The following is a 45,232-nucleotide window of genomic DNA, read 5'->3' on the forward strand; positions in this document are numbered from 1 at the left end:
AAGGCACCGCAGCTGCATCTCATTTATGGTTAATTTAATGGCTGGATTAATTGCCTACACTTTTCAGACTAAAAAGCCGAGTATAAAAGTGACTCGACTTTAATTCTTATGCAGATCTGAGGTTAATTAGGGTGTTGTCTGCTGGTATTTTACGTAGGGGAGATTCAAATATTACTGTGGCATTGCCTAGTGAGTCCGTCACTAAATCTTGGGTTAATACTTTTAGCTCGGTGTTTTGGCCTACACCTACTTGCATACGTTCGCCAGCAACTAATAAGGTTTGGTTAGCGGGGAGTCCATCAATAGTTAAAATATTACCGTCTTGGTTTTCACCATGCACATAACCAGTAAAGTCTTTATCAAGCTGCTCACGGCGGTAATCAATTAAGGTAAACGTGCCTACTTGGCCACGTAAGCTGGCAATAAAACCATCAAGCGCTAACGCATCGCGCTCAGGGACATTGGCAAGTTCAATTTCAAACTCCCAATAAGCACCTTCAAGGTCGTAAACCTCAGTGGCATTATTGGCTTTATTTAAGTGTATTTGGCTATTTGGCACTAACGTAAAGTTAGAGAGCTTAGGCCGTTTAGGAAGGGGGAGTGGTTGCATCGTTACCAAGTTTCATAATAAAACATTGGTAACGAGTATAAAATTTAGGGGATGGGCTTTCGGCTGGAAATCACTTTACAGTCAAGCGTTTGTAAAGTGTATTTATCATAGCTAACTGGTTATAAAACACAACTAAAAGTTATTCATACCAATCTTCAGGGCTTCCTGGTAATGCAAATGTCATATCCGTTCCAATTCGTTCTTTGGTCATATAATCAAACGTTTCTCTTTGATTCGCAATTCTTAAATCATTGGCGGCCAAGGCAGGGTTCTTTGATACTTCTTTAATCGCTTTGATGACCGTCTCTTGTGTAGGAAATTCCATTGAGGGTAGTTCACAGGTAACTTCACCAGAATCACCTTTATCGTTAACAACAATAACTTTGATTTCAACTTTTATAGGCGCTTCAATTTTCCAATCTGTCATAGTTTAAACCTTTTTAACTTAAATAATATAAATCGCTGCCTTAAGCAGCACCACGTACTGCTCGAATAATCGAACCATTTTCTTGAATGTTCGCTACTACAACCCCGACCACTTGGCGTGCTATGTCTTGGCCAACCGCTTGCGATGCTTGCTCATTAGCACCACCTTGCACGGTAATTTGGTTAGTTATATGTATATTTACACCAGAGCCGCCACCATCATTAGCTGCGCCGCCAGCATTGTAACGCCGCGCCATTTGGCTAATTTCTGTATTTTGTTTCGGGCTTAATACACGCTCACCACGTTGTAATACATAGGTAGATTCATTCGGCACATAATCTAAACCACCGTGCGCAATACCCGCCGGTTGCTGTGCTTTAATTTGTCTTACCTGCTGTAAACCACTCATTACAGCGGCGGCGGCAGCAACTCCACCCAAAACAGGCCCTACAATAGGAATAGGGGCCAATGAAGTAAAGGCAGCTGTAGCGCCCTGGTAGGTATTAATAACAGCTTGAGCTATTGCAAACGCTTTATAGGCTTTAAACGCGGTCTTACTTTGACCAGCCATGGTTTTAAGGGTAGCTGCGCCAATACCTACAACCGTTTTAGCTTTCTCCGCATTGGTTTGCGCTTCAAAACCGGCTAAAGCAACAAGTTGTGCTTTCATTGCAGGTGCATATTGATCAGCAAACGCCGCTGTTAGTCGTTGCCGATGACCTACATCCTCTTGCTCAAGCACACTGTTATAGCCTTGTACTTTAGCTATCTTTTCATCGTACTTTTCTCTTTCATTATCAAGTTGTATCGCACGTATTCTATCTTGATGAGCTTGTTCATCCGCCTCTTTTTGAGTGTGGAATCCGCGTAACAGTAGCAACTCTTTTTCACGTTCTATCTGCAAAACTTGATTGTCAGTATCGTACTTAAGTTCGCCAACCTCATCATTAGCGGCAACCCCTTTTGTTGCGCGCCTTGCTGCATCAACACGGGCTTTTTCTTTGGCTTGGTGTATTACTAAGTGTTGGTTATAAACCTCCAATGCTTCGCGTCCAGCCAAACCTTTAATTTGCGCTAATCGATCATCAAGCTGATTCTGCAATTGATTTTTGCGGTTTTGATAAGCTTCATTTTCTATACGTGTTTTGTCGGTTTCACGCTTATCAACAATCGCTTTTAGGTCTTCACCGTATTTAACATCAAGCTGTTTTAAAATGGCGTCGTACTTAACTTTATTAGCAGCATCGTTTTCACGGGCAGCAATTACCATTTGCTTACGCTTTTCGTAACTGTCTTTTAAGCGGGCCTCTTCGCCCATTAAGCTTACTTCTAAGCGTTTAATGTTATCGGGCAAAGCACTTGAGCTAACAGGCGCTGGCTTAGGCTTTTCTGTTTCTTTAATGGCAAGCACTTGTTGTAGCGCCACAATTTCGTTTTTTAAATCAGTAACGCGCTGTTGTGCCGCCTCAACATCCGAGAACTTACCCTTTAAGAATGGGTTGTTAAAACGCTCCCTTGCTTCATCGGCCATTTGAATCGCATTTTTAATGCGACCTTGCGCCATTAGTAGTAAACCTTGTGCCTGGCTACTGGTTAAATTGGCATACGGGTTTAGGTCTTTACTGGCTTCTTTTAGTTTATTAACTGAGTCTGTAGCGTCATCGCCCTGGCTTGCAAAGTAAGCAAGGCCAAGCCCAGCGGTAACGAGCAAACCAACGGGGCCACCCAACAAGCCCATTACAGCACTAAGGCCACGCGCTGCTAGCGTTGCACGCCCAGCGGCAGCAGTATAAATATTGGTAGCGGTAGTGGCAGCGGCTTGTGTTGCTGTATAGCGCGTATTAGCAGCAGCCAAGCGGGAAACAGCTGCAGTACGTAAGTTGGTGGTATTAGCCACAGCCAATGTATGCTGTGCATATGCTTTCATTTGTGCGGCGCGTTGTAGCTCTAAAACAGCATTGGCCTGGTTTTGTTTTGCTAGGGCTGCATCAGCAATTAACGCGCGGTTCTTAGCGGCCACATTAGCAACATAGCTTGCAGCACTTGCGCTTAGTCCCGCAACCAAATGACCCGTTAATACAGTAGCTAATGCACCGGTTGCAAATACTAAATTATCAACGGCGTCTTCATTTTGGCGTAAATACGCCATGGTATCGGTGATTGAATCAACAATACTGGTTACAGCGAAGTTTACTGGCTCTTCGTATTTGCGTATTAAGCGCTGGTACTCATTCCCCATTTCCGCAAAGCTGGCGTTTATTTTACCCTCGGTAGCCTCGGCCGCTCCCGCATAATCGTTAAGCGCTTTTATCAGATAGTTTTTAAACATCTGACTGGTTACTTGGCCATCGTTCACCATTTGCCTAAAACCACCGGCAGCTTTACCTGCTGCTTTATCAAGTTTTTGCAAAAGCCCTGGCATAGGCTCTGTTACTTGGTTTAACTCTTCAGCGCGTAAAACGCCGGCAGTCATCCCTTGCGTCATACCAAATAAGCTTTGTGCAAGCTGCACATTGCTCGCACCCGTTTTAGCGGCGGCGTTAGCCATGCCTTCTAGAATTGCTTTACCTTGGGTTTGAGTAACAACACCCACTTCTTGTAGCGTTAAAATTTTACTGTAAGAGTCGGCAAGGGTGGTGTAACCGGTGTTTAAACGATCAGAGGTGGCAAATAAATATTCTTGTACTTTGGCGTAGTTTTCAGCTGAGCCAGTTAGCCCTTTAAGGCGTGTATCTAGCAACTGGGCTGCGCCCGTATCGCGCACAAACATGGTCGCGGTGCCAATACCCACCAAGGTAGTGAGCGTTGCACCAATTTGCCCGTAGGCACTATTCATTAACCCCAATTGGCGGGTCATTGCGCCTTGCTGTTGCATAATACGGGCTTGGCTGGCACCTAATTGCTGATTTGCGGCAACTTGGCGTTGTACCGCTTGGGGAATGCGGTTTAGTTCGTTTACGTTTTGGCGCGCACCGGTGGTAACTGCTTTACCGTCATAACTTAAGCGTAACGCCAAATTCAAGTTGTTGCTCATCGGGTCGCCTTATTAGTCCAATTATGGTGCGCTCTAGGGTTTGCAGTTTTGCAAAATCATCGGGATTAAGGGTTATATTTGCATAGCGCCAGGCTATATCAGCCCTGGCATAATCAAGGGCAATTTCTACCCCTTGGTTATCCCGTTGCCATTGGCTGCTAGCGGTAGTCAGTGCCACTACAGCCGCATGGTTAGGGGGCAATACAAACAATGTCTCGTCTTTGTTTGGCGCTGTTTGTTTAGGTGCACCAAAATGGGCTTCGTCGTCATCAATGGTTTTACTGTCTGCTGCTAGGTCGCCCAAAAACCACCTAGCAACATCGGCTAGTTTTTTTCAGTGATACGGTACTGGGCGTTAATACACTCAACACTTAAACGGGCAGTAATGCCGCTGTATGCCAGCATTTCTTCAAGGGTGCTTTTATCAAAGGGTACGTCTTTACCATCGTCGATAAAGTCATCCCAACCCACTAACAATGAGCGCACAATCTCACCATCATTCGCACCTTGTTTTTCAGTGAGTGTTTTAAGCTCGCTTTCAGATACCAATTTAATTTTTGCGGTAAATTTAAAAATAACCCCACCAAACTCAAAATTAAGTGGGGCGCTGATCAATGCAGTTTTTAACTCGGTTAGTAATTTTAATTTCATTGTTTCTTCCCTTGTAAAAGGTAAATAAAAAAGAGGTAAAAAGGCGCTCCCCCTTATTCAAAAACTATCGTCAGTTCGTCATAACCAGCACCGCTGGGCACTAACTTACCGTCAAACTCATAACCGGTTAATTCTGAGTCCAGGCTTGTGTATTTAGGCCACGGCATTTGATAGCGGCCAATAATGGTGACTTTTTTACCTGCAGCAGTGCCGTGGGTAAATTCAAAGTTTTGCACTTTGCCAACATCGTCAAACGGGTTGAAGGTGGCCAGTTCTTCGGCGGTTAGCGTAAAATTGGCGCTGCTTTCGTGACCGGTTATCATTATTTCTTCATGGTTAATGGCACGGTCAAATACCACGTTATTACCTAAGTCGACTGTGAGTTTGTGCAGGGTGCGTTTAACATCGTTAAGCTTAAAATCACTGCTGTTACTTACGCCGAGCACTTCGGGGCGCACCCAACGGTCCCAATCAACCGCAGGGGCGGCAGTACTTGCAACCGGCGCACTAAATAACCCTTTAAATTGCCAGTTAAGCATGGGTTTGCCTTTTTCAAGCGCAAAACTCACATTGCCTTTCATTTCGCTAATGTTGTGGGTATTTTTACCAAAACGTACTAAGCATGTAACTGCAACAGCTGCCCCTTTTGTAAACGTAACGCTGCTTGCATCAGCCACTTGCACCATGCCACAGGCTAATAACAGCGGAGCAAATGCAGGTTCGTTACCCACAGTGCCACTCATAGCCAATGGCGTTTTAAAATTAAGGCTTATATGCTCACCGTAAAATGTCTCAAGGCTGGCACCGCTATAACTGGTTTCTAGCTCGTCTTTTTCGCTTTCGCTTTCAAGGGTCAATTCAACTTCACTGGCATAAATAGCATGTAGGCCCGTTAAAGTTGTGCCCAAGGCATCCGCTAAAATGAGTTTGTCTTTAAATCGCCAACTCATGATTTAATCTCCACTTTAATCAGCTCACCACTTTTTAAGTTAAAAGCGCCGGCTAGCTCGTCTCTGTTACCTTTAGCACTTGCAAGCGCCTGGTTAACGTTTTCGGCAATCGTCATCGCGCGGGACTTTTTCGGGCCTGTATTTACAACAGCCTTTTGTTCAGCGTGTTTCGTTGATTGCTGTTCGGTTTGTTTGCTCATGGCATCACCTTCACAGTTACGGTATGTAGGCCAGTTACACTAAACTGGCACTGGTAAATTAGGTTATTGGTTTTTTTGTTAAGCTCAATGGTACGACCCTTATCAAGCTTTATTGGGTCCCACCCAGGGTATTGGCATCCAGCAATAGTGGCTTTTACATCACTACGCAATTGCTTAACTTGTGCATCACTATGGGCATTACCTGCAGCGCAGGGGATCACAATCATCACCGCAAACACATCTTTAACCTGATACTCATCCATACCATGTACTTCATTGGTATTGGTGTTGTCATCGGCCAATGGCAATACAAACAACTGTGCACTGTGTACGGCATGCTCGCGAACATGGTTAAAGTCGCTAGCAAACCCAACCGTTGCATTAACGATTGTTTGGCTTAGCAGGGTTTCTATGTTGTTTAAATCAAAGTTAAATGCCATTTAAATGCTCTTTAAATTAACCAATCAGTAATAATGTCGTTAATCTCATTTTCTTGCACAGCCGCAATGCCCAGTATTGGCCGTGCGGGTAACGTCACGCTTTTATTGCGGCCAGTTTCACCACCATAATGGTGTATAGCTGCGTACTTTTCGCCTAAGCCATGCTCAAGCGTATTTCCGTTTACATTGTGCGTAACAGAGCCTGCAAGGTTGCGCTCATCAGTCAGCGTTAAACCGCCACGGTCTTTTGCTGCTTGCGACTGCTCCCATTTACGGCCTTCGGGTGTTACTTCCCGTAAAAATCGGGTGGTGACGTCCATGTCTAAAAATGCACCAATGTCGTCCAATACATCAGCTGGATTACCGCTTACATTTGCAATTTGGGTTAAGCGGGGCAGTGCATTACCCGTTATGTGTATAAATACACCCGCCAATCTAGTAACCTGGCCAATTAAACTGAGAGCCTGCAGATTTGGTTCGCATCCCAGTTCTTACGCCTGCAGGCGCATCTTCCTTAATTTGGATCACACCTTTACTAACCTTATCAAGCATCGCCATCGCGTTACTTTTAAGGGCTTTAAGGTTTTCATCAGCAATGTTAGGGGCTAACTCACAATGCATTAAATCGTTAGCAATGCCGGGTAAAACAGAGTTATTAATATCATCTTGGTTTAACGCAAACCGTGAAACATAGCCCGCTATAACTGCATTTACATTTTTTTGTGCTTGCGCATACCAGGCATTAATTTGCTCTTGCAACTCACTGTACGTCTCACTTAAAAGCGCGGCTTCAACATCATCACGCGTCACGCGACTGCCTGGCTCGTTAAATTTGTTCGACGCAAATTGCAACAGCGTATTAATGCCAACTTTGTCTATAACTGCTTGTTCTGTAGTAAACATGCACACCTCAGTTAGTAAAAAAAAGGCCCGAGCAAGTCGGTACTGGGGCCTTTACACAGGGAACAACAATGATTAATTACGCTGGCGTAAGCACGTTGGTTAGCAAAATACCGCAGTCTTTCGCAATAATTTGTTCTTGTACGGCTTCGCCTACCATGATTTCAACACCGCCATTCAAACCAGCAGAAACCTCACGGTTCCCCGACGTACGCGAGCCATAGCGCGCGGTGAGCGCAAAGGTCATGCGGTTGTTATTAAATGAGGCGAGCGGATCGTGGTAAGTAAACGACAAGGTATCTTGCCAAACCTTTTGCAAATTAACTGCTTGGCCTTTTTTAGCAGTATTAAGACGCGCTTGGCCAACGGTTACATGCTCAAGCTCTAACACTTCTTTAATGTAGCTCCATGGCACTAAGCCCTGGTCGCCGCTGGTACCATTAAACGCTTTTAGTAGTTTAGGGTGAGTGCGCAACTTAGTTGCCACCGATTGCGATAATGTCATCGCATTAGGGCGCATTAACGGCGCATCTAGCATGTCTAGAAAGAACGGTAAAATATCAAGCGAGTCGTCATCTAAACGCTTGTGGCCTGCTGCAGCTAATGATTGAGTACTCCCAAAGTTAGCCGCTTTGTTATACATAGTTGCAACGCGTATTTCACGGTTAAGCAATACTAAGTCAGTTAAGCTTTCCGCAGCATGGGTGCGCGGGTTGTAGTTTGCCGGCGCATTAGTTACATCATCATTCGGTACTACATCAGATAGACCATGATCAACCACTGAGCCTGTTCTCTCTTCAACACTAAACTCAACTTGATTGGGAGTTGATTTACGACCTATTTTATCGTCTACAACCGTAAACTTTTCACCTTTTTTAAATTCGGTCCACTTGTAGTTACGTAAACCAACAGGTGAATAAGGTGCAAGTGTATCCGCAACCAATGCTCTATTACGATAAGCAATGGCTATGGCCGTTTGCTCAACGTCGGGGGTAAATGGCATACCATTACTCATGGCAAATCCTCACTTTATAAATTTAAGTTAACCCAAGCGCATTAAGCGCTAGGAATTGTTGCTACTACATGTGGGTTTAAAAATACGTCGCCAATCACACCGGCTTCGCCATCTTCCATAACCCAACCTGCAACGTATACTTGTGTTTCACCCACAAAGTTAGCTGGGTCAAACTCAACCGCTTTACCTTCGCTATCAGCCACAATTGGCGTACCTGCAATTAATGCTTCACCAAACTCAATCGGGGCGCTTTGCGTCATTACCACGTCAACACGTAAATGTTCATCAGTGCCTTGCTCAGTAACGCCTGCATACATTGCGCTGGCATCAATCGCCAACCCAACATGAAAGTCTGCTGCTGCCGACACAACCACTAAACGGTTAGCCGGTATAACGTCTTCAGCGCTAAAGTTTCTAATTAATCCTGGTTGTGCCATGGTTCTATGCCTTTTTAACGTGGTCTAACGCGGCAGTAATACTAATTTCAATGCCTTTGCTAGATTGTGATTGTTGAAATTCAAGCGCTTTCGCTGCCAATGTTTCTGCACTGTCGTCAGTGACTTCGCCGTCTTTGTCGTCTTTATTAAACTCGTGAGTTAAACCCGTTTGTTCAGGCAGACCCTTTAAAAAACCCTGAAACCATTCTGCTGGTTTTAGCGCCTGGCTATTACCGTCAGCGGCAGCAAACTCAAAGGTGGTGTCGCCGTCATCCAGCTTGGCCATAAACTCAGCCACACCTTCAGTATTGGTTAAACGCGGAGCTTTACCGCTATTTACTTCGGTGTTAATAAAGGTGTTAGCCGCTGCAACACGCTGCGCGTATTCAAGCTTCGCGTTTTTAGCGTTAGCTGCATCAATCTGGTCTTGCAGCGCCTTTCTTTCTTTTTCATCCATTGCATTGTCCTCTTGGGTGGGTGGGGTGGCGTCATCTTCGCCTTTACTAAATTCAGCACCTTCACCCTCAATCCCTTTAGCACGTTCGTGCTCAGCAATAATGGTTTCTTCTTTTAACCATTCGCCTTCGTAATGCGGCACAACTTTATCTGCAGCTTCACTACCAAAACGGTCAGTTAAAAAGCTGCGTAAGTTGCTCATAAGGCGGGTAAGGGCGTTTGATGTGTGCAGCGATATGTTGTCAATATCACCGGCAGCAAATTCTAGGGTAAGGGTATCGGCGTCATCAGCTTGGTTAAACTGCCAGGCTAAGCCTTCAACAGCAGGGGCTTTACCGCCCAAATAGCCAATGTGCGCAAGTTGGTAGCCATTAGCCACTTTTTCAAGTTTTACTGAGCGGTTAGGGTAGCGCTTGCTTTCAACCGCTTGGGCAAACTCTGCACATACGTCCTCAGCTTTAGCAAATAACGAACCACCAACCGCTTTTAATTCACTGGCCCAACCCCACGCAGGGTCGTCCATTTTAGGGTGGCCAATTACCAACGGTGCGGTTTTAGGTTTAAAGTTTCTTACAACGCTGTTTAAATCAGCTTCACTAAATGTATGAGTAACGCCTTTAGAGTCAGTTTGGGTGCCTGCTCTAAAAACTTCAAACCAATTAAATTTGGTATTTGGGGTTGTTATGTTTTCCATGTTCCAAGTGCCAATAAACTTACTAAGTGGCACCCAGTGTATGGGGGGAGTGACTATTGAACCGCTGGAAAAGACTTTACAGCGTTAGGGGAGGGGTTACGGATATAGGCTAAATTGTGTTGTTAGAGTTATCAAGTTGTTTTTATTCTTCGCTAGATAATTTGAGTTTCATATTTAAATCTCTAAATATTTCCGTCATTGAATTTAAACTATCTAAACTAATTAAATTGCCTTTAAATGAGTAAATATCTCTAAGGATAAATGACATACTCTCATGCCATTCTAAAATACTTAGAGTCAACATTCGGTCTTCTTCTAATTGGTTTTCTTTAAAATAAATCATGTTTTTCTTTTCAAATTCAATCACTAAGTCGAAAAGCTCAACAATTTGTTCTTGAACTTCGATTTCATCACCAGAATTAATTAACTTATCAGTAAGCTCAACAAAATTATCAATGATATTAGTGCTTGGTTTAGGTGAAAACTCCATGATTGTAGAACTAGGATAAAGTAGTAAATATAACTCACGGCTTCGGATGCTAACGTGATGCTGTTTTTCTAAGTAATTACAATAAAACTCAAAATATTCATGATGCTCAAAATAATTTTTGAGGTGGGTTTGTTGAACGGTTTGCTTTGATGCATGAAAACGGGCAACCATAACACTCAGTAATATCGATATTGGTAAAAGACCGATAGGAAACTTGTAATACTTAATAAATGAATCTAAGTGAGCAGCCGTAAAACCAAAATCGAACCTTTCATGTATAACTAGCTCTCTAGTTAAATTTAGACTAAGTAGTAATGCAATAATTGCTGGGGTTAATAGCGCAAACCAAAATGAATAGTTCTTATGTAACGCTCTACTTTCATCAATTTTGATACAACGAGTAAAAAATTTTAAAATCTTATCGTTCATTATCAATTCCCTTGAACATAATTTGCAGAGTACTATATTAGAGAAATCCAAATTAACCAAGGACTGGATATGCTAGCAAAAAAAATAATCTTCTTAGTTATAGTGGGTTTAACTGCCTTCTACTTAAGTATGTTTATTCAAAATAGCCCCATTCAAAATGTCGAATATGGTAAACCCGACGAAATATCACCTACTATGTACGATACGCTTACAAAGCTAATCGCCATCCAGCAAAACTCCGTACTTACTACTTACATAAACAATCACTACACAGATGATGGTTACATCTCTACTGAAGAGTATGTATTAATAGCCCAACAGCAACTTGCCATGAATAAGCCGTTGCAATCTGAACTTAAAATAAATTACTCGTTAAAAAAGGCTAAATCAGATTTTGAAAAAGTTTTACCGTTAAATCAGAGTTAAACCATGTTTAAACCCTGTTTAAATTCAATTGAGCGTGTTTAAATAGCTTTCAGCAAAGCCAGTGTAGCCATAAAGTAAAGTAAGGCGCTTAAAACAGCTTACAGGCGTTTATGGGTTTTTGTAGTACTTTGCACTCTCTATTTGCTGTTTAACCACTTCACTTTTTGCGAGCGAGTCTAAATCAGCTACAAAGCGCTTACCATCCACGGTTACTTTAATTTCATCTGTACACGCTTGGTATGTAAAAAATGTTTTAAGCCATTTAATCATTATTAACTCCTCAAACTAAAAAAGCCCCTAAATAGGGGCTTTATCATATATTCATGTTTAGACGTTCGCACAAGTAGTACATACCAAATAGCAACAACACGAGTAACTGCCAAAAAAGCAGTAAAAAACCAATCACAAATAACCACTGTCCATACACAGCAATAGTTGCAGGCAAAGTGACTATCATTGCCACCTTTACAAAGATCACTAAAAAAATACTTAGCACCGTTAAATAAGCAAATAGCCTTAATAAAAAATCACGGCGCGTAAGCTGACTATTTTCAATTTTAGTATTGCCAACTTTAATGGTAATAGTAGGGCCTTCAATCATTTCTTGGTCTATAACCGGGCGGTTAAAGGTTGCAATTGCTGCGAGCGCCGCAATTAAAAAACCAGGCAGGCCAGTTATAAATCCAGCAAGTTGATCTATTAATCCATCTTTAGCCGCTATAGTGGCTACATCAAAACATACAAACAGTAACACAGCGCTTAGTAGTGCAAGCACGAAAGGTATACGCCAGTTATAAATTTTCCCAGCGGGGTGGTGCAATAATAAATAAGATATTGGCCTAGTTAGCTGGTAAACAATATTTGATGTCATATGTGCTCGAGCATTTTCTTAATAATAGGTTTATATATTAGATCAACAGACGTAGTTAAAGGTTCCGAAAAATCACTAATTTTTACTTTTTTAACATACTTCTCAGAGTTAACTAACATACCTGTATCAACGTCTATATTAGCCGTATGTGAGGCGTCCGTCTCATCTTTGAACGAAACTTTAAGCTCCTGCATGCCTAAATCTTTTGCAACGTCCAGTCTAAATTTAGCAAGCCAATTATGATTACCACCCGCTTTTAAAAGCTTTGCTTTATCAATTTTTACTGGTATTTGTACTTCTCTAAGCTGGCTGTGCTTTTGCACATCATAACCTTCAACTTTACTCATTTCTCCGGTAATAAGCTTTACATCGTTAAACTCACCATTATCTACATCATTTTTAAACTGGTCTGACGCATGCCCATTAAAGTGGCATTTAAAGTAAGTTCTTATCGTTTTAGGCTTACCTTTTGCGTCCAAAATATTTTGCGGGTGATTAATATTAAAATCTTTATCAAACTCACGTGCAACACGCTTAAACACTTCATTTAAATAGCGAGCAATAAGTTTAACGGGCAAATTGGGGGTTTGTTCATACAAGGCTAAATAAACAGTATTTTTCTTTTTAGATCCTTTAAAAATAACATGGCTCGAAAACTCAGTACCAACATCATCGGTTTTGCTGTTTACCTTTCGCGTATCATCTGCACCGCCGATTTTACGGTGTACTTCATCTGCTAATGAGGTATCAACAACATTAATTAACAACTGCCAAGTAGCACTGGATTTATCATATTTAACATCTGCAAGGTACAGCTCTTTAGGTTCTTTGGTTCCTAACTCAACATTAACTTTATTCTTTTCACGTAAGGCAACAACCTTTTTCATTACCTCATCTAAGGTGAATTGATTCACAAGGCCAGTGATATGTGGTGTGTAAGTTTTAGTGTATAAGTTAAGATCTAAAAATAAGATATTGCGTTCATTTCTTTTTGCCATAGTTCCCTCTAGTTATTATTTAAGTGTTTTCATCTACCTACAGGCAGCGGGCATTTTGTTTATTTGTTTAAAATCAAGATTAACTATGCCATTAGCTGTAAAGCCAGCATCTGTAACACTCGTAATTTTGTATTCATACACGTCATAGGCGGTATCGCCGTTAATCACCATGTCACGTAGCTTTGCATTGGTAGCCATTGATGTGCGTTCTTCACAGGCAACGCCTGTACCATCACTATCTATATTCCAAGCCACAGAGCCGCCAAAAAAGCTCGCTTTATAAATACCCGTTAATTCAGTTGGGGCAGGGGTGGCAGTATCAGCAGCGTTACTAACACAACCACAAGCCAGTAATACGGTAAGAGCGCAAGCGCTTAATTTTAATGTTTTCATTTTTAGAATCCCTTTAATTTACAGTTTTATTATCAATCCACTTTACGTGCTCGTTGTAACACGCGTTCTACACGGCCAAGTACGCTAAAGCGCCCAGCGTTAATATCATCCGCATCAACAAAAAAGCCAGAGTATGCGTTGTTGTCACTCGTAATGTTATAGCCTTTACTTTTAAAGTCGTACTGAATACGCTTTACAAAAATCTCATCATCAAACCGCAGAACGCATACACCTTCACGGGCATCTGTAGGGTCATCAATTAGCGATACCAGCGTTAAATCACCGTCATACAAGGTATGTTCCATACTGTCGCCGCGCACAGGCACTACCGTAAGCGTTTTATTATGTAAGTTATTTTGTTGCAGCCAACGGGTAGAAAGCTCAAACCGTGCAATAGGGTGCTCGGCAATAACCAACGCACCGCCACCCGCACTGGCAGCTAAATCGTATTGCGGCACCGCCGTTAAATCAGCATGGCTGGTTTGCAGCGCTGTGCTTTGTGTTGGTGCTGCGGCAACTGGTAATGAATCACTTTTACAACCAGTAACCACATAATTGATATCAAATCCTAGCTTTGCAAGTTCAGATAATTTATCGGATGGAATAGGTTTACCAGCCTCCCATCGGATATATGTTCCTTTAGAAACCTCAATAGCTTCAAATACGTCTTTCTGATTTAAACCTAAAGATTCTCTTTCTTCTCTTAGTGGGTTCAATTATTTAAACCTATTTTAAATCAACAACCTAACATTTAAGTTGAAAATATTGATCCTAAGCATGTTGACAGGATTAATATATTAAACCTATACTCACCACACATTAACAAAAACATACACTTTATATCTCGCCAAAGAACCAAAAAGCGTATGTAAACCAAAAGGTACTTTACAATGAAACCCGAGCAAATAAAACAAGCACTTGAAGAAAAAGGCTATTCACTGTCAATCGTGGCAGCGGCACTTGGCCTAAACCTATCCCATGTAAGCAGTGTTGTTTACCAGCACACCACCTCGTACAAAGTGGCTGCCGCCATTGCCAAAATTATTGGCAAACCGGTAGACGTTATTTTTCCTGATGTACCTGCCTATACCAAAAATAAAGACACTCGCAGCCAAAAAGTACAAGCGCTGCGCGAGCTTTTATCGGCTGAGTAACAGCATCGGTAATAACGCATTTTAAATCAATGTAATTTTGTAAGAGATTTTTACCCATGGAACATTTAACAATGGCACAGCAAAAACAACTCACTAAAAGCATTCTCGATGCCGATATAGCGCCAGACTGCGATATATATCACCTGTTTATTCATAGTGTATGTTCAGCCATGAAGCGTTCAGGCTTTAGTCGTCCAGTAATAGCTGACCGTATGAACGATGCATTGCGATCGCAAAATAACGAGGTTGACCAAGCCAAACTAAATAAATGGCTAGCCCCCAGCCAAGCTCACTATATGCCCATGCATTTTTTACCTGCACTGTGTTACGCCGTGCGCTCAACCGAGCCTGCCAATATATTGCTTAAACCCATTTTGTTTAAAGCGGTTGACCAGCGCTCACAGCTATTGCAACAACATGCCGAGCTGCAAATGGAAATAGAAGAGCGCACCGCAATGCAGCGCTATATAGCTGAGTCGCTACTGACAAACGACGATAATCAAGAATGACGTCACCATTACACCACCCGCTATAAAACCCAACTAAGGCTAAAAATAATGACTATCAAAGACCAAGAACCGTCTGAAATTCAGGAAACTGACCATAAAGACGACACAAATATTGATATTAACAATGCAAATTTTAAGGCACTAGCTAAGTCATTGGGTGTTGATTTAACTATGAGCATTGATGAGCTATGGCAAGAGGTAGCAAAACTTGAGCAACAAGCTGAGCAAAACCAATTACACCTTGCAGTAGCGCAGCGCCACGCTATAAAACTAGGAGGTGGCCATGAGCACTAATTTAGTCGATGTAGTAGGTAAAGAAAACGCCAACGAAATAGAACATCAGCTACAAAAACTTAAAACCCCACTCAACATAGTGATGCCACAAAGCGTAGCCGAATGCATGGACCGCGTGGTTTTTTTAGCAAACCGTCAATTTACCGATGCCGCTGAGGCAGGCTTTATTTTGCTTAATGTAAAGCAGCAGGTAGAGCATGGAGAGTTTAAACAACTCCTTGAAAATGCGAGCATTCATTACAGAACTGCTGCACGTTCAATGGCTATAGCAAAAATGCTATCTAGCTTACCAAAGGCTAAAAGTGACAAATTGTCACTTTTGAATATGAGCCAACACCAACTTAGCGAGCTGACCAAAGTACCGCTTGAGTCTATTGCCCAGTTAGATGATGACGACCTTGATGTACTGGCCGAAACCAGCGGCAAAGAAATTCGCGCTCAAGTACAAAAGCTAACTGAGCGAACGCAAGAGCTTGAAGAAAGCACAGCCACGCTAATTAATGCCCTTGAAACTGAGCGATTAACCAAAGCTCCTAAACAAATGTATGAGCTACCTATGCTAGTTGCACAGGTGCGCCAAAAATCGTTTGCACACAATGCCGTTGTTAACGAGTCGCTTGAAGAGTTTATAGCCATGGTTGAGCAACTTTGTAACGCCCGCGACCTTGATTTAAACCACCGCATAGGTGCGGCACAAACCACGTGGCATTTATGGTTAGGCATACAACAGCGTATTACCCACATGCTCAACCGCTTAAGCGGTGAGTTTGGCCCAGAGCATTTAGCCGGCGCTGAGTGCATACCACAATTTGCACAGGACGAATGGCAAGACGCCCAAGCCAACCGTGAATACATGCTCGCCATGTTTAACGACCGTATTAATACCCAAAAGTAGGAAAGAGCAATGCATCCTGCAGTTCAAAAATACAATAAGTTACCAAGTATAGGTAACGAGCTAAGTTGGCAAAATGCCAGCGAAACAGCCCGTAAAAAAGCCCAAAGTAGGGCGGTAATAGTACGCCATTTATTAACCCAAGAATGCGCGTTACCAAAAGCGTTTGAAGCACTGGTTAATGCCTACCGCACCAATACAGCAATGGCTACACTTTCAACCGCTATTGATGCACTGGGTAAATTACCCGGGCGCGCAACCATTTATAATTGGTGCAACGCCTATAAAGACAACGGCATTAATGGGTTACTACCTAACCATAAAGGCAAAGCACAAACCCAGTACAGCTGGCTTGCCCGTAGCCTTGAGCTTTACCACAGCCCTAATAGCCCAAGCTTTGCGCAAGTGGCAGATCAGTTAAACAAAGAGGGCTACAAGGCTGAGCATCACCAAGTACGTCGTTTTATAAATGGGCTCCCCCATGAACTAGGCCCACAAGGCCCGTACCGCATGGGCGCAAAACTGTACCGCGAAAAACATAAAGACCATCTTTTACGTTCAACGGATAACTTAAAGCCAGGCGTTATGTATAACGGCGATGGCCACACGCTCGACGTATACCTAGCACATCCCAAAACGGGTAAGCCATACCGCGCTGAGTTAACTGCGTTTCAAGACGTAGCAAGCCGCTGCATTGTGGGCTGGGAACTCGGCTACGCAGAAAGTACGCTCGATACACTCGCAGCTATTAGCCGCGCCATTAAAGTACATAACAACGTGCCTGCCATGTTTTATCTCGATAACGGCTCTGGCTACAAAAACAAACTAATGAACGACGACACCACCGGTTTTTATGCTCAGTTTGAAATAGACGTAATATTTGCCATACCAGGCAATGCCCGTGTTAAGTGGATTGAGCGGTTCTTTTTACACATGGAAGACCGTGTTGGTAAACGTTTTAGTACCTATTGCGGGCGTGACCACGACGATCGCCATAAGCAACTGGTACTTAAAGAGGCTAAACAGGGTAAACGTAAGCTACCGACAGTAGACGAATGGATAGCTGAGTTTAAAGCATTTTTAAACGACTACCACAACAGCGAACACCCTGAAGTTAAGGGCAAAACACGCCAGCAAGTATGGGATGAAAACATTGAGCGCGTGCCACCGGTAGAGGGTGATTTTGTCATGCTACCACGCGAAACCGTCAATATTCGCCGTGGCCGTTTCCGCCTGCATCAACGTGATTATTCAGCTGACTTTTTACACCAGTTTAACGGCCAAGAGCTTGTTGCCGCTTACGACCTACACGACGACAGCTACACCAAGCTTTATAAGCTAAACGGTGAGTTTTTAATGTTCGCTAACTTAAAAACTAAATCGCACGCGGTGCCTACATCTCGCATCGAGCAAGCCGAAAGCAAACGCCGTACTGGTCGCTTAAAACGCATAGACACCAAACGCCGTGAAATTGAAGCCCAAGAGAATCAAGAGCGCATTATTGATGTTGACTCAGTGGCGAAGTTTGCAGCACCCATTAAAGGTATTGAAGCACAAGAAGCACCGGTAAACATTTTTGATTTTGATGTAACACCAGCACAACCACAACACGAAATCGACCTAAACGAATTACTTGATCAACCTAATTTACGAAAGGAAACAACTTATGAGCTATAGCCAACCACACCCATACACGCCCGAGCAAACCCTGCGTGTTGAGCTAATTAATCAAGAGCTAAGCACCACAGGCATGACCGCCGAAGAACTTAACTGTGGCTTTGCACTGCAATCAGTAAAAGAAGTACTGGCAAACAAATGCACCATCAACCCTGAAAAAATAATTACACAAATTTGGCACCAGTTATTTGGTGAAGCGGCCATCACCGAGATTGAAAAACGTAACGGCTTTAATAAGTCGTATAACAAAGCTGATCGTGAGCTGGCAGGACGTATTTGCCTGCGCTTACAATCACCTGAAATACGCGAACAAAACATTACTAGCGCAAGCATTGCAGTGAGTATGGGTAAAAGTCCTGCATCTATTAGCCAATTAATTAATGGTAAATACAACGCAAAACCTACTAAACATTTACATGATATTTGGGCACTTATTTGCCCTGCAGAAGTTGATCAAGGCAAACCTAGTAAAGAGCGCAAACAAATAAGCATTGTGTACGGTGATGTGCGCTTTATTCCTACCAGTACATCAAAGCTTATTGCTATGGCCTGCGACCAAGCTCGCCAACGTAAACGCTTTAGTGTGTTTGCAGGCCAAGCAGGGCTGGGTAAAACCAAAGGTATTGCGGAGTATTGCCGCCACAACAAAGAAGCCATTTTAATTGCTGGCAGTGAGCAAACCAGCAGCACCCAAGTGCTTGAGCAACTAACGTTAGCCCTGGGCTTATCGCGCTGCCCAAGCGCGTACAAAAACATGCAAAAAATTATTCAAGCACTGCGCGATACCGACCGTTTAATAATTTTAGACGAGGCCGACAAGTGCAAACCTAACTCGCTCGACCCACTGCGCACCATAAGCGACCAAGCCATTGTAGGCGTAACCCTGGTTGGAAATATTCAGTTAGTAGACAAGCTACAAACCCAAGAGCGCTACGAACTCATTGCAAGCCGCGTGTGCTTTTGGCCAAAACCCATAGGCCAAATTACCGTTGAAGATATTCGCACCCTGTTTTTAGAGCTCACCGAGGGCACCGTAAAACTTGCCCAAGACGACGCAAAGTGGTGGCAATGGCTGCACAAACGCGTTGAGGGTAACGCCCGTGAGCTGGTTGAAAACTTGCTACCGCACTTGCTTAACCACACCAACAAAAACCCAGACACCGCCGTAGACAAGTTGTTAGTCAATGGCATTTTTTCATCAGTACTTAATAAACCAGCAGTTTAAACGTTGTTTAAACACACTTTAAATAAGGATTTAATTATGCCATTTACAATAAAATTAAACACATCACGTTATACAGCACATTTAGCGTTTAGCTCGTTGGTAACAAACGCAACAATGCTAAGCCTACTTGCTAAAAAAGACCCGCAAGGCGAGCTAATAGACAAATGCGATGGCAACATTAAAGCGGCCTTTGCAACCCTTACTGCCGACAAGCTATTTAGTATTCATCATGTACACGAAGTTAACTCACATGCACATACTGCTAGGCGTTTTAATACCATATATCGTGAATTCCCGCTTATTTATACCGAGGGCATGAAAGATTGGGGCATTAAAATTATTGGTATAGGCCAAGCCCCACAGTTTGAAATTGAAGCTCTGGAGGAAAGCGCATGAGTAACTTGATCCAACAAATCAAAATTGCACAAAAGGCGGCGGGTATCGACCAAGATACCCACCAACTTAATGTGTCATACATTTGCGATGGCCGTGTAAACACCAGCACAGGGCTAACCAAGCTTGAACAACAGCAGCTGCTTGCACGTTACCGTGCTATGAACCCAAATGCGGGTAAAACACAGTTACCCGCACAGCTAAAAATGATTTACAGCCTATGGGGTCAATTAAGCCGCGCAGGTGCGGTAAACATTGATTCAAAACAGGCCTGCGATGCGTTTTGTGAAAAACACTTACAAGGCAAAAAGCTCAGCCAAAGCGCCCAGCAATGGCCGCACATTATTGAAGTACTTAAGCAATGGCTTGCACGCCATAAAGCAAAGCAGGGGGCGTAAATGGCTAATTACGAAGAGTACCAAAACTTTACTATTAACCCGCGTAAGCCGCCTTATACCGAGGAAAAGCGCTATCGTAATGTTAAAGATAAAGACAAGCAAAAATGCCGTATTCGACGTGATGTAGAGGCTTACCAAGAGCAACGCAAAATAGACCGGGAAAATGGCTTAGATTATTTATTTGAGGAGCAATCATGAGCGAATCAACGATAGATTTACGGGCATTACCGCACGGCCTGCGCCGTATTGTTAAACACTTGGGTGTTGAACAAACCATTGCGGTACTCACCGAGCAACAAGGGCAAATGTTTTATATCCCTGAAAAGCCTACCGAGGATCACGAAGTAGTAAAGGTATTTGGTAAAGCCCTGGTGCAAGAGCTGATAGACGCAAACGTAGGCTCAAGCTATCAAATACCCATGCTGCACAAAGTGCTTATGCAAATTCGTAATCAACAAATTTGTGAAGCCCTGGACAGCAAAAGCAGCAACATTCAACAGCTAGTAAAGCGTTTTAAGATCACCCGCCAGCAAGTAAGCAGTATTTACAGTGCATACCAAGACGAACGGGCGCACGAAACACAATTAAATTTAAGTTTGTAGGGGAATAACATGGAGACGAATACAGAAAACAAAGCATGTAACTGTTTTGAAGATACATTAAACCGAGTTAAAGATCATTTAACAGAGCAAGGCAAAATACCTGAAGGCGCTATTGATGTTTCTTTCAGATGGCAAGGGCAAACCTACATGCTTTCTGGCGGTCAATATGCACCAGTAAACCCAAAGATTGAAGTTAAATTTAGGGCCGCAAAAAAAGGAGGGGGCCATGCACGTAATATGACTAAAAACGAAATATCAATAGCCGCTTCGCATTGCTGTTATTGCGGCCGTGAATATCAACGAGACAATGGTTTGTAGGGGGCATCATGGAACTGTTAAAAGACATTAAAGCTGAATGCCAGGCATTTTTTAATGGGGCAATATTGCGTAGTAAGCCTGTAATTCATTACAAATGCCCTGAGTGCAATAACACGTTAAAAACCATGCGCCCACCACAGGGCGAGGTTTATAACGATCACACTGTGTGCATTCATTGTTGGTTTGAGTTTATCCGTATTACCGACGGTACTGAGGTAAGAATCCAAACTTACCCCAAGCACAAACATGCAAAACAATAACTTTGTACTGCTCACTGCGTTGCAACTTAGTGGCGGTAAAAAGCCAAAGCGGTGGCAGTACGAATACGGTTTAAGCCTGCTTAACCGGTATATCAACCAACGCAAGCTATTTGGCCTAGATACAACAGGCATGATGGACGAATACCGCGAAGCATTTAGAGAGATTAAGGGTAAGTGATGGCAAAAGTAAAAGTTAAATACGCTGTAATCTTAGAACAGGTTATTGATTGGCCTGATGATGAAATGTCAGATTTTAGCTATGAAAACCTTCAGGTTAATTTAGAACCAAGTGACGCTTCCGTTATTGATAATAACTATGACATTTTAAATGTTGAAGTTAACAACAAACCACACCAGTTTTAGAGAGAAAATCATGGCAACTGAATACCAAACTTACGTAGTAAAATTTGAAGGCGAAGCACCACCAGTGACCGCTGGCATGAACATCAACGGCGGTAGTCTTTGTGGTGTTACTTTTAACAACCAAATGGCGTTAAACGATGATGCGAGAGAGCTTATCGAAGATGCTTTAGACAAGCACCATTTGATGAATGACAGAGAAACCGAAGACTTCTTAAACGAACTTTTAACACTGCTTTAAACCATGTTTAAACCTCATTTAAATTAAATTGGCTTGCCCCCTTGTATTAGCAAGCCTTTTTATTCTACCCTAATAGACCAGCTCGAAAGCCCCAGCCGCAAACAACTTTACAGTGTTACCCAATCCCCTAAATTGATTTACTACCAGCATGACAAATACAGTGCATGCGCCAATTATTGAGTTTTTAGCTCAACAAATTATTAAGGCCAGTTCTAAAGCCGAGCAAATAGCAATTTCTCGCCGTTGCCCGTTAAAAGACCTGCCCGCATTGCGTACCCGCGTTAAACAGCTGCTAAACCCAGCTAACAAAAAGCCGGCGCGTAATACCCGCTTACCTGCCTGTTACGTCCTAACAAAACAACGTTTAACTAAAATGAGGACTCAGCAGCATGGCGCTTAAAAGAAAAGTGGTGGTACCAACTGCCCCAAGCTTTACGTTTCAAGAATTAGTACCAAAAGCCATATTTGAGCTTTATCAAGACGACCCTTTGTTTTTAATCAATGTATTTGATAATCGCGCATTGCGTATGCTGCAAAAGTTACGCGACACGTTTGGCCCATGCACCGTAAATAGCTGGAGCTGGGGTGGCGCTAATCAATACCGTGGCTATCGCCCACTGGATTGCACTATTGGCGCAAAACGCAGCCAGCACAAGCTAGGTAAAGCATTCGATTGCAGTTTTACTAATTACACCGCTCAGCAAGTACGTAATTACGTATTAGCCCATCCGCAAGAATTCCCCTATATCACTGCCATTGAAGGGCAAGTGAGTTGGTTTCATTTTGATGTACGCACGCCTACATGGACGGGCATTAAAGTATTTAACCCGTAAGGACCACCCATGAACCAAGAACAAGAAAACTTATTATTTCAAGCCATCGGTGAAATTCAGGGTAGTCAGGCGGCTATTTTAAATGACTTAAAAGACATTAAAGCCGATATCCATCAAAGCATCGAAAAAAGCGAAGCGCGCCAAAAAGAGATAACTGACGGATTAAAGCTTGATATAGAAAAAAGCGAAAAACGCCAAATTGCAGCCATTAATAAGCAAGATGACCGCTTAGCGAAGGTTGAAGAAAAACTAACAAACCAACGCGTTAAAGTAGCTGCCATGGGTGGCACTGCGGGTTTGGCTGTGTCGCTTATTGCCTATGCTGTAAAAAATGGGATGGCGGGCTAATGGCACACCCAGCTGAAAAGAAAAACGCCGTACGCCACAGCTATGTAACAGAGTTGCTTGCGTTGAGTGTTGCTGCGATTAAGCACAATGTGGCCGATGGGACCGCAAGGCGATGGAAAATGGAAGCCAAAGAAAACGGCGACGATTGGGATTTAGCCCGTGCAGCAAGCCGCCGTAGCGAAGGTACTGCAGGGGAGTTTACTACCGATTTCATTGAAGAATTCACCATTCAAGTTAACGAAACATTTGAGCTTTTAAAATCGCCTGAAGGTGCAGCGCTATCACTTGACCAACGAACCAAAATACTCAGCTCACTCACCGACATGATGAGTAAAGTGATGAAGGTATCAGGCGGTAATAAACGCCTTGAAAAGAGGACTATTGCTACCGAAGTACTTAAAATTTTGGCTAAGTTTGTATCCACGAAATACCCTGAATTTGCGCCAGAGTTTGTTGAAATACTTACCGCCTTTGGCCCTAAGCTCGACACGGAGTTAGATGACTAATGGCTGATATGAATTCACGTGAATTTTTAGCTGAAATAGAGCAAATAACTGGTTCGTTGCGCCGCGATATTGAAGCAAAAGAGCGCAACATTGACCCAAGCCCCGCAGCAATTAAAGAGCGTCGTAAACGTGTACTTAGTGGCGACTTTGAGTTTTTTGTGTATACGTATTTCCCACATCATATGTGGCTTGATGACAATCAAGAGGCTTCTGAGTTTCAAAGTTACTTTATGAACTGGTTCCCAGAGGCACTTAAGCTTAAAAACGGCTGGAAAAACTGGTTTGTTGCCCCACGTGGTGAGGGTAAAAGTACCCTTGGCGTAAAAATAGCGCCCGTGTATGTCGCCGTGCAAGCACTACTGCAAGACCCTGATATATGCCAAGACCTGGGTCTTGCCAAAATAACCCAATTCATCGACTTTGTTATTTTGTTTGGCGCTGAAACCAAAATGCCAACAAAAACACTTGAGGTGGTTAAAACAGAGCTGCTTAACAATAATAACTTGGCGTTAGACTTCCCTGAAGTATGCCAAAAATCCCCAGTTTGGAAGTTAGGCGAATTTGTAACAGCCCAAGGTGTGCGCTTTGAAAGCCGCGGTGCTGAGCAATCAGTACGCGGTACGTTCCATGGTGCCAGCCGCCCTAAATTACTGCTGTCTGATGACATTATTACCGATGCCGAGGCTAAATCACCGACAGAGCGTGATAACCGCTGGCGCTTTTTAGAAGCAGCCGTGCAATACCTTGGCCCACCAGATGGCACCGTAAAATTCTTAGGTGTAAACACTGTTTTAAATAACGACGACCCAATAAGCCGCGCCGAAGAGGCACCAGGGCATATTGTGCATCGCTTTAAGGCTATTAAACAAATGCCTGAACGCATGGATTTATGGGAAGAATGCCGCGATTTAATGGTGCATGACGACAAGCGCTTTGAAAAACGTGCCGCCGCCAAAGGTGAAGCAGTTTCAACCGAGCAAAAACCATCGTTTAAGTTTTGGATCAAGCGCAAAAAGCAAATGCTTAAAGGTGCAACTACCAGTTGGCCGAGTGTACGTTCTCTTTACGATTTAATGTGTATGTGGGCAGCTAACAAGCGTGAGTTTAACCGCGAGATGCAAGGCATTGCCAAAAGCGACGAAGAAGCAATATTTTACCAGTTTGATTTTTGGGTTGATCGCTTAAACGAGTGGATACCTTACGGTGCATGTGACCCAAGCATGGGCAAAACCGAAAAGGCTGACCCCAGCGCTATATTAGTAGGTTTTTACTCTAATGAATTGCAAAAGCTACATGTTGAATATGAAAGCCGTAAAGTTCGTGGTACCAGCCGTTTACTTAACGATTTAATACGCGCACAAAAAGAATATAACTGTCGAGTGTGGGGCTTTGAGAACAATAACGCCTTTGATTTTATGCGCAGCCAATTTATTACTACAGGCCTAGAGCAAGGTATAGCGCTACCGTTACGCGGTGTTACTGCAACCATACCTGCTGAGGAACGTATAGGCTCGTTAGAAACATATGTAACGAATACTCCCGCACAAATTGCCTTTCACTCACGGTGTCGTTTACTCCTTGATGAGCTTGAAAACTGGCCAGAGAAGCAAACAAACCATCACTACGATTTAAGCTGTGGCTTAGCCATTTTATGGATAGTAGCCAGTACTGGTGCGGGCGGTATTCCCCGTGTTAATAGCCGCAAAGTGACCAAACAAATAAGGGGCTATCATGTTTAAAAGCAAGCCACGTATTAAATCTAACGCATACGCAGCGCTTACCCGTATGTTTGACCAAAACCGTTTAGATCCAAGCCTAACGTCGCTTATTACTGAGCTACCAAACCCTGATCCAATATTACGCCGCGCAGGTAAAAACACCGCTATTTATGAAGAGATAGCCCGTGATGCACACGTTATTGGCGAGTTGCGCTCGCTACGCAGTGGCTTATTCAGTTTTAATACTGAGCTTGTGCCAGGCGGTGACGATGCTGCCAGTTTAAAAAGTTATGAACTGGCTAAAGCCTTTTTTGCTCGTAAACCCTGTGCTCATTCAGAATGGGCCGATATGGACTGGCACAATTACAGCGCAATTTTAAACGGTTTTAGTGTCACCCATTTGGGCAAATACATTAAACAGGATGGTCATTGGCAACCTGAGTATGTAGAGACCTGGCGTAATAGCCGTTTTGCATTTAACAGTGATCACGAACTACTAGTAAAAACCAGCGACAAACCACAAGGCGAAATCATAGACCCGCGCCGTTGGTCATGTGTTCGCCATATGCCAAGCGCCGAAAACCCGTATGGTATTGCATTATTAAGTAGTTGCTTTTGGCCATGGACGTTCAAGCATGGCGGCTTTAAGTTTTTTGTGCAGCTGTGCGAGCGCTTTGGTATTCCATTTCCTGTGGGTAAATACCCAATAGGCAGTAAAGATTCAGACATAAATAACTTACTTGATGGGTTAGCTAAGCTTGTTCAAGATGGCATAGCCGCCATACCCGATGACACCAGCATTGATATTATTGAAAGCAAGCTTTCTGGCGAGCCAGTGCCCGAGCGCTTAGTTAACTTTTGTAATGCTGAAATAAGCAAAGCTTTAACCAGTCAAACCTTAGCAACAGAGCAAAAAAATGGCGGCGCACGTGCTGCCAGCGAAACCCATGCAAAACGTGCTGGCGACAACCAACGCTCAGACAGGGCGCTTGTAGCCTCTTATCGTAATCAGCTTTTAAATTCGCTTCATACGGTAAATTTTGACGGTGGTGAGCCGCCAAAATTCATATTTAAAGACAAACGCGAAATTAACACTGACACAGTAACTCGCGTACGCGAAACAGCGCGTATTGTGCCAGTTGGTGAAGAGTGGGCATATCAAGAGCTCGGTGTACCAAAGCCAAAAGACGGTGAAGCAATACTTGACGTGCCCGACGAAGGCCACGGTATTGCAACACCTGCTAAAACCGAGTTTGCCAAAAAGCCAACCGACAGCGTAGAGCTTACCAGCGAATTTGATGTGTTTGATCACGCAAGTGACGACACCATTAAACAGATTTATCAATTTGCTCAGGCAGCTAAAAGCCTGGACGAACTTAAGCAAAAAATAACCTCACAATTTCCTGATATTTCAAACTCAGCACTGGCAGACGTTGCCCAAACAGCAATGGAGTATGAGTTTATGGCAGGCATGAATGAGGCTAATTCAAAAACTGTGGAGATAGACGATGAATAATGTACCTGAAGGTTACTTAAAAGACGGCAAAGGTAATTTAGTAGCTATTGCCAACATCAAACAAACTGACTTGATCAAAGATGAGTTTGTTAAAAAAGCCATTGATAAAGCCCTTGAAATGCAAGAAACACTGGCCGAATTTAAACAAAGTTTAATGGCTGAAGCAGACGACTTTATAGAGCTATTAGCGCAAGAACATGGCGTTAACTTAGGCGGTAAAAAAGGCAATGTGACACTGCGCACCTTTGACAGCCAATTAAAAGTCACCCTGCAAACGCAAGAACGTATTGAACTTGGCCCAGAGCTTAGCCTTGCAAAAGAGTTAATCGATCAATGCCTGGACGAATGGACCGAAGGCGGCAACCAAAACATTAAAGCCATTGTAAGCAAAACATTCAATACCGATAAGCAGGGTTCACTTAACCCGCAACGCATTTTAGCCCTGCGTAAACTTGAAATTTCAGACGATTCTGGCAAGTGGACCAAAGCAATGAATATTATTGCTGAGTCTGTTGGAGTGGTTGATTCAACCCGTTTTATCCGCTTTTACAAGCAAGATGATAAAGGCATAGAGCAAGCAGTTTCACTCGATATAGCAAAACTGTAGGGGGCGCTTATGGCCATTTCTAAAGAGCAGTGGATAGAGATAGAAAACGAGCTTACAGGCACATTTGCTAATGTTGTCTTCTCTGTAGGCGATCACAGAGTCTCTGTTCAACGTCAGAGAAAATCTGAATCGACAACCGTGTTAAGCGTTTATATTGATGACTATATAAAAGGTGAATGGTGTAACAAAAAAGAATCACGCCCTGTATGCCTTGAACAAGTATGGCGCAAGCGCTCCATATCATTATATAAACCTACTGAAATTAAGCGTATTCAAAAAAACTTTGGAAAACGCGATGCAAAAAAACTCTTTCCAAAATTGCATGATAAAGCCGAATTTTTTGATTGTTTTTTTACAACGTCTAAGTCACTTGTTCGACAATTTAAGCGCATTGAAAATATAGAGCTTGAACTGATTGGTGGCGTTAGTTATGAATCAATGGAGGCATAAATGGACCCAATTACAATAGCACTTGGCCTTGCAAAGCTCACAGGCCTGGATAAAAAAATAGGCGGTTGGATAGGGGGGGATAATGGATCAAAGGTCGCGTCGAAAGTTGTTGATATGGCGCAAACCATCACCAATGGGGGGTCTGCGCAAGAAGCTATGAACCGTATTCAGCAATCCAGCGCACTACAACAAGAACTTAGGCAAAGCATTTTAAACCGTGAAAAAGAGCTTGATGATTTAGCGTTTAAAAACAGCCAAAGCGCCCGCAACATGCAGATACAGGCACTTAATCAAGATGATAAGTTTTCTAAACGCTTCATTTATTACTATGCGTGGTTTTGGTCGGTCGCAACGGTTATATACATAGGTTGTATAACGTTTTTAACCATACCGGAGACCGCAACACGCTTTGCAGACACCATTTTGGGCTTTATTTTGGGCACCGTTGTAGCGTCAATATTGAATTTCTTCTTTGGTAATAGCCGTGATAATTCACGTAGAAATGAAATTCAAGACATTCAACAGTCGCTAAAAGAGCACTAATATGGCCTTACTAGCTCCACAATATGGCGACCTTGTTAAGTTCGAGGAAGCCATTTCTCATTTCAAAGACAAAATTAAGCTTACCAGTGAGTCATATAAAGACTTACAGGGCTTAATTCACGCCAAAGCATTTACCGTTGCCGGTGCAACACAAATCGAAATTATAAACGAGCTATATAAAGCAGTAGATAAAGCGATAAGTGACGGCGAGACTATATCGGACTTTAGAAAACGCTTTGACAAAATAGTTGATGATCACGGTTGGTCATACAATGGCAAACGGGGTTGGCGTACAAAAGTTATTTATCAAAACAACAAAAACACTGCGCGTGCAGCTGGACGCTGGCAACAACAAGAGCGTTTAAAAGAACGCAGACCTTATTTATTATACTTAACTGCAGGTGATAGCCGCGTAAGACCTGATCACGGTAAGTGGAATTACATTTTACTGCCAGTGGATCATTCGTTTTGGGATACGCATTATCCGCCGAATGGTTATAACTGCAGGTGCAAAGTGGTATCACTTAATGCGCGTGATATTGCACGCATGGGATTATCAGTAACTAAACCAGAATCAGTTAAAAAGTTTACTGAGTCATTTAAATTTGTAGACCCATCAACAGGTGAAGAACTGAGTAAGTTACCAGGCATTGATTTGGGTTGGGATTATAATCCTGGTAAAGCATGGCTAGGCGCAGACATTGCAGCGGGAAAATCAGTTATGACTATATCAACTGACATTCAAAAGTTAGCGGTACCACAATTTAACGAAGCAGTTTTAAAATCTCAGCAGTACTATATAAAGCAGGTAAACTTACAAGCAGCAAAGCTAGCGCTTAAAAAGTCGGTACCAGATAGCCAGCAATTTACGTTAGGGCACTTGCCTGTAAATTTACTAAACGAACTATCACGTAAAAACGCACCTATATATAGTAGCGCTGTTACTATCAGCAGTGCTCAAATTGAAAAGTTCTTAACTGGCCAGCTAGCAATTGAACAAGTTCACGAACTAATGAACGCTGTTCAAAAACCAAATACATTTGCTTATATAGGCAATCAAGTAAAAATATCGTATCAAGGTTTTATGATCACTGTAGAGCTAGGCCCAACATTTAATACAATTGTAGCTGCCGAAAAAGTTTAAATATCAGCAGCTCAAAATATTTAAACAGTGTTTAAAAGGCGTTTAAAGTGTATTTAAAGGAAAGTTAAACGATCAACAATGATCTAATTCTAAACGTATAATGAGCAGGAATGATTGGATAATGAGTCAGTTTGAACAAGGTTCGTCTAAAACCAAGCGTAATCTAGATTTATTGAATTTTGCGCTCAGGGTCCACTAAACCCAGTAATAATAGGCTTTTCCAAAAGACGAGGGCGAAAATCCTCATACCATCATTATTCTAGAAATGAACAACCCCTTACACTATTACTCAAAACTCCAGAAATAGGGGTTTAAACGTAAATAATAGAAGCTACTTACTTTGAATGTTTATTAATTTACCTTATTTAACATAATATAAATTATAGGTAGTTATGTATATTGTAATAAGGAGTGCGTATTACACTCCTACTATGTCCAATACTAGACGGTATCGGACATTAGGGTTGTTTTTACCAAGCTATACCTAGTCTTACTTTGCTATGTACTTTTAGTTTATTCCAGATCATTACGCTTTTATTATCCATTACACTTAAAACTTTACTAACTATATTACTTACACAGAACTTTAAGCATTGGCTACTTTAAAATTTTAACCACATCAGTTTTTGCTTTGGTATTTTCATCAACGTTCTTTCAGTTCGGCGCTCTTTTATTACAGCGCTATTTAAAACGTTTTATAAAAAGCCTAAATTTATTAAAACTTTATTGGTATTTTAAATGAGCCTGTTAGTTTTCTTTTTTGAAAAATAAAGGCTCATTCAGTCAGTTATTATCCGTGGATTTTAAAAAGCTAGCTAAACAACCTTAGCTAATCCATACTTAAAATACGTTCTGCTGTGTATTCGTTAGTAATTAAACCGCTGATCATATTTGATCTAACTGCACCAAGTATCGCAAGTACTTTATCTTCACCGGCGGCTATAGCGTAAATTTGTTTATTACCTTCAATTTTTAATGGCGTACTGGCAACACGTTGGTTTACAGTGCAGTCAATTAATTGACCGCGTTTGTCGTAAACCCAGCTGATCATTTCGCCCACAGCACCTAAATTTTGTAGCTCTTTTAGCTCTTGCTCATCAATAAAGCCATCAATATGCAATGGCGATTTTTCGCCTAGGCTACCTACACCCACAAGTGTTACGTCGGCTTGAGTGGCCAATTTTAAGTTACTGGTAATATTATGTTGTGAATGCAATTGCTGTTTTTCTTCAACACTTCTTGGTAATACAGGAAGCGGCATTGGGTAATGCTTTGCATTTATATGCTCGGCCATCCTAACAACTACATCATAAGGTGAAGCCGACCCATCAAGTGCCATATTACCAAGCATAGCCACTACTTTGTGTTGACTACAATCTAGCGTTGGCAGTTCATCAACGCATGCACGTAATACGCGCCCAGTACCCATAGCTAAAATTTTCGGTGTTTCTGATTTTAAATGGCGTTGTATTTCAGCAGCACCGGCTTGCGCTAATCCCACTGTAGAATTTGGATCTGAACCATCGCTAGGCACTACTTCACAAGAGGCTAAGCCAAAACGGCTTTTAATTTTTTCTGCTAAATCCATACATTTAGCAATAGGATGATCGAGCCTTACTTTAATAAGCCCTTGGCTTACAGATAATGCCACCATACGTTGAGCCGATTGACGAGATACATTGAGCTTTTTGGCAATTTCGTCTTGTGTTTTACCCGCAACATAATAGAGCCACCCTGCTCTAGCTGCATCATCGAGCTTACGTATTTCTGTATTTGATAGCTTTGCCACATAAACCTCTTATTTTGATAAGCCGCTTAGTTTAGCGATAAATAATTTTATAATATTTGCAAATATATCATTCATTTATAAAATGCCGAAGTGTCACATTAATTTAATAGCCAATACTTTAGGGTAAATTTACTATTCCTAAAGTATTGGCTTAAAACGCTCGATTAAACTGTTGGGTTTTTAATCGTTAAACCATTTTTATCAAATCTATGTACCTTGTGCTCTGGCGCACTTAAATAAATTGTGTCGCCATATTTTAGTGGGCAATCCTTCTGGGCTTGAGTAACTGGCAATAAATGCCGTTAGTGGTGCGGCATTCGCAGCGGTTAAAATGAGTGTCCAAAATGCTTCGTTCCATGCCAAAATTACGTTTAACAGTAATGTTGAGGCTATGCCGGGTAATGCGATTGGCAGTAATACATGAAATATTTCTTCGCCAATAGTTGCACCATCCATTCGTGACGCCTCTAAAATTTCACCCGGAATTTCTCTAAAGTAGGTGTATAACATCCATACCATAATCGTTAAGTTTATTAAGGTCATAACAATAACTAAGCCCAGTTTTGTATCTAATAAGGCAAAGTCTCTAAAGAGTAAATAAATAGGAATTAACACCCCTACCGGTGGTAGCATTTTTGTAGAAAGCATCCACATAAGTAGGTTTTTAGTTTTTTTCGTTTGCACAAACGCCATTGACCACGCGGCTGGTACGGCTATTAATAAGCCCAATAAACTTGAGCCTAGTGATATAACCACCGAGTTCCAAAAGTGATCAAAATACGGCGAGCGGGCTAACACATCTTGATAGTTTTCCAGTGTCCAATCAAAAGCAAATAACGCTGGTGTGGCTGATATTGCTTCTGCTTCGGTTTTAAAACTGGTGATTAATGTCCATAAAATTGGGAAAAATATCATCCCACTGATGGTCCATGCTGCCAGGGTATAAATTAGTTTTGATTTTTTATTTGCTGCACTAGCCATGATTAACCCTCTAAGTTTTTACCAATAAGGCGCATTAAAAATATGGCTACAATATTGGCAATAATTACTGCAACTATGCCCCCTGCTGATCCCCCGCCTACATCAAATTGTAATAACGATTGGGTGTAAATTAAGTAAGTAATATTGGTTGACGCATACCCAGGCCCACCACTGGTTGTCACTAAAATTTCTGCAAAAATAGACAGTAAAAATATAGTTTCAATTAAAATAACAGCGGTAACAGCGCGTGATAAATGCGGCAGCACGATGTAAAAAAACTTACTAAAAAGCCCTGCACCATCTAAATCGGCAGCTTCGAGTTGTTCGCGGTCAAGGGATTGAATTGCCGTGAGTAATATCAACGCTGCAAACGGTAACCACTGCCAAGAAACAATAATAATGATTGAAAACAAAGGCATTTGCGCAAAAAAGTCGATAGGTTCAAACCCGAGCCTAATTGCAAAGTGTGCAAATAATCCATTTACAGGGTTCATAAACATGTTTTTCCACACCAAAGCCGATACGGTTGGCATAACAAAAAATGGGGCGAGAACCATAATACGAAGATAGTTTCGCCCCCATATTGCTTGGTCGAGGAGAACAGCTAAACCGATACCACCACAAATGGTGATAGCTAATACACCCGTTACTAAATAAAGGGTATTAAAAAAGGATTCAACAAATGCGGGATCTGTTAAAAAAAACTCGTAGTTTAAAAAGCCTACAAATTCACGTTCACCAGGAATAAGTAAGTTTTAATCTACAAACGAGAAATAGAGTGTCATGCACAGCGGCACTATCATCCATCCTAGTAATAAAATTACACTAGGAAATAGCATTATGCGTGCAAGCGTACGAGACTGTGTAGTTGCCATATCAGTGACCTTCAAAAAGTCAGCATTAACCTTAGCAACAGCGACAAACGGCTACTAGATAACATGCTAATGCTGACGAAAAATACGAGGTAAGCGTTAAACTTACCCGCCTACTTATTTATTTTGGGTAGCGCGCTTTACGCATTGTGCGCTCAACTAGGCGTTGTGATGTGTTAAGCGCTTGCTCAACAGTCATTTGCCCAGTAAGTGCAGCGGAAAACTGCTGCCCAACAGCAGTGCCAATTCCTTGAAATTCAGGGATAGCAACAAACTGAATGCCAACATAAGGCACGGGTTTAACAGTAGGGTTTTTCGGGTCGGCCGAATTAATAGAATCAAGCGTTATTTGTGCAAACGGTGCTGCATTCATGTATTGCTCGTTTTCATAAAGTGATGCGCGAGTACCCGGCGGTACTTTTACCCAGCCTTTGTTATCGGCAACTAATTGGCTGTACTCTTTAGATGTAGCCCAGCTAATAAATTTCATTGCAGCATCAGATTTTTTACTACTAGAAGGAATTGCAAGTGTCCATGACCATAGCCAATTACCACGTTTACCTAGGCCATTATCTGGTGCAAGTGCAAAGCCTACTTTATCAGCGACTTCAGAATCTTTTTTATTGGTTACAAATGCGCCAGCAACCGTTGCATCAATCCAAATACCACATTTACCCGTTTGAAATAACGCTAGGTTTTCGTTAAACCCATTCGCTGACGAACCCGCAGGTCCAGACTCTTTCATAACATCTACATAGTACTGGAGTGTGGCTTTCCACTCTAGGGTATTAAATTGTGGTTTCCAATTTTCATCAAACCAGCGAGCGCCAAACGAATTTGTCATTGAAGTAATTAAAGCAACATTTTCGCCCCAACCTGCTTTACCACGTAAACAAAGGCCATAAACACCTTCATCTTTATTGGTCATCGCTTTTGCAGCTTTTTGAATAAAGCTCCACGTAGGCGCGTTTGGCATTTCTAGGCCGGCTTTTTCCATTAGGTCTGTACGGTACATAACCATTGAGCTTTCGCCATAAAATGGGGCCGCGTATAATTTGTTATCTATCGTTAAACCGCTGCGAATAGCCGGTAGTAAGTCATCAACGTCGTAATTTTCACCTAGGTTATCAAGCTCAGTTAGCCAGTTTTGTTTACCCCAAATTGGCACTTCATATGTGCCAATTGTCATTACGTCGTATTGGCCGCCTTTTGTGGCAACATCGGTTGTTACACGTTGACGTAAAATATTTTCTTCTAGTGTACCCATTTTAATGAAATCTCTGGGTTTTGTTCTTCAAAATGATTGCTAAGCTCTTTCATGGTGATCATGTCACCATTATTAACAGTGGCAATGGTTATGTTTCTTTAGCGGCTACGTTAATAGCCATAACTGAACACGCGAGCATTAATAATTTAGTTTTCATCGGGTTAACCCTCATAAATATGTTAAATGACGCTTAAAAAATAACTGTAAAGCGCCTTAGTAAATAAAGCGGTGAGTAATTTCAACGTATTTACAGCGTTGAAATCACCTTTAAACCAAACAGTAAGTTAGTAAGCTATTTAAAATTTAACTGAGATTTCTGAGGTAAAACCGTCAAAACCACGACCAATCTGGCCGCCTGAGTTTGCCCCTTCTTCTTGGTTTACATACTCAACTTTTAAAAGTGTTGAATCTGTAAACCAGTAACCTGCGGCTACTTGTAAGCGCTCAACGGTGTTATCATTTTGGCTAATTAAATCGGAAGTGTTTTCTGACTCTGCATAGCGCGCGGCTACGTAAAGTTTTTCAGGAATGATATATTGCTGTGCTTCAACGGCGTAATATTCTACTGAGCTTTCGCCTTTAATTACACTGTTAGAATCAAACGTGGTACCGTTTTCGTCTTCCACGCCATCTGTACCAAAGTAGGTAATACCTGCCACTGCGTTACCTGCAGAGTCTGCAAAGGTGTAATCGTCAGACGATTTACCCAACATTAAAATGATGCTGGTTTGATCTGATGGCTGATACGCTAAATTTAATTGAATGATAGACTGATCAAGCCCAGGCATAACACCTACGTGAGTATCACGTTCGCTTGAAGGAGAAGCCGAAAAGTTATAGTTTTCGCCATCACCAAAACGGTAATTTGTTGTTGTGAGTCCATCTAAGCTCGCTACGCCATTTTCAAAACGAAGTTGGTCGCCTTGGTTTGCTTGTAAGTAATTTAAGCCAACTTTAAAGCCACCTTCAAACTCTAATGTACCTTGTAAGCGGTAGTTAAAGCCTCTACCTTCTTGAAATGCTTCGCCAAAGCTTGATGTAGTAATGTGACCTGCCACGTTATAAGAACGAAGCACGCCACTGTCAAAAGTTTCTGTGTAGCTTAATTGTGCACCGTTTTCTGCGGTTGCGTAGTCGTTAATGCCGTTACCAATTAAGGCATTACCTTGGTTATCAGCGCCGTCTTGAAAACCTTTAAACTGAAATGGAGACGCGCCAATATTACCTAAACGAAGCGTTAAATTTTTGTTTTCGTTTGGTGTGTCGTATAAGCCAAGTAAATCAAATTCAATACCTGCAAAATCGTTATGGAACGAAAAATCACGGTCGCCGCCGCCAAAATCGTTTGGCTCTTCGGCTATATCAATGTCGGCAGTAATGTATTCATTTATATGAAACTTAAGCATTAAGTTAGCTCTAATACGCCCAAAACCTGATGATTGATCTTCATCTCCAGGACGAAATGCACCGTCTTTAGCTTGAATAGACTGAAAGTTTTGCATTGCTAGAAAGTTAACGTCAAGGCGGTCAAAGTAATCTGACATTTCTGCTTGTGCAGGCGCCGCCAACGCTGCTGCTACTAAAGTTAGCGCAAATTTAGCTTTCTTATTATTTAACATAATGAACTCTCTATTTAGTGTGTTGTGTATTTTCAGTGTGCAGCTAAATCGAATGAGCATTTTACTTTAATGTGTTTTTAAACCTCTTAATGAGCATTGGCTCAGTCAGTGAGCATAATCACAAATGAATAATGTAACGTCAACACCTTTTATTACAAAACATTTACATGAAATCGTATTTATAAAAATTTACATTTATAAACAAGGGTTTAATAGTTTTGAATTCCAAAATAAAATTGCCAGTTATGACTAAAGTCTTATTTAAAGTGTTCTGTAGAGGGCTATTGAAGAGCGTTATTTAACATTTATTAACCAATTAAATGGTGTGGGCGTTTAATTAATACGGCAGGTTTAGGCGCGTAAAAGCGCTAATTGGTTGTTTTTTGATTTACTTTCTTGAGCTTATACTGTGCTTAGCATAAAATTAAATTACTTTAGATGTATAAAAAATAGAAGTAATTAACATATGGAATTTGTGCGCCCGCTTGAGCCTATACTTATTATTGATGACGTTAAGGAAATACGTGACTACCTAAACCAAATATTAACGGAGCTAGGCTTTGAAGATATTTTAGAAAGCAACGATTACCTTTCTGCAAAACCCCTTCTTGATAAAAAATCACCCAATGTCATATTTTTGGATGTGGACTTACCTGATTCTGAAAGCTCTGATATTCTAGAACATATTAATGATAGCTACCCTCACGCTCACGTTGTTATGTGCTCGGGTCATAACACCCTTGAAAACGTGCAAAACACCTGGGAATTAGGCGCTAAAGGCTTTATAGAAAAACCTTTTAACGCTAAAAAAGTTAATTCTGTTATGAAGCGCCTCGAACTAAGCGAATAAAATAAGGTCAGTATGCAAAGCACTGTCACGGCAATTATCGACGATTTATCGAGTGTTATTTTTGGCAAAAAACAACAAATAAAACTAGCACTCACCTGCTTATTCAGTGAAGGACATTTACTGATAGAAGATTTACCCGGTATGGGCAAAACTACGCTCTCACATGCACTTGCTGCAGTGCTAGGGCTGTCGTATCAGCGTATACAATTTACAAGCGATCTTTTACCTGCCGATATTTTAGGAACCAATGTATTTAACGCTAATGAGCACACGTTTACATTTCATAAAGGGCCGATTTTTAGCCAAGTTGTATTAGCAGATGAAATAAACCGCGCGGGCCCTAAAACGCAAAGTGCATTGCTTGAGGCAATGGAAGAGCAGCAAGTTACAGTAGATGGTACTAAGTACATGTTACCAAATCCTTTTTTTGTAATTGCCACGCAAAACCCGCTTTATCAGTCGGGTACTTACCCACTTCCAGAATCGCAGTTAGATCGATTTTTAATGCGTATAAGTTTAGGCTTTCCTCCTAAAGAGGCTGAAAAACAACTTATTTTAAACATTAAACCGCGAGACTACAGCCAATTACCACAAAGAATAGACGCTAAGCAGCTACAGCAAATTCAAACCTTAATTAACCAAATTGTGATAAGTAGCCCTGTAATCGATTATATTATTGAATTAGTAACACATACTCGTCAAAGCGCAGCATTTGCAGGCTCGCTCTCTCCTCGGGCAAGTATGGCGCTGGCCAAAGCGGCTAAGTCGTGGGCATTTATTGAAGGGCGCGAGTTTGTAACCCCTGACGATGTACAAGCTGTATTTGCAAGTGTGTGCCAACACCGATTAGGTTTGCATAACGAGTCAGGCGAAGCGCAAGTAAATGAAATCCTAAAAACCGTTGCTGTGCCAGTTTAACGTGTTATTTAAAAAAAAAGCCAAAAAGGTCAGTATATTAGGCGCATTAAAAAAGCGTATACTTAATAAACTACTTAAAAACAAGCATTCAAAGCAATCCATTACGCTTGCTCATAACAATATTTATGTAGTGCCCTCGCAGCTCGGCTTTTACTTTATTATTGTGGCTATTTTAAATTTTGTTATGGGCATTAATTATCAAAATAACTTAATTTTGGTGATGGCTTATTTAATGTTTGTGGTGATGATTATTGCCGTACTGCTTGGTTATACAAATGCCAAAGGGCTAAAAGTTGAATATATAAAAAGCTTTGCCAGCTTCTCACCAAATAAAGGCTCGGGTAAATTTATTTTAAAAGCCCCTACACTTACGCAATCAGTATCGCTTAGCTACTCGAGTGACCCTGAATATGCAAAGCACTTAGCGCAAGTTACGCCCAAAGACAGCGCTTTAATTATTAACCTACCTTATAATACCCGCGGTAAATATACCCTTGAACGTTTTAAAATACACAGTAATTACCCATTTGGGCTGGTAAGCGTGTGGAGTTATATACAACCCAATGACTCTGTTTACGTTTACCCTGCGCCAGAGCATTTATTAAACGACACTTACAACAGTACGTTTGAACACACAACGCAAACAGGCAGTATTAAAGAGCCCGGCAGCGAAGAGTTTGATGAGCTAATTACGCATTTACCAGAAATGGGATTGCAGCGAATTTCATGGAAACATTACGCTAAATCACAGCAGTTACTCGTAAAAGAATTTATAGATTATAAAAAGTCCGATATTGTTTTTGATTTTAACCTGCTAACGGGTAACACCGAGCAATGCTTGAGTCAGCTTTGCTTTTTAGTGTGTAATGCATGCGAAAACAACACACCGTTTACACTGATTTTGCCCTCAGCAAGTTACAAAACATCTAACGACACGCACGATAAATCACAGTGTTTAGTACTTCTGAGCGAATACGGCGGAGCAAATAATGGCTGAGCTATTAAATTACCGGGCAATTAATTTAGCAATGAGCTTTATATATGCCTGCTTATTTGCGTTTTATTTATCGCATATGCCCATACTGTTTATTGGGGTTTTATCGCTTTTATGTCTTTGGAACGTGTACTTAACACTGACTAACAACCCTAAACCTAACGCGTGGCTTGCAAATATTTTGGCCGGATTAGCTTTAATATTAATGATTTACACCATAGGTATAGGCGATACAGTCATATTGTTTGTTGCTATGTTATTGCTCTCTAGTATTTTTAAATTACTGCAGGCTAAAACAAAAAAACATTACCATATTATTGTCACACTCACGTTTTTTTCTATTTCATCGGCGTATTTGTTTAACCAAAGCATAATAACCACCTTAACCATGAGCGCCCTATTTTTACTCAACTTTGCTGTATTGAGCTTAATTGAATCTTCTCATAGTTTAAAATTAGCCTCTAAACAAAGTGCTAAGCTGTTATTTATTGCTTTGCCTTTAGCAATATTTTTGCTGTTGTTTTTACCTAAAATGCCTGCTTTTTGGCAGTTACCTGGGCCAAAGCTTGCTAAAACAGGGCTCTCTGAACAAGTAGACCCGTTTGATATTGCAAAGCTGTCTAATTCTGATGAACTGGTTTTTAGAGCGCGTTTTGATAACGACACGCCCGCCTCACCTTATTATTGGCGAGCACTTGTACACGATACCTTTGATGGTAAAGCGTGGAAAACATCTGATTTATTAAAATATAATAATCAAAGTGCTGATCCCAATAAACAAATTGCGATACAACATACCTACACTATTATTGCCGAGCCTGCTAATCAAAAATGGTTATATGGGCTTGGTTACGCAACCAGTAACAATAAAAATGTTGAAAGTAATGCGCTAGGGCTATTACGAAAAAAACAATATCAAGCTAAAAGCTTGCAGTATCAGGTATCAAGTACAGCACTGAGTACAGAGCAACTTTCAGATTGGCAAACCGCTTATTACACACGCTTAAATAACCAAACAAACCAACAAGCAGCCAAGCTTGCTGCCAAACTTAAACAATCAACCACCTCGCAAAGCGACTTTTATAATGCATTGCTTAGCTACTTTGCTAAACAAGAATTTAGCTACACGTTAACCCCCGAGCCTATGACCGGTGACAGCACTATCGATCAATTTTTATTTGATAAAAAGCGCGGCTTTTGCGGCCATTACGCCAGTGCAGCAGCGTATATTTTTAGAAGCGCCGGTATTCCCGCGCGCTTGGCCAGCGGTTATTTAGGTGGCGAAAAAAACCAAACAAATAACTATTTATCGGTTCGCCAATACGATGCACACGCTTGGGTTGAAGTGTATATTAATAATCAGTGGCAAATTTTTGATGCCACTGCGGTGGTCGCCCCTGAGCGTTTAAATGGTTCACTTTCGCAAAACGAAGAACTCAATGATGAATTTAAAAGTAATCTCGATTTTGGCTTAGTGAGCTTAAGTAACTTTGCAGCCGTTAATTGGTTAAGGCTCAAACTAGAAACCCTTGATTACCAATGGACCAGCTGGGTACTTGGCTTTGACGAAGAAAAGCAAAGCAACTTTTTAAAATCACTTTTTGGTAGTAAACATCTTTGGCTGGTCCCTTTAGCGGTTATTTTAGGACTTGCTTTTAGCTTTGCTGCTTACTTTATTTATTTAAATTGGCCACGCAATAAAAGTAAACGCCCGCCGTTAGTTTCAGAATTTGAGGTAATTAAGCACTGGGCAGATAAAAACGACATAGCGGCGCCTAGTCACTATTCACCTAATCAGCAGTTAATATACTTTGCTGAGCAAAGCCCTATTGCTGCGGAACCTTTAAGCGAATTTAGCTATTTATTTAACCAAGTGCGCTACGCTAAAAAACCTTTTACTAAAGAACGTAAAAATCAGGCTAAAGATCTGATAAAATTAATTAAATCTTCAAAATAGAGAAAACTATGAATGCGGTTGTTATAGGCGTTATTTTAATGCTTGGGCTCTCCTTAGCCCGTGTAAATGTCATTGTAGCTATGATAATTAGTGCACTTGTAGCTGGTTTAACAGCGGGTTTAGGGATAAAAGAAAGTGTTGATGCATTTAATTCTGGCTTGTCGGCTGGCGCTGAAATTGCACTAAGTTACGCAATGTTAGGTGCCTTTGCAGTGGCTATTTCAAAATCGGGATTAACCCGTATCCTCGCCGAAAAGCTATTAAACAAAGTGAATGCACAAGGTGCAGGCAGCGAAACCTTTTTAAGCTATTTTATTTTATTAATTATATTAGGCTGCGCTATTTCATCTCAAAATTTAGTGCCTGTGCACATAGCCTTTATACCTATTTTAATCCCCCCTTTGCTCGTTGTGTTTAATCAACTACGTTTAGACCGCCGCGCCATTGCTTGTATATTAACGTTTGGTTTAGCTACCTCTTACATGGTATTGCCTTATGGATTTGGTGGCATTTACTTATACTCTATTTTGCATAAAAACTTAGTTGATAACGGCCTAGACATAGTTAACACACAAGTGCCTATGGCAATGATTATTCCTGCCTGCGGTATGTTGGTTGGGTTAATTATCGCGGTGTTTATAAGTTACGCAAAGCGCCGTGACTACCAAGCGCAACCGTTAACAACACAAAGTAAAGCTAGCGACATTGAGAAACCAAAAAAAGTGATGATCGTGGGTTTGTTTGCTGTGCTTTCATCATTGGTTGCACAAAACCTAAGTGGCTCTATGATATTAGGCGGCCTTGTAGGCGTAATGATATTTAGTGTATTTGGTGTTGTTAAGTGGGAAGAAAACGGCGACGTATTTAGTAAAGGCGTCGCCATGATGGCAATGATTGGCTTTATTATGATTTCGGCTCAAGGATTTGCCTCAGTAATGAAAGCAACCGGTGATGTAGCAAGTTTAGTTCACAGTGGCGCGGCGTTATTTGATGGCAATAAGCCCCTCGCTGCGGCCTCTATTTTATTGGTGGGATTATTGATAACAATGGGTATTGGTAGTTCGTTTTCTACAGTGCCAATTATAGCTACCTTATTTGTTCCTTTATGTTTAGATTTAGGTTTCTCGGTTATGGCGACCGCGGCTTTAGTGGGTACTGCGGGTGCATTAGGTGATGCGGGCTCTCCTGCCTCTGACTCTACACTTGGGCCAACCTCGGGTTTAAATGCCGATGGTCAACATGACCATATACGAGATTCGGTGATCCCCACCTTTATACATTTTAATATTCCATTACTTATATTTGGTTGGATTGCGGCTATGGTGCTTTAACACCTCTGCACTATAGTGTGTATAATTCATTATTTTTAAGGTATGTATTCCATGCCTTTTTTATACCTCCCTATTTTGCTGACCTAATCTATATCTTTTTATAGATGCTAAGATTGCTTTTACAATTAACTAGTATGATGTGTTCTTTTGTGGTAATTAAATAAGCACCTAATAAAGGTGCTTATTTAATTAATATTTACTTATCAAAACCGTAAATCATTTTATCGCACACAACCGGTGTCGGTCTGTGGTCATCATCTACCGCTACAAAAGTAAAGCTGCCTGAAATAGCCGAGTGCTTATCATCTTTATGCATGGTTTCTAAACAAATATCCACATCCACTTTTAGAGATGTATTGCCCACATGCACAACTTTAGCAATTAGCTCAGCAAAAGTGCCCGCTGGAATAGCCTCTTTAAAATCAACTCTATCAGATGAAATAGTCACTAACGGCTTTCGGCAAAAGCGAGTGGCGGCAATAAAAGCAACCTCGTCCATCCATGCTAACGCATCGCCACCAAATAATGTGTTGTGATGATTAGTGCGCCCAGGAAACACCGTTTTAGTGACCGAGGTCGTTGAGTCTTCAATACGCTTTGCAATAATTGCATCGCGGTTAATGTCTGTCATAGTATCTACTTTTTATTAGCAAGCTTATCTTGCATCAATAATGCTGGGTCTAGGCGCTCGCCTTTCCAGTTAAAACGCCAATCAAGGTGTGGGCCTGTTACACGCCCTGTTGCACCTATTTCAGCAACTTTGTCGCCTTGGCTTATTGTATCGCCTACTTTTACATCTAATTTGCTTAAATGAATATATGTAGAGGTAACGCCATGGCCATGGTCAATAATAAGCGTACCGCCCGAGTAGTATAAATCGGGGTCAGCAAACACCACGGTGCCACTAATCGGAGCATAAACAGGCGAGCCGGTTTTATTGGCAATATCTAAACCAAAATGTGGGCGTCGCGGTTCGCCGTTAAAATATCGTTGGCTACCATAAACCCCCGATATACGCCCTTGTGCAGGCTTTAATACGGGGTCTAAAAAATACTGTAAATCAGAGTTAACCGCGCGCGCTTTACGTATTGCTTGCGCCTCACGGCTAATACGTGCGCTTACTTCTTTAGGGGGCGACACATACTTTTTAGCCACACCGGTGATTTTATCAATTTTATAATCACGTTTAGTGATCATTAAATCTTGCGTGTGTGTTTTACCGTTAGTATCTACCCACGTAAGGGCGTGTTTTGCTTTCGCGTCGCGACCAAAGCCAAACACAAAATCGCCAGAGTCTGATAACTTTAATGTTTTACCATCTAGCGATACCGACTTTACATTTTCAAGCTTGCCTGTCACTAAGCCGCCCTGCGTTAGGTGCCCTTTTAGCTCAAGCGCTAATGCACTAAAGCTAGTTGTGGTTACAAGCGCTGTGGCTAAAAGAGTTTTAAGCATAACTAATCGATCCCTTTCCTACGCCTTCATAGGCGGTAATTTTTACGTCTTTGTCGGGGTATTCTGCCTTAACTTGCTCAGCAAGGTGTTGAGCAATACATTCTACCGTTGTATCAACAGGTAAAATGTCACAGCGTGACTCGCTAATCGCCATTTCAAAGTAACCTTGTGCAGCGGTGTAGGCAAAACACACATCATCGTTTTTAGCGCTTATGTGTTTTAATTCGCTTGCAGCGATTTGGTCTTCACGCGTGGCTAAGTAAATATCTTGCCATTTTTCTGCCCATTGCTTTTGTAAGCGTGGCATAGACATACCATCTAAACTAATACCAATTTGCGAGCGATGGCCATGAATAATACGCTGACAGTTGCCATCGTGCTTTTTAAGGCCATGGCTGTAATGATAATAAAAACTTTGGCTGTGCTCTGGTTTAAGCGACAACTCAATTTTTTCAATGTTTCCTGGCAGTTTTGGTAAAATAGTGTCGATTAAAAATTCAGTCACTGATTCAACGCTAATTTCTGGTGCGTCTATCATGCAATAAGCTTGATGCGGAGCACTCATGGCTAAATGGTGGTTATCACCAAATGTGCAATCAAGCGTTTTGTGCGAATCAAATTCTTGTACTGTGCCATTTAAACCTTTAGCAATTGCTAGTTTGTGGTCTAAACAGTCGTCAATTATGCCTTTAATTTGCTTTTTAACTAAGCCAAAGTCTAACACCATAGACTCTTCATTTAGCTTGCCATGCAACGTTAAGTCAACAATCCAGCTCTCGCCAACGGCGCCGCGTTTGTTACATAAGTAAGAAAAATCAATCACTGTTAGTGAGTTAACAAAAAGGATCATAAACTTCCTTTAAACTGGTTATAAGTCAGGGGTAATTATAATGATTTCTGATTGTAATTGCGCGGTTTTATAGTGCAAAAAGCAATCGCCACTACTGATTGGCGATAAATCACGCAAAAAAGTGTTTTTTTCAACTGCTCCGAGTTGTTTAGCGTACAAGTGTACGCTAAAGTACTTGGCAATTTCTAAGCGAAGATAAGTGTTATGGAACCTAAAAATAGCTATACAAAAGAAGATTTGATCCTATGTGGTCAAGGTGAAATGTTTGGTGAAGGTAACTGCCGTTTACCAAGCGACAACATGTTAATGATGGACCGTATTACTTCAATCACTGCTGATGGCGGCGAGCACGGTAAAGGCCAAATTGTAGCTGAGCTTGATATTGACCCAAGCCTATGGTTTTTCGATTGCCATTTTAAAGGCGACCCAGTTATGCCAGGTTGTTTAGGGCTAGATGCTATGTGGCAACTCGTTGGCTTTTTCTTAGGCTGGTCTGGTGGGCCTGGTTTAGGCCGTGCTTTAGGTGTGGGTGAAGTTAAATTTACCGGTCAAATTTTACCTACCGCTAAAAAAGTAACGTACCGCCTTGATATGAAACGTGTAATTAAGCGTAAACTATTTATGGGTATGGCTGATGGCACAGTTGAAGTAGATGGCCGCGTAATTTACGAAGCAAAAGATTTAAAAGTGGGCTTATTTCAAGACACAAGCGCATTCTAAAATTAGTAATGTGTCCCGTCCTGAAATAGGTTGACGGTTTTAATGAAAGACTTGGTGCGAAAGCGCCACGTCTTTTTTATGCACTTGATTTGATGTTTTCATATCCAAACTTAAGTGCGGTCGCATTTCATTGTATATAAATATCGATTCTTCAACGAGCTGTTTTAACTCTGTCATATTGCGACATTTATACAGTAAAAACTCTTGCTTTAATATCCCG

Annotated in this window: 59 protein-coding genes and 2 pseudogenes; 33 read left to right on the plus strand and 28 right to left on the minus strand. The window is 41.6% G+C overall.

Features of this window, described 5'->3' with window-relative positions:
* Nucleotides 1-103, plus strand: a pseudogene (locus tag PSI06_RS21705) (IS982 family transposase); the annotation flags it as partial.
* A gap of 3 nt (nt 104-106) precedes the next feature.
* Here the strand turns inward: PSI06_RS21705 and PSI06_RS14395 are convergent.
* The 14 genes from PSI06_RS14395 to PSI06_RS14460 all read right to left on the minus strand — a co-directional run bounded on the left by PSI06_RS14395 (nt 107) and on the right by PSI06_RS14460 (nt 10,733).
* Entirely contained in the window at nt 107-610 is a 504-nt protein-coding gene (locus tag PSI06_RS14395) for a hypothetical protein (RefSeq protein ID WP_273604117.1), read from the minus strand.
* Nucleotides 611-749: 139 nt separating this feature from the next.
* Entirely contained in the window at nt 750-1,037 is a 288-nt protein-coding gene (locus PSI06_RS14400) for a hypothetical protein (protein WP_273604116.1), read from the minus strand.
* Between the two features lie 40 nt (nt 1,038-1,077).
* Nucleotides 1,078-4,071 carry a tape measure protein gene (locus PSI06_RS14405; RefSeq protein ID WP_273604115.1) on the minus strand — a complete coding sequence of 998 codons (2,994 nt, stop codon included), beginning with the start codon at nt 4,069-4,071 and terminating at the stop codon, nt 1,078-1,080.
* Nucleotides 4,031-4,375 carry a hypothetical protein gene (locus tag PSI06_RS14410; RefSeq protein WP_273604114.1) on the minus strand — a complete coding sequence of 115 codons (345 nt, stop codon included), beginning with the start codon at nt 4,373-4,375 and terminating at the stop codon, nt 4,031-4,033. Before PSI06_RS14410 ends, PSI06_RS14405 begins: the two co-directional genes overlap by 41 nt.
* Before the next feature lie 20 nt (nt 4,376-4,395).
* Nucleotides 4,396-4,722: a hypothetical protein gene (locus tag PSI06_RS14415; protein WP_029772347.1), complete on the minus strand. Its 327-nt coding sequence runs from the start codon at nt 4,720-4,722 to the stop codon at nt 4,396-4,398.
* A 53-nt stretch (nt 4,723-4,775) separates the two neighbouring features.
* The gene (locus PSI06_RS14420) at nt 4,776-5,672 is read right to left on the minus strand and encodes a hypothetical protein (RefSeq protein ID WP_004586570.1); all 897 of its coding nucleotides are present in this window, start codon (nt 5,670-5,672) and stop codon (nt 4,776-4,778) included.
* The gene (locus PSI06_RS14425; RefSeq protein ID WP_004586569.1) at nt 5,669-5,872 is read right to left on the minus strand and encodes a hypothetical protein; all 204 of its coding nucleotides are present in this window, start codon (nt 5,870-5,872) and stop codon (nt 5,669-5,671) included. The genes PSI06_RS14420 and PSI06_RS14425 overlap by 4 nt, the downstream gene beginning before the upstream one ends.
* Nucleotides 5,869-6,312 carry a phage tail terminator protein gene (locus PSI06_RS14430; protein WP_273604113.1) on the minus strand — a complete coding sequence of 148 codons (444 nt, stop codon included), beginning with the start codon at nt 6,310-6,312 and terminating at the stop codon, nt 5,869-5,871. Before PSI06_RS14430 ends, PSI06_RS14425 begins: the two co-directional genes overlap by 4 nt.
* Before the next feature lie 11 nt (nt 6,313-6,323).
* A complete protein-coding gene (locus tag PSI06_RS14435) occupies nt 6,324-6,746 on the minus strand; it encodes a phage virion morphogenesis protein (protein ID WP_273604112.1) in 423 nt (140 codons plus the stop codon).
* A 1-nt stretch (nt 6,747) separates the two neighbouring features.
* Nucleotides 6,748-7,215: a hypothetical protein gene (locus PSI06_RS14440; RefSeq protein WP_273604111.1), complete on the minus strand. Its 468-nt coding sequence runs from the start codon at nt 7,213-7,215 to the stop codon at nt 6,748-6,750.
* 76 nt (nt 7,216-7,291) lie between these two features.
* A complete protein-coding gene (locus PSI06_RS14445) occupies nt 7,292-8,227 on the minus strand; it encodes a hypothetical protein (RefSeq protein WP_004586565.1) in 936 nt (311 codons plus the stop codon).
* 41 nt (nt 8,228-8,268) lie between these two features.
* Complete coding sequence (locus PSI06_RS14450; RefSeq protein ID WP_273604110.1) at nt 8,269-8,664, minus strand: hypothetical protein; 396 nt, start codon at nt 8,662-8,664, stop codon at nt 8,269-8,271.
* Between the two features lie 4 nt (nt 8,665-8,668).
* Entirely contained in the window at nt 8,669-9,814 is a 1,146-nt protein-coding gene (locus tag PSI06_RS14455) for a hypothetical protein (protein ID WP_273604109.1), read from the minus strand.
* Nucleotides 9,815-9,956: 142 nt separating this feature from the next.
* Complete coding sequence (locus tag PSI06_RS14460; RefSeq protein ID WP_273604108.1) at nt 9,957-10,733, minus strand: hypothetical protein; 777 nt, start codon at nt 10,731-10,733, stop codon at nt 9,957-9,959.
* A gap of 69 nt (nt 10,734-10,802) precedes the next feature.
* Here PSI06_RS14460 and PSI06_RS14465 point away from each other — a divergent pair, with 69 nt between their 5' ends.
* On the plus strand, nt 10,803-11,159 hold the full coding sequence (locus PSI06_RS14465; protein ID WP_273604107.1) for a hypothetical protein: 357 nt from the start codon (nt 10,803-10,805) through the stop codon (nt 11,157-11,159).
* A 108-nt stretch (nt 11,160-11,267) separates the two neighbouring features.
* Here the strand turns inward: PSI06_RS14465 and PSI06_RS14470 are convergent, their stop codons facing one another.
* The 5 genes from PSI06_RS14470 to PSI06_RS14490 form a co-directional block, all read right to left on the minus strand.
* A complete protein-coding gene (locus PSI06_RS14470) occupies nt 11,268-11,429 on the minus strand; it encodes a hypothetical protein (RefSeq protein ID WP_273604106.1) in 162 nt (53 codons plus the stop codon).
* A gap of 43 nt (nt 11,430-11,472) precedes the next feature.
* The gene (locus tag PSI06_RS14475) at nt 11,473-11,934 is read right to left on the minus strand and encodes a hypothetical protein (protein ID WP_273605033.1); all 462 of its coding nucleotides are present in this window, start codon (nt 11,932-11,934) and stop codon (nt 11,473-11,475) included.
* A 92-nt stretch (nt 11,935-12,026) separates the two neighbouring features.
* Nucleotides 12,027-13,028, minus strand: a complete 1,002-nt coding sequence (locus PSI06_RS14480) for a hypothetical protein (RefSeq protein ID WP_273604104.1) — start codon at nt 13,026-13,028, stop codon at nt 12,027-12,029.
* A 33-nt stretch (nt 13,029-13,061) separates the two neighbouring features.
* The gene (locus PSI06_RS14485; protein WP_273604103.1) at nt 13,062-13,421 is read right to left on the minus strand and encodes a hypothetical protein; all 360 of its coding nucleotides are present in this window, start codon (nt 13,419-13,421) and stop codon (nt 13,062-13,064) included.
* A 32-nt stretch (nt 13,422-13,453) separates the two neighbouring features.
* The gene (locus PSI06_RS14490; RefSeq protein ID WP_273604102.1) at nt 13,454-14,137 is read right to left on the minus strand and encodes a S24 family peptidase; all 684 of its coding nucleotides are present in this window, start codon (nt 14,135-14,137) and stop codon (nt 13,454-13,456) included.
* A gap of 174 nt (nt 14,138-14,311) precedes the next feature.
* Between PSI06_RS14490 and PSI06_RS14495 the strand changes: the two genes are divergently transcribed.
* The 25 genes from PSI06_RS14495 (at nt 14,312) to PSI06_RS14615 (ending at nt 29,409) form a co-directional block, all read left to right on the plus strand.
* Entirely contained in the window at nt 14,312-14,575 is a 264-nt protein-coding gene (locus PSI06_RS14495) for a helix-turn-helix domain-containing protein (protein ID WP_273604101.1), read from the plus strand.
* 56 nt (nt 14,576-14,631) lie between these two features.
* Nucleotides 14,632-15,084, plus strand: a complete 453-nt coding sequence (locus PSI06_RS14500) for a hypothetical protein (protein WP_273604100.1) — start codon at nt 14,632-14,634, stop codon at nt 15,082-15,084.
* A 48-nt stretch (nt 15,085-15,132) separates the two neighbouring features.
* Complete coding sequence (locus PSI06_RS14505) at nt 15,133-15,378, plus strand: hypothetical protein (protein ID WP_055012184.1); 246 nt, start codon at nt 15,133-15,135, stop codon at nt 15,376-15,378.
* Complete coding sequence (locus tag PSI06_RS14510) at nt 15,368-16,273, plus strand: hypothetical protein (protein ID WP_273604099.1); 906 nt, start codon at nt 15,368-15,370, stop codon at nt 16,271-16,273. Before PSI06_RS14505 ends, PSI06_RS14510 begins: the two co-directional genes overlap by 11 nt.
* A gap of 9 nt (nt 16,274-16,282) precedes the next feature.
* The gene (locus PSI06_RS14515) at nt 16,283-17,947 is read left to right on the plus strand and encodes a Mu transposase C-terminal domain-containing protein (protein ID WP_273605034.1); all 1,665 of its coding nucleotides are present in this window, start codon (nt 16,283-16,285) and stop codon (nt 17,945-17,947) included.
* Nucleotides 17,937-19,172: an AAA family ATPase gene (locus PSI06_RS14520; protein WP_004586553.1), complete on the plus strand. Its 1,236-nt coding sequence runs from the start codon at nt 17,937-17,939 to the stop codon at nt 19,170-19,172. Before PSI06_RS14515 ends, PSI06_RS14520 begins: the two co-directional genes overlap by 11 nt.
* A 36-nt stretch (nt 19,173-19,208) precedes the next feature.
* A complete protein-coding gene (locus PSI06_RS14525) occupies nt 19,209-19,568 on the plus strand; it encodes a hypothetical protein (protein WP_004586552.1) in 360 nt (119 codons plus the stop codon).
* On the plus strand, nt 19,565-19,963 hold the full coding sequence (locus PSI06_RS14530; protein ID WP_004586551.1) for a phage protein GemA/Gp16 family protein: 399 nt from the start codon (nt 19,565-19,567) through the stop codon (nt 19,961-19,963). Before PSI06_RS14525 ends, PSI06_RS14530 begins: the two co-directional genes overlap by 4 nt.
* On the plus strand, nt 19,964-20,161 hold the full coding sequence (locus PSI06_RS14535; protein WP_004586550.1) for a hypothetical protein: 198 nt from the start codon (nt 19,964-19,966) through the stop codon (nt 20,159-20,161).
* Nucleotides 20,158-20,565 carry a Mor transcription activator family protein gene (locus tag PSI06_RS14540; protein ID WP_273604097.1) on the plus strand — a complete coding sequence of 136 codons (408 nt, stop codon included), beginning with the start codon at nt 20,158-20,160 and terminating at the stop codon, nt 20,563-20,565. The genes PSI06_RS14535 and PSI06_RS14540 overlap by 4 nt, the downstream gene beginning before the upstream one ends.
* 9 nt (nt 20,566-20,574) lie before the next feature.
* Complete coding sequence (locus PSI06_RS14545) at nt 20,575-20,883, plus strand: hypothetical protein (protein ID WP_273604096.1); 309 nt, start codon at nt 20,575-20,577, stop codon at nt 20,881-20,883.
* 8 nt (nt 20,884-20,891) lie between these two features.
* Complete coding sequence (locus PSI06_RS14550; protein ID WP_004586548.1) at nt 20,892-21,143, plus strand: hypothetical protein; 252 nt, start codon at nt 20,892-20,894, stop codon at nt 21,141-21,143.
* Complete coding sequence (locus tag PSI06_RS14555; protein ID WP_273604095.1) at nt 21,130-21,321, plus strand: hypothetical protein; 192 nt, start codon at nt 21,130-21,132, stop codon at nt 21,319-21,321. The genes PSI06_RS14550 and PSI06_RS14555 overlap by 14 nt, the downstream gene beginning before the upstream one ends.
* The gene (locus PSI06_RS14560; protein WP_273604094.1) at nt 21,321-21,506 is read left to right on the plus strand and encodes a hypothetical protein; all 186 of its coding nucleotides are present in this window, start codon (nt 21,321-21,323) and stop codon (nt 21,504-21,506) included. Before PSI06_RS14555 ends, PSI06_RS14560 begins: the two co-directional genes overlap by 1 nt.
* 10 nt (nt 21,507-21,516) lie before the next feature.
* Nucleotides 21,517-21,744, plus strand: a complete 228-nt coding sequence (locus PSI06_RS14565) for a hypothetical protein (protein WP_273604093.1) — start codon at nt 21,517-21,519, stop codon at nt 21,742-21,744.
* Nucleotides 21,745-21,892: 148 nt separating this feature from the next.
* The gene (locus PSI06_RS14570) at nt 21,893-22,144 is read left to right on the plus strand and encodes a hypothetical protein (protein ID WP_273604092.1); all 252 of its coding nucleotides are present in this window, start codon (nt 21,893-21,895) and stop codon (nt 22,142-22,144) included.
* Nucleotides 22,134-22,577: a D-Ala-D-Ala carboxypeptidase family metallohydrolase gene (locus PSI06_RS14575; RefSeq protein WP_273604091.1), complete on the plus strand. Its 444-nt coding sequence runs from the start codon at nt 22,134-22,136 to the stop codon at nt 22,575-22,577. The genes PSI06_RS14570 and PSI06_RS14575 overlap by 11 nt, the downstream gene beginning before the upstream one ends.
* 9 nt (nt 22,578-22,586) lie before the next feature.
* Nucleotides 22,587-22,925: a hypothetical protein gene (locus tag PSI06_RS14580; protein WP_004586543.1), complete on the plus strand. Its 339-nt coding sequence runs from the start codon at nt 22,587-22,589 to the stop codon at nt 22,923-22,925.
* On the plus strand, nt 22,925-23,431 hold the full coding sequence (locus PSI06_RS14585) for a DUF1804 family protein (protein ID WP_273604090.1): 507 nt from the start codon (nt 22,925-22,927) through the stop codon (nt 23,429-23,431). Before PSI06_RS14580 ends, PSI06_RS14585 begins: the two co-directional genes overlap by 1 nt.
* Nucleotides 23,431-25,170 (plus strand): hypothetical protein, encoded by a 1,740-nt coding sequence (locus PSI06_RS14590; RefSeq protein ID WP_273604089.1) that lies wholly within the window; start codon nt 23,431-23,433, stop codon nt 25,168-25,170. The genes PSI06_RS14585 and PSI06_RS14590 overlap by 1 nt, the downstream gene beginning before the upstream one ends.
* Nucleotides 25,163-26,665, plus strand: coding sequence for a phage portal protein family protein (locus PSI06_RS14595; protein WP_004586540.1), 1,503 nt, complete (start codon nt 25,163-25,165; stop codon nt 26,663-26,665). Before PSI06_RS14590 ends, PSI06_RS14595 begins: the two co-directional genes overlap by 8 nt.
* On the plus strand, nt 26,658-27,272 hold the full coding sequence (locus PSI06_RS14600; RefSeq protein ID WP_004586539.1) for a DUF3164 family protein: 615 nt from the start codon (nt 26,658-26,660) through the stop codon (nt 27,270-27,272). Before PSI06_RS14595 ends, PSI06_RS14600 begins: the two co-directional genes overlap by 8 nt.
* 9 nt (nt 27,273-27,281) lie before the next feature.
* Nucleotides 27,282-27,722 carry a hypothetical protein gene (locus PSI06_RS14605; RefSeq protein WP_029772716.1) on the plus strand — a complete coding sequence of 147 codons (441 nt, stop codon included), beginning with the start codon at nt 27,282-27,284 and terminating at the stop codon, nt 27,720-27,722.
* Complete coding sequence (locus PSI06_RS14610) at nt 27,723-28,265, plus strand: hypothetical protein (RefSeq protein ID WP_029772717.1); 543 nt, start codon at nt 27,723-27,725, stop codon at nt 28,263-28,265. It abuts the gene before it with no gap.
* A 1-nt stretch (nt 28,266) separates the two neighbouring features.
* On the plus strand, nt 28,267-29,409 hold the full coding sequence (locus tag PSI06_RS14615) for a phage head morphogenesis protein (protein WP_029772718.1): 1,143 nt from the start codon (nt 28,267-28,269) through the stop codon (nt 29,407-29,409).
* An 829-nt stretch (nt 29,410-30,238) separates the two neighbouring features.
* Here PSI06_RS14615 and PSI06_RS14620 read toward each other — a convergent pair.
* The 5 genes and pseudogenes from PSI06_RS14620 to PSI06_RS14640 all read right to left on the minus strand — a co-directional run bounded on the left by PSI06_RS14620 (nt 30,239) and on the right by PSI06_RS14640 (nt 35,937).
* On the minus strand, nt 30,239-31,198 hold the full coding sequence (locus tag PSI06_RS14620) for a sugar-binding transcriptional regulator (protein WP_273604088.1): 960 nt from the start codon (nt 31,196-31,198) through the stop codon (nt 30,239-30,241).
* Nucleotides 31,199-31,405: 207 nt separating this feature from the next.
* On the minus strand, nt 31,406-32,179 hold the full coding sequence (locus PSI06_RS14625; RefSeq protein ID WP_273604087.1) for a carbohydrate ABC transporter permease: 774 nt from the start codon (nt 32,177-32,179) through the stop codon (nt 31,406-31,408).
* Between the two features lie 2 nt (nt 32,180-32,181).
* Nucleotides 32,182-32,925, minus strand: coding sequence for a carbohydrate ABC transporter permease (locus PSI06_RS14630; RefSeq protein WP_273604118.1), 744 nt, complete (start codon nt 32,923-32,925; stop codon nt 32,182-32,184).
* A 247-nt stretch (nt 32,926-33,172) separates the two neighbouring features.
* Nucleotides 33,173-34,475 (minus strand): annotated as a pseudogene (locus PSI06_RS14635) (ABC transporter substrate-binding protein).
* A gap of 139 nt (nt 34,476-34,614) precedes the next feature.
* Entirely contained in the window at nt 34,615-35,937 is a 1,323-nt protein-coding gene (locus PSI06_RS14640; RefSeq protein ID WP_273604085.1) for a hypothetical protein, read from the minus strand.
* Between the two features lie 466 nt (nt 35,938-36,403).
* On the opposite strand from PSI06_RS14640, the gene PSI06_RS14645 reads away from it, so the two are divergent.
* The 5 genes from PSI06_RS14645 to PSI06_RS14665 are packed head-to-tail and all read left to right on the plus strand — an operon-like array spanning nt 36,404 to nt 41,987.
* Nucleotides 36,404-36,787, plus strand: a complete 384-nt coding sequence (locus tag PSI06_RS14645) for a response regulator (protein WP_029772290.1) — start codon at nt 36,404-36,406, stop codon at nt 36,785-36,787.
* A gap of 12 nt (nt 36,788-36,799) precedes the next feature.
* The gene (locus PSI06_RS14650) at nt 36,800-37,705 is read left to right on the plus strand and encodes an AAA family ATPase (RefSeq protein ID WP_248530883.1); all 906 of its coding nucleotides are present in this window, start codon (nt 36,800-36,802) and stop codon (nt 37,703-37,705) included.
* On the plus strand, nt 37,689-38,702 hold the full coding sequence (locus PSI06_RS14655) for a DUF58 domain-containing protein (RefSeq protein ID WP_407073076.1): 1,014 nt from the start codon (nt 37,689-37,691) through the stop codon (nt 38,700-38,702). The genes PSI06_RS14650 and PSI06_RS14655 overlap by 17 nt, the downstream gene beginning before the upstream one ends.
* Nucleotides 38,695-40,656, plus strand: a complete 1,962-nt coding sequence (locus PSI06_RS14660; protein ID WP_273604083.1) for a transglutaminase family protein — start codon at nt 38,695-38,697, stop codon at nt 40,654-40,656. Before PSI06_RS14655 ends, PSI06_RS14660 begins: the two co-directional genes overlap by 8 nt.
* 8 nt (nt 40,657-40,664) lie before the next feature.
* Nucleotides 40,665-41,987 (plus strand): Na+/H+ antiporter family protein, encoded by a 1,323-nt coding sequence (locus tag PSI06_RS14665; RefSeq protein ID WP_054982498.1) that lies wholly within the window; start codon nt 40,665-40,667, stop codon nt 41,985-41,987.
* A 196-nt stretch (nt 41,988-42,183) separates the two neighbouring features.
* Here the strand turns inward: PSI06_RS14665 and PSI06_RS14670 are convergent, their stop codons facing one another.
* From PSI06_RS14670 to PSI06_RS14680, 3 genes are read right to left on the minus strand one after another with little or no spacing between them, the layout of a single operon-like run.
* Entirely contained in the window at nt 42,184-42,618 is a 435-nt protein-coding gene (locus PSI06_RS14670) for an acyl-CoA thioesterase (protein WP_024033640.1), read from the minus strand.
* Between the two features lie 5 nt (nt 42,619-42,623).
* Entirely contained in the window at nt 42,624-43,442 is an 819-nt protein-coding gene (locus PSI06_RS14675) for a M23 family metallopeptidase (protein WP_273604082.1), read from the minus strand.
* Nucleotides 43,435-44,292, minus strand: a complete 858-nt coding sequence (locus tag PSI06_RS14680; RefSeq protein ID WP_024033642.1) for a 6-carboxytetrahydropterin synthase — start codon at nt 44,290-44,292, stop codon at nt 43,435-43,437. Before PSI06_RS14680 ends, PSI06_RS14675 begins: the two co-directional genes overlap by 8 nt.
* A gap of 204 nt (nt 44,293-44,496) precedes the next feature.
* Here PSI06_RS14680 and fabA point away from each other — a divergent pair, with 204 nt between their 5' ends.
* Nucleotides 44,497-45,012, plus strand: a complete 516-nt coding sequence (gene fabA, locus PSI06_RS14685) for a bifunctional 3-hydroxydecanoyl-ACP dehydratase/trans-2-decenoyl-ACP isomerase (protein WP_004586523.1) — start codon at nt 44,497-44,499, stop codon at nt 45,010-45,012.
* 39 nt (nt 45,013-45,051) lie between these two features.
* On the opposite strand, the gene PSI06_RS14690 is transcribed toward fabA, so the two are convergent.
* On the minus strand, nt 45,052-45,232 hold a 181-nt coding region (locus PSI06_RS14690; protein WP_337944267.1), incomplete at its 5' end, for an IS3 family transposase.

Source organism: Pseudoalteromonas sp. GABNS16E (assembly GCF_028598715.1).
Classification (GTDB): domain Bacteria; phylum Pseudomonadota; class Gammaproteobacteria; order Enterobacterales; family Alteromonadaceae; genus Pseudoalteromonas; species Pseudoalteromonas atlantica.

What these genes read in the sequence shown, in the direction of transcription:
- fabA (WP_004586523.1), top strand. Translation starts at nt 44,497, where the DNA reads ATGGAACCTAAAAATAGCTATACAAAAGAAGATTTGATCCTATGTGGT.
- PSI06_RS14665 (WP_054982498.1), top strand. Translation starts at nt 40,665, where the DNA reads ATGAATGCGGTTGTTATAGGCGTTATTTTAATGCTTGGGCTCTCCTTA.
- PSI06_RS14605 (WP_029772716.1), top strand. Translation starts at nt 27,282, where the DNA reads ATGGCCATTTCTAAAGAGCAGTGGATAGAGATAGAAAACGAGCTTACA.
- PSI06_RS14525 (WP_004586552.1), top strand. Translation starts at nt 19,209, where the DNA reads ATGCCATTTACAATAAAATTAAACACATCACGTTATACAGCACATTTA.
- PSI06_RS14680 (WP_024033642.1), bottom strand. Translation starts at nt 44,292, where the DNA reads ATGATCCTTTTTGTTAACTCACTAACAGTGATTGATTTTTCTTACTTA.
- PSI06_RS14495 (WP_273604101.1), top strand. Translation starts at nt 14,312, where the DNA reads ATGAAACCCGAGCAAATAAAACAAGCACTTGAAGAAAAAGGCTATTCA.
- PSI06_RS14430 (WP_273604113.1), bottom strand. Translation starts at nt 6,312, where the DNA reads ATGGCATTTAACTTTGATTTAAACAACATAGAAACCCTGCTAAGCCAA.
- PSI06_RS14650 (WP_248530883.1), top strand. Translation starts at nt 36,800, where the DNA reads ATGCAAAGCACTGTCACGGCAATTATCGACGATTTATCGAGTGTTATT.
- PSI06_RS14585 (WP_273604090.1), top strand. Translation starts at nt 22,925, where the DNA reads ATGGCACACCCAGCTGAAAAGAAAAACGCCGTACGCCACAGCTATGTA.
- PSI06_RS14485 (WP_273604103.1), bottom strand. Translation starts at nt 13,421, where the DNA reads ATGAAAACATTAAAATTAAGCGCTTGCGCTCTTACCGTATTACTGGCT.
- PSI06_RS14555 (WP_273604095.1), top strand. Translation starts at nt 21,130, where the DNA reads ATGCAAAACAATAACTTTGTACTGCTCACTGCGTTGCAACTTAGTGGC.
- PSI06_RS14505 (WP_055012184.1), top strand. Translation starts at nt 15,133, where the DNA reads ATGACTATCAAAGACCAAGAACCGTCTGAAATTCAGGAAACTGACCAT.
- PSI06_RS14615 (WP_029772718.1), top strand. Translation starts at nt 28,267, where the DNA reads ATGGCCTTACTAGCTCCACAATATGGCGACCTTGTTAAGTTCGAGGAA.
- PSI06_RS14470 (WP_273604106.1), bottom strand. Translation starts at nt 11,429, where the DNA reads ATGATTAAATGGCTTAAAACATTTTTTACATACCAAGCGTGTACAGAT.
- PSI06_RS14545 (WP_273604096.1), top strand. Translation starts at nt 20,575, where the DNA reads ATGGAGACGAATACAGAAAACAAAGCATGTAACTGTTTTGAAGATACA.
- PSI06_RS14530 (WP_004586551.1), top strand. Translation starts at nt 19,565, where the DNA reads ATGAGTAACTTGATCCAACAAATCAAAATTGCACAAAAGGCGGCGGGT.
- PSI06_RS14465 (WP_273604107.1), top strand. Translation starts at nt 10,803, where the DNA reads ATGCTAGCAAAAAAAATAATCTTCTTAGTTATAGTGGGTTTAACTGCC.
- PSI06_RS14405 (WP_273604115.1), bottom strand. Translation starts at nt 4,071, where the DNA reads ATGAGCAACAACTTGAATTTGGCGTTACGCTTAAGTTATGACGGTAAA.
- PSI06_RS14660 (WP_273604083.1), top strand. Translation starts at nt 38,695, where the DNA reads ATGGCTGAGCTATTAAATTACCGGGCAATTAATTTAGCAATGAGCTTT.
- PSI06_RS14550 (WP_004586548.1), top strand. Translation starts at nt 20,892, where the DNA reads ATGGAACTGTTAAAAGACATTAAAGCTGAATGCCAGGCATTTTTTAAT.
- PSI06_RS14625 (WP_273604087.1), bottom strand. Translation starts at nt 32,179, where the DNA reads ATGGCTAGTGCAGCAAATAAAAAATCAAAACTAATTTATACCCTGGCA.
- PSI06_RS14500 (WP_273604100.1), top strand. Translation starts at nt 14,632, where the DNA reads ATGGAACATTTAACAATGGCACAGCAAAAACAACTCACTAAAAGCATT.
- PSI06_RS14595 (WP_004586540.1), top strand. Translation starts at nt 25,163, where the DNA reads ATGTTTAAAAGCAAGCCACGTATTAAATCTAACGCATACGCAGCGCTT.
- PSI06_RS14520 (WP_004586553.1), top strand. Translation starts at nt 17,937, where the DNA reads ATGAGCTATAGCCAACCACACCCATACACGCCCGAGCAAACCCTGCGT.
- PSI06_RS14580 (WP_004586543.1), top strand. Translation starts at nt 22,587, where the DNA reads ATGAACCAAGAACAAGAAAACTTATTATTTCAAGCCATCGGTGAAATT.
- PSI06_RS14440 (WP_273604111.1), bottom strand. Translation starts at nt 7,215, where the DNA reads ATGTTTACTACAGAACAAGCAGTTATAGACAAAGTTGGCATTAATACG.
- PSI06_RS14640 (WP_273604085.1), bottom strand. Translation starts at nt 35,937, where the DNA reads ATGTTAAATAATAAGAAAGCTAAATTTGCGCTAACTTTAGTAGCAGCA.
- PSI06_RS14565 (WP_273604093.1), top strand. Translation starts at nt 21,517, where the DNA reads ATGGCAACTGAATACCAAACTTACGTAGTAAAATTTGAAGGCGAAGCA.
- PSI06_RS14480 (WP_273604104.1), bottom strand. Translation starts at nt 13,028, where the DNA reads ATGGCAAAAAGAAATGAACGCAATATCTTATTTTTAGATCTTAACTTA.
- PSI06_RS14395 (WP_273604117.1), bottom strand. Translation starts at nt 610, where the DNA reads ATGCAACCACTCCCCCTTCCTAAACGGCCTAAGCTCTCTAACTTTACG.
- PSI06_RS14570 (WP_273604092.1), top strand. Translation starts at nt 21,893, where the DNA reads ATGACAAATACAGTGCATGCGCCAATTATTGAGTTTTTAGCTCAACAA.
- PSI06_RS14445 (WP_004586565.1), bottom strand. Translation starts at nt 8,227, where the DNA reads ATGAGTAATGGTATGCCATTTACCCCCGACGTTGAGCAAACGGCCATA.
- PSI06_RS14675 (WP_273604082.1), bottom strand. Translation starts at nt 43,442, where the DNA reads ATGCTTAAAACTCTTTTAGCCACAGCGCTTGTAACCACAACTAGCTTT.
- PSI06_RS14600 (WP_004586539.1), top strand. Translation starts at nt 26,658, where the DNA reads ATGAATAATGTACCTGAAGGTTACTTAAAAGACGGCAAAGGTAATTTA.
- PSI06_RS14455 (WP_273604109.1), bottom strand. Translation starts at nt 9,814, where the DNA reads ATGGAAAACATAACAACCCCAAATACCAAATTTAATTGGTTTGAAGTT.
- PSI06_RS14510 (WP_273604099.1), top strand. Translation starts at nt 15,368, where the DNA reads ATGAGCACTAATTTAGTCGATGTAGTAGGTAAAGAAAACGCCAACGAA.
- PSI06_RS14415 (WP_029772347.1), bottom strand. Translation starts at nt 4,722, where the DNA reads ATGAAATTAAAATTACTAACCGAGTTAAAAACTGCATTGATCAGCGCC.
- PSI06_RS14560 (WP_273604094.1), top strand. Translation starts at nt 21,321, where the DNA reads ATGGCAAAAGTAAAAGTTAAATACGCTGTAATCTTAGAACAGGTTATT.
- PSI06_RS14535 (WP_004586550.1), top strand. Translation starts at nt 19,964, where the DNA reads ATGGCTAATTACGAAGAGTACCAAAACTTTACTATTAACCCGCGTAAG.
- PSI06_RS14645 (WP_029772290.1), top strand. Translation starts at nt 36,404, where the DNA reads ATGGAATTTGTGCGCCCGCTTGAGCCTATACTTATTATTGATGACGTT.
- PSI06_RS14450 (WP_273604110.1), bottom strand. Translation starts at nt 8,664, where the DNA reads ATGGCACAACCAGGATTAATTAGAAACTTTAGCGCTGAAGACGTTATA.
- PSI06_RS14400 (WP_273604116.1), bottom strand. Translation starts at nt 1,037, where the DNA reads ATGACAGATTGGAAAATTGAAGCGCCTATAAAAGTTGAAATCAAAGTT.
- PSI06_RS14540 (WP_273604097.1), top strand. Translation starts at nt 20,158, where the DNA reads ATGAGCGAATCAACGATAGATTTACGGGCATTACCGCACGGCCTGCGC.
- PSI06_RS14610 (WP_029772717.1), top strand. Translation starts at nt 27,723, where the DNA reads ATGGACCCAATTACAATAGCACTTGGCCTTGCAAAGCTCACAGGCCTG.
- PSI06_RS14425 (WP_004586569.1), bottom strand. Translation starts at nt 5,872, where the DNA reads ATGAGCAAACAAACCGAACAGCAATCAACGAAACACGCTGAACAAAAG.
- PSI06_RS14670 (WP_024033640.1), bottom strand. Translation starts at nt 42,618, where the DNA reads ATGACAGACATTAACCGCGATGCAATTATTGCAAAGCGTATTGAAGAC.
- PSI06_RS14590 (WP_273604089.1), top strand. Translation starts at nt 23,431, where the DNA reads ATGGCTGATATGAATTCACGTGAATTTTTAGCTGAAATAGAGCAAATA.
- PSI06_RS14460 (WP_273604108.1), bottom strand. Translation starts at nt 10,733, where the DNA reads ATGAACGATAAGATTTTAAAATTTTTTACTCGTTGTATCAAAATTGAT.
- PSI06_RS14515 (WP_273605034.1), top strand. Translation starts at nt 16,283, where the DNA reads ATGCATCCTGCAGTTCAAAAATACAATAAGTTACCAAGTATAGGTAAC.
- PSI06_RS14420 (WP_004586570.1), bottom strand. Translation starts at nt 5,672, where the DNA reads ATGAGTTGGCGATTTAAAGACAAACTCATTTTAGCGGATGCCTTGGGC.
- PSI06_RS14575 (WP_273604091.1), top strand. Translation starts at nt 22,134, where the DNA reads ATGGCGCTTAAAAGAAAAGTGGTGGTACCAACTGCCCCAAGCTTTACG.